Source organism: Bradyrhizobium sp. LB8.2, from assembly GCF_040548035.1.
In the GTDB taxonomy this organism is placed as follows: Bacteria; Pseudomonadota; Alphaproteobacteria; order Rhizobiales; family Xanthobacteraceae; genus Bradyrhizobium.
In genome coordinates, this window is record NZ_JBEPQV010000024.1 from 55,455 (window position 1) to 110,482 (window position 55,028).

Here is a 55,028-nt window from a genome sequence, read left to right on the forward strand (position 1 = left end):
CTGACCCTTGACGAGTTCAACAGCATCGATCGCCGCATCGACGCGCTGGTCCTGGACGCGGCCGGCGAGCCGTTTCTGGTGCATACGCTGCGGCCGTTGCACACGCTGTATCGGCGCATCGGCTACATCCACCACCGCTTCATGCCGGGGCAGGCGGAGCTGTCAGGAACAATCGATCATCATCTGGCTATTCTCAATGCGGTTGCCAATCGTCGTGTCGAGGACGCCGTGAAGGCGAGCGATGCGCTGATCGACTACATGGGCGAGATGTTCACGGGCATGGAAGCCGGGATCGACCCGCGGCTGCTCGATTGCAGCATCGAGCCGCTGCTCGGCACGTAAAAGTTCAGGAGGACCAAGCATGTCGACGATGGCGATGCCACAACCGATGGCGAGCGAAGCCGCGGTCCGTTACCTCATCACGAACTACAGTCCCAAGGGCAACAAGGTCGGCTGGCTGATGATGGCCTCGATCCTGGTCGAGGCGTGGGATCTCTATTCGATCGCCTTCGTGCTGATCTTCATCAAGGAGCAGTACAATCCCGATCCGCTGATGCTGGGCTTGGCTGCGGCCGGCACGCAGGGCGGCGCCCTGCTCGGCGCGCTGCTCGGCGGTTGGCTGTCCGACAAGATCGGACGCCGCGTGATGTTCCTGATCACGATGGTGATGTTCATCGTGCTGGCGCTGGCGCAGGCCGTCGTGCCCAGCGTCGGCTGGCTCGTGGTGATCCGCTTCCTGCTCGGCATTCCGCTCGGCTCCGACATCTCGACCGGCTACACCTACATCATGGAATCCATGGCCAAGGGTGAGCGCGAGGTGATGGGCAATCGCTGGCAGTTCATGTTCGCCGTCGGTGAAGTCCTCACCATCGGCGTCATCGTGATCTTCCTGCTGCTCGACATCCAGCACGAGATGCTGTGGCGCGTGACGCTGGGCCTCGGAGCGGTGCCGGCTCTGATCATCCTGATCATGCGCCATGACGTGCCGGAGACCGCGGTGTGGCTGGTGCAGAAGGGGCGCTTCCGCGAGGCCAAGAAGGTGGCGCGCGAGATGTTCAATGACGATCTTGCCATGCTGCCGGACCAGGACGTGGTGATGCCGAAGGTCAGCACCAGCGCCTTCATCGCGGACCTCAAGAAGGATCCGATCCGCTGGCGCGCGACGATCTACGGCTGGATCGCCTGTTTCGCCCAGGGTAGCGAGTTCTCGACCTTCGCTTTCTATTTGCCGGTGCTGTTCGTGATGGTGGGCGTGTCGAGCGTGCTCGGCAACAACCTCGTGACGATGGGGCTGTTCTGCTTTGCCGCGGTGTCGGGCTGGGTCGGGCCGCTACTGACGCCGAGGATCGGCCATCGCGGTATCGCGATCGCGGGCTTCTCGATCGTACTGGCCTCGCTGCTGGTCGCCGCTTTCGCGCTCTACACCAACAACACGATCCTGCTGCCGTTCGCGGCCGGCGCCATGTTGTGGGGCCATTATTGGGACGCGTCGAACTGCATGACGATCCCGACCATGGTCGCGAAACCGAAATATCGAGGCACCGCCAGCGGCTTCGCCTACATGTTCGTGAAGCTGCCGTCGTTCCTCGCGATCTTCCTGTTCCCGTCGTTGTTCGCGGCGATTGGGCAGGCCGGCGCCACGCTGTTCGTCGCGATCTTCCCGCTGATCGGGTTGCTCGCCGCAATCTTCATCCTGCCGGAAGTCTACGGCTACGAGAACGACTGACGGCAAAGCGCGATGATTTCATCGCGCTTCAGCCTTTTGCTTTAAGCATGATCTTGTCGGAAAACCGCTGCCCACTTTTCCAGATCATGCTCGTTACCTGATCGCGGCGGCCAAGGCCGCGATCAGGGCCGGCGGCGTCACCAGCATGCCGAGCTTGAGGAACGGCCAGGCGCCGACCTCGATCTTCTCACGCCTAAGTGCGACCAGCCAAAGGATCGTGGCGAGCGAACCGGTCACCGATAAATTAGGTCCCAGATCGACGCCGATCAGGATGGCGCTGACGACCGGCGCGGGCAAATGATCGCTGGCGGCGACCGAGCCTGCAACGAGGCCGACGGGAAGGTTGTTGGCGATGTTGTCGGCGATCGCGGTGGCAATGCCGACGCTCCATGCGGCCTTCGTCACGGATTGCCCGACAGCTTCATGCAGCAGTGCGCTGAGCTGCCCGATCACGCCGGTCTTGATCAGCGTTTCCACCATCACGAAGAGCCCGCCGACCAGCGGCAGCACGCTCCAGGAGACGCCGCGCAGCACGGGCAGCGGCGATTGCCGGCTGACCAGCAGCACGATCGCGGCTGTCACCACGCCGCAGACGAAGGTCGGCAGGCCCAGTTGCTTGTCCAGCGCCGATGCCGTGACCAGCACGACGCCGATCGCGACGATGCCGACGGCGGTCAATTTGCCGCCGCGGCCGAGCGTTGGATGCGGCACGTTGCGCGCTATGGTCTCTTCCTTCAGTGCGCGGTGCTGGGTGAGACGCAACACGACATAGGTCAGCAGGATCGAAGCCGCCGAGGGCAGGGCGAACAGGCGCAGCCACTCGGTCAGATGCGGCATGCGCGCGCCGAACACCACGAGATTGGCGGGGTTGGAGATCGGCAGGACAAAGCTCGCGGCGTTGGCGATGAAGGCGCAGACGAAGAGATAAGGCAGCGGCTTTGCGCCGGCCGCACGCGTCGCGGCGTAGACGGCCGGCGTCAGCACAATCGCGGTGGCGTCGTTGGAGAGCAGGACGGTGACGAACGTGCCGACGATGTAGATCAGCAGGAACAGCCGCTGCGGCGAGCCGTCGGAATGTTCCACCGCCAGCGCGGCGAGATAGTCGAACAGACCTTCAAGCCGCGCCAGCTCGGCGATCAGCATCATGCCGATCAGGAAGAGGTAGACGTCGACGCCTTTCCCGATTCCGGTCAGCGCGTCCTGCCAGGGCAATAAGCCGAGCAGCACCAGCGCGGCTGCGCCGATAACGGCCCAGATCGCCTCGGGCAGGCGCAAGGGGCGGATGATGACGCCTGCGGTCGCAAGCGCAATGATGCTCCAGGCCCAGATGGCGTCATGCGGCTCGGTCGGCACATTCAATCCTTGATGAGAGGTCGATTCATTCGGCAGCGATAACTGATGCCGGCGCCGCTGTCTTCCCCTGCGCCCGCGGGGCGCCATCGGCGAATTGCCGCGTCTCGGGCAAGGCGACAACGCAGATAATGGCACCGATCGCTGCAACAGCTCCGAGGATGAGGAACGCGGCGCTGTAGCCCGCGACGACGACGACGAGGCCGGCGAGCGTCGTCGACAGCGCCGCGCCAATGCTCTGGGCGGTGATGACCGCACCTTGCGCGATGTTGAAGCGGCCGGTGTTGCGCATGAGGTCGGCGACGATGACGGGAAAGATCGCACCAAAAATACCGGCGCCGACGCCGTCGAGAAGCTGCACGCCGACCAGCCAGAACGGATTGTCGGAGAGCGTATAGAGGGCTCCCCGAAGCGGCAGGATCAGGAGCGCGGCGAGGAAAAAGCGCTTGTGGCCCCAGCGGTCGGCCTTCGCCCCCACCAGCATCGCGAACGGCACCATCACCAATTGCGCCGCGACGATGCAGGCCGACATCAGGCTGGTGCCCATGTTCTCGTCTTGCAAGGCGAGCTTTTGTCCGACCAGCGGCAGCATCGCAGCGTTGGAGAGATGAAAGAGCAGGACGCAGATCCCGAAGATCAGCAGCGGACGACAGGTCAGGAGCACGCTGAGGCCGGAGGCATGTTCGGGCTGCTCGTTCGCGTCGGGGGCGTGCAGCCCGCGAGCGAGATCGTGGTTGATGGCGCGGGCGGGGATCGCAAGAATGCTGACGAGGCTCGCGCCGGCGTGATTGAATGTCTCGTTGCGGCCGATCCGCCGGGTGAAGGCGGCATGGCCGAAGATGCCGAGCGAGACGGCGGCGATCGCCGGCGGAAACACCACCGCGGCAGCCTGCGCGATGCTTTGCGAGATGGCGACCGGCAGGAAGTTGGGAACAACGGCAGCGACAGCGAGGCGACCGTCACCATGATGGTGGCGACGACCATCACCAGCCGCTTGGCTCGCGTTGCATCGACCAGTGCACCGGCCGGCGTCTGCGCCACGATGCCGGCGATCGTCGCAATCGACATGACAAGGCCGATGCGCTTCGTCCCAGTGCTGCTCGGTGAGGAGATAGACGGCGAGATACGGGCCGAGCCCGTCGCGGACGTCGGCGAGGAAGAAGTTCGCCGCATCCAGCGCGCGGCCGGCACGTCTTGCCTGATCGGGGATTTGGCTCGACATCGGTCTCTCGATCGAGGCTGAAATCAGCCCCGGCAGCAACCTTGTCGTGCCTGCCTGGTTCCGCGGATCGGACGGCTCCTCAAAACTTGACCGCCAGCAGCACCGCGCCGGCGCCGATCATGGCGATGCCGACCCAGCCTTGGGTCGTTGGACGCTCGCCGAGAAAGGCGAATGCGAACAGGGCAACCAGCACGACGCTGAGCTTGTCGATCGGCGCCACCAGCGTGGCGGGACCAAGCTTCAGCGCGCGAAAATAACACAGCCAGGACGCACCGGTCGCAAGCCCCGACAGCACCAGGAACAGCCAGGTTTTCGACGAGACTTCCGACGGCACGGCGAACTGCCCAGTGAAGAACAGCAGCACCGAGAAGGCGAGCAGCACCACGATGGTGCGGATGAATGTCGCGAGATCCGGATTGATGTTCTCGATGCCGACCTTGGCGAAGATCGCAGTCAGCGCCGCAAAGCAGGCGGAGAGCAGCGCCCAAATCTGCCAGGCGGAGAGGAGGGCGGGTTTCATCGGCTACACACTCCGCCTTCGCCGGGACGACGAGAGATCACCGCGTCACCGACAGCTTCTCCGAGATCGCCTTGCGCAGAATGCGCGATAGCGATTCCACCGAATACGGTTTCCGGATCAGCTCGAAACCGCGATGGGCGTTCTCGGCGAGCACGTTGCTGTAGCCAGAGGTGAGCACGACGGGCAGGCCCGGATAACGCTCCCGGATCATGCCGGCGAGCTCGACGCCGTTCATGCCGGGCATGATGACGTCGGAGAAGACGAGGTCGACGGCGAACTCGTTCTCGCCGAGGATGGCGAGCGCCCCATTGGCGTTGGCGGCGCGGCGGACGACATAGCCGAGGTCTTCCAGTAGCTCGGTGGAGAAGCGGCCGACCTCGTCATCGTCTTCCACCACAAGCACGCGATAACCGCGCCCGGTGGCCGCGGTCTCATTGGTCAGCGCCGCGGCTTCCTTGTCTGTCGCGGGGCTTTGCGCCTGCGGCAGATAGATGGTGAAGGTCGTGCCCTTGCCATGCGTGCTCGCGACGGCGATGTCGCCCTCGGACTGCTTTGCGAAGCCGAAGGCCTGGCTCAGGCCGAGGCCGGTGCCCTTGCCGACTTCCTTGGTGGTGAAGAACGGCTCGAAGATGGCCTCGATATTTTCCGGCGCGATGCCGCTGCCGGTGTCTGCGACCGAGATCGCGACATAGTCGCCGCCGCGCGCTGATTGGGCGCGCAGCTGAGGGATGCCCAGAACCTTGCGCACGGCAATGGTGAGGCGGCCCTCGCCGTCCATGGCGTCGCGGGCGTTGATGGCGAGGTTGATCAGCACGGTCTCGAATTGCGCGATGTCGGCGACTGTGAAGCAGTCGGCATCATGAACCTCCACCACGATCTCGATGCGGCCACCGACCAGCGGCCTGACCAGTTGCGCGACGCCCTCGACCTGGCTTCCGACGTTGAAGATCTGCGGTTTGAGCGGTTGCCGGCGCGCAAACGCCAGCAGCTGTGCGGTCAGCTTGGAGGCACGCTCGACGGTGTCGGAGATGGCGTCGACATAGCGGCGGCGGCGCTCCTCCGGCAGTTCGCGGCGGCGCAGGAAATCGGTGGCCGAGCGGATGATGGTGAGCAGATTGTTGAAGTCGTGCGCGACGCCGCCGGTGAGCTGGCCGATCGCCTCCATCTTCTGCGACTGCCGCAGCGCTTCCTCGCCGCGGCGGCGCTCTGTGATGTCGACAGCCTCGGGCACCGCGCCGGTGATGTTGCCGTGGCGGTCGAGCACCGGGCGCATGCCGAACTCGAAATCGCGCTCGCCGATGGGAAGGCGCAGGCGCATCTCCAGCCGCACAGCTTCGCCTTTGAGCACGGTATCGAAGGCCTCGCGCACAATCGCGCTCATGCCGTGGGTGCCGGTAAACCAGGGCGTCTCCCACAACGGCTTGCCGATCACGTCCGCGGAGCGGGCCTTGATGCCATCGAGGACGGTGTTGTTGGCATAGAGCAATTCGCCCTTGAGATTGACCAGCCCCTGATACTGGTTGCTGGTCTCCAGGATCGCGCGCAGTCGCGCCTCGTTGGATTCGAGCTCGGCGGTCCGCTCGGCGATGCGCTCTTCGAGAGTCTCGTTGAGCTGCCGCAGCTCGATCTCGGCTCGCTTGGCGGCGGTGATGTCGTGGGCGACGCCGATGAAGCCGATGTGCTTGCCGGTCGGGTCCCAGCGCGGTTGCGACTCCGAGCGCAGCCAGCGCCATTCACCCGATGAATCCTTGTAGCGCGCTTCCAGCACGAATGGTTTTAGCGAGGTTTCGCCCTGGACCGATTGCTGCAGCACGTGCGGCAGGTCGTCGGGATGCAGCACCTTGCGCCAGTCGAAGGCAATCGCCTGGTCGTAGGGCAGGCCGACGAAATCGACATAGGCCTGGTTGGCGAACGACCGTGTGCGGTCGAGTTTTGTGACCCAGATCGGCACCGGCGCGCTGTCGGCGATCAGCCGGAAGCGCTCCTCGCTCTCGCGCAGCGTCTCACGCGCGAGCGCCTGGGCGGTGACGTCGATATGGGCGCCTACGAGGCGGATCGCGCGACCGTCCCGGTCGCGCTCGAACTTGGCGACGACGCGGATCCAACGGGTCGCGCAGTCGCTGGGACGGATGATGCGGTATTCGGCGGTGTAGTCCTCGCTGGTGCCGGCCAGCGTATCGAGGAAGTGCTTCACCGCGGCGTCCCGGTCGTCGGGATGAATGCGATTGACCCATTCCTCGTGTGACTCGTCGGCGGCTTCCGCCGGCAGGCCGTGGAGCAGCAGATATTCCGGCGAACGGCGGTTCTTGAAGCCTTCGCGGAAGTCGACCTCGAGACCACCGACCTTGCCGATGCGCTGGATGCGCGCGAGTTCCGCTTCGCGCTCCTGGAGCGCACGATAGGCATTGTCGCGCTCGCGCGCGACATCTTCCAGGTGCTGGCGCAGCCTTTCGGCGGCAATGGTCTCGGGCAAAGGATCGTTCAAGGCGTTGGCCGTTGTGATGCGTGAGCGCACGTGCCGGACCGATATTCACACAGACGAAGCGTGATGGCCATTGCTCAAAAGGGAATATGAAAGGAAAGGCGCCACCGAATGCAGTGCAGCGGGTATGAATGCACGCCACGGCTGGCTATTTGTTCCGAACATTGGAACGATGAGCCTACGGGCGCGTATCCGCGAGGCGCCACAACTGTCATTCCCAAAACTCCCTTTCCGAAGAGGCTAAAGCTTGAAGCTCTTTGTCTGCCAGGCCTGCGACAACGTCCTCTATTTCGAGAACCGCGCCTGCGAACGCTGCGGCCATCGCGTCGCGTTTCTGCCGGAGAAGGAGACGATGTCGGCGATCGAACCCGACGGGGAGGCTCAAGGTGGGACTTCTCAAGGTGGGACTTCTCAAGGTGGGACTTGGAGTACGCTGGCCAACAAGGGCGAAAGCCGCATGCTGTGCAGCAATGCCGAGTACGATTCCTGTAACTGGCTGACGGATTCAGGTGATACCACCGGCTATTGCCGCACCTGCCGCCACAACGGTATCGTGCCGGACCTGTCGGATCAGGTGCAACTCGCAGGCTGGCGCGAGCTGGAGGTGGCGAAACACCGGCTGTTCTATTCCCTGATCCGCTGGAAGCTGCCGCTCCAGACCCGGCAGGACAATCCCGAGCACGGCCTGATCTTCAACTTCCTCGCCGACGATCCAAACAGCGGGGAGAAGATCCTGACCGGCCATGACAACGGCCTGATCACGATCGCGCTGACCGAGACTGACGACATCGAGCGCGAGCGGCGCAGGCTCGAGATGGGCGAGCCCTACCGGACGCTGCTTGGGCATTTCCGCCACGAGGTCGGGCACTATTTCTGGGACGTGCTGGTGCGCGACGGCGGCAAGCTCGACGAATGCCGCGCCGTGTTCGGCGACGATTCCGTCGATTACGGCCAGGCCTTGCAGCGCCACTATGCCGAGGGCGCCCCATCGGACTGGCAGCAGACCTACGTCTCGGCCTATGCGACCACGCATCCCTGGGAGGATTTCGCCGAGACCTGGGCGCACTATCTGCACATCGTCGACAGCCTGGAGATGGCTGGCGAGTTCGGTATGGAGGTGCGTCCCAAGGTCGATCGCGACGGGGAGTTGACGACGCGCATCCGTTTCAACCCCTATGAGGCGAGGGACGTCGAGGCGATCGTCAACGCATGGCTGCCCTTCACCTTCGCCATGAACAGCGTCAACCGCGCCATGGGCATGCGCGATCTCTATCCCTTCATCCTCTCGCCTCCGGTGGTCGCCAAACTCGGCTTCATCCACAGCCTGGTCCGGAACGTGGCCAAGGACAACGCCAAGGCCGGAAAGCCGTAGGCCGTCCGGGGCTTGCCAGGCCTGTTTCGGTCTGGCGCTGGTACGCCAGAGAGGCCGGATTTAGACCGTTGCCTCCGGCCGATTTTGATGTACCACGGGAGCCACACGGCCCATCCCGATAGGCTCCAACGGCCAGGGAAGGGTCCCGCCCAAGGTCGAGATTCAAGAAAAGCATGTTCAAACGCATTCTGATCGCCAATCGCGGCGAAATCGCCTGCCGGATCATCAAGACCGCTCGCCGCATGGGAATTCAGACGGTCGCGGTCTATTCCGAGGCCGACCGCGACGCCCTCCATGTCGAGATGGCCGACGAGGCCGTGCTGATCGGCCCGCCGGCTGCGGCCGAGAGCTATCTGGTGATCGAGAAGATCGTGGAGGCCTGCCGCAAGACGGGCGCCGAGGCCGTGCATCCCGGTTACGGCTTTCTGTCCGAGCGCGAGGCGTTTCCGCGCGCGCTGGAGGCGGCCGGCATCGTCTTCATCGGCCCCAACCCGGGCGCGATCGCGGCGATGGGCGACAAGATCGAATCCAAGAAGGCGGCCGCGAAGGCAAATGTCTCGACCGTGCCCGGCTATCTCGGCGTCATCGAGGACGACAAGCACGCGGTCAAGATCGCCGACGAGATCGGTTATCCCGTGATGATCAAGGCCTCCGCCGGCGGCGGCGGCAAGGGCATGCGCATCGCGCATTCGATCTCCGAGGTCGCAGAGGGTTACAACCTCGCCAAGGCCGAGGCCAAGGCCTCGTTCGGCGACGACCGCGTCTTCATCGAGAAGTTCATCGTCGACCCCCGCCACATCGAGATCCAGCTGCTGGGCGACAAGCACGGCAACGTGATTTATCTCGGCGAGCGCGAATGCTCGATCCAGCGCCGCAACCAGAAGGTCATCGAGGAAGCGCCGTCGCCGCTGCTCGACGAAGCCACCCGCCGCAAGATGGGCGAGCAGGCGGTCGCACTCGCCAAGGCCGTGAACTACGACTCTGCCGGCACCGTCGAATTCGTCGCGGGCCAGGACAAGAGCTTCTACTTCCTTGAGATGAACACACGCCTCCAGGTCGAGCATCCCGTCACCGAGCTCGTCACCGGCGTCGATCTCGTCGAGCAGATGCTCCGCGTCGCCGCCGGCGAGAAGCTCGCCATCACGCAGAAGGACGTCACGCTCACCGGCTGGGCCGTGGAGTCACGTCTCTACGCCGAAGACCCGTTCCGCAACTTCCTGCCCTCGATCGGGCGTCTGGTGAAATACCGTCCGCCGGCAGAAGTGAGCCAGGACGGCATCACCGTGCGCAACGACACCGGCGTGCAGGAGGGCGGCGAGATCTCGATTCACTACGATCCGATGATCGCCAAGCTCGTCACCCACGCGCCGTCGCGCGCGGCCGCGATCGAGGCGCAGGCTACCGCGCTGGATTCGTTCTATGTCGACGGTATCCGTCACAACATCCCGTTCCTGTCGGCGCTGATGCATCATCCGCGCTGGCGCGAGGGCCGGCTCTCGACCGGCTTCATCGCCGAGGAGTTCCCCAAGGGCTTTGCTGTGCGCATGCCGGAAGGCGAGGTCGCGCGTCGCATTGCCGCGGTCGGCGCCGCCATCGATCACGTGCTCGGCGAGCGCAAGCGGCAGATCTCGGGCCAGATGGGCGGCCGCATCGTGCAGCGCGAGCGTCGCCGTGCGGTCTGGCTCGACCGCCAGGAGATAATGCTGGAGGTCGCGCGCGAAGGCGAGGCGGTCGCGGTGCGCTTCGTCGATGCCGACGGCAAGGCCGGCAATTCACATCTGTTGCAGTCGCCGTGGAAGCCGGGCGATCCGGTCTGGCAGGGCACCATCGACGGCCACTTCGTCGCGGTGCAGGTGCGCCCGGTCGCGAACGGCATCCGCCTCGCGCATCAGGGCGTCGAGGTGCCGGTTTATGTCTGGACCGAAGCGGAAGCAGCCTCGGCGCGGCTGATGCCGGTGACCACGGCTGCCGACACCGGCAAGAAGCTGCTCTGTCCGATGCCTGGCCTCGTGGTCTCGATCGCGGTGACCGAAGGGCAGGAGGTCAAGGCCGGCGAGACGCTCGCGGTGGTCGAAGCCATGAAGATGCAGAACGTGCTCCGCGCCGAGCAGGACGGCACCGTGAAGAAGATCCACGCCAGCGCCGGCGCGACGCTCGCCGTGGACGCGCTGATTTTGGAATTTGCGTAGGGCTCCAGAGCACAACATTAGACCCTCACCCTGAGGAGCCGCGCTACGCGGCGTCTCGAAGGGCGAGGCCACCAGCCGGGCCTTCATCCTTCGAGACGCGCGTAAGAGCGCGCTCCTCAGGATGAGGAATTGAGAGTGAGGCAACCATGGCCTTTCGTTCCCGCCGCGAAAAACTGCGATCGATCCTGTCGGGCGGGACTTGCGTCCATCCCGGCTCGGTCTACGACGCCATCTCGATCCGCATCGCCGAGGATCTCGGTTTCCCGCTCGGCATGTTCGGCGGCTCGGTGGCTTCGCTCGCGGTGCTCGGCGACCCCGACATTACGCTGATCACGCTCACCGAGCTTGCCGAGCAGATGCGGCGGATGTCGCGCGCGGCAAATCTTCCGGTACTGGTCGATGCCGATCACGGCTATGGCAATGCGCTCAACGTGCGCCGCACGGTGCAGGAGCTGGAGACGGCGGGCGCCGCCGGCCTCACCATCGAGGACACGCTGCTGCCGGCCGGCTTCGGCGAGGCAAAGACCCAGCTGATCTCGCTGGAGGAGGGCGTCGGCAAGATGAAGGCCGCGCTTGACGGCCGCAGCGATCCTTCACTCGTCATCATGGGTCGCACGGGGGCAGCCTCGGTCAGCTCGATCGAGGATGCGATCCGCCGCGCCAGGGCCTATGAATCCACCGGCGTCGATGCGCTGTTTTTCACCGGCATCAAGTCGCGCGCCGAGCTCGAGGCGGTCGCGTCCGCCACGGACCTGCCGATCGTCCTCGGCGGTGCGCCGGACGAACTGAACGCGATCGATTATCTCAAGAGCCAGCGCGTGCGCATCGCGCTTCAGGGTCACGCGCCGATCGCAGCGGCGACCCAGGCGGTGTACGAGACGCAGAAGGCGCTGCGCGACGGCACCGCGCCGAAGAATCTCAAAGGCCTGCCAGCGTCGGACTTGACCAGCCGCGTCATGCGTGAAGCCGATGCGAAAGTGCGCAGCGCAGACTTTCTCGGACCGAAAAAGTGAGCCGGGCAATCCTCCAGGTCATGATCCGCGGCCGCGTGCAGGGCGTCGGTTATCGGGCCTGGGTCGAGTACCAGGCGACGGCGTGCGGTCTCGAAGGCTGGGTCCGCAATCGCCGCGACGGCAGCGTCGAGGCGCTGTTCGTGGGATCGCCAAAGCACGTCGCCGACATGGTCGCGCTGTGCCGCCACGGCCCGCCGTCCTCGCGCGTGGACAGCGTCACCAGCGAGACGGCCGATGTCGACGAGCTGAACCTGCGCCGGGCAGGTGAGGCGTTTTCGGTGTTGCCGACGGTGTAGGCCGGTACTCCCTCTTCCCGCACGCGGGAAGACGAAGAAGCAACCTCACCGCGGCAGCTTGGCGATCGCTTCGCTCAATTCGTGGATCTCGTAGGGCTTGCGCAGGATCGGGAAATCGCCGCGCACCCCGGCGGCGACGTCGCTGTAGCCGGTGGCAAGCAGGATCGGCAGGCCGGGACGGATCTGGCGAAGGTGATGGGCGAGGCTGAGCCCGTCCATCTTGCCGGGCATGACGATGTCCGAGAACACGAAATCGACGCCGTTCTTCTCGATCTCGCGAAGTGCGGATTCGGCGTCCGCAACCCGGTGCACCTGATAGCCGAGCTGCTCCAGAAGTCCGATGCTGACGGTGGCGACGTCCGGATTGTCCTCGACCAGCAGCACCGTGCCGCTGCCGTAGAACGCAGGTTCTCCCGCCGCCTCGCGCGATGGCGCTTCTTCTCCGCGCGGCAAGAGGATGGTGAAGGTCGTGCCCTTGCAGAGCGTGCTCGCGACGCGCACCGTGCCGCCGGCCTGATGGGCAAAGCCGTGCACCTGGGAGAGGCCGAGGCCGGTGCCCTTGCCGATCGGCTTGGTCGTGAAGAACGGCTCGAAGATCTTGTCGAGAACGTCGGAGGGAATGCCGAGCCCGGTATCGGTGACGTCGATCGCGACGAATTCGCCGGCGAGGGGCGCCTCGTCGAGAACCGCATTGCGCGCAGCGATCGTCACCGTGCCCCCGTCGGGCATCGCGTCGCGGGCATTGATGACGAGGTTGAGCAGCGCGGTCTCGAGCTCGGAGACGTCGGTCTTGATCGGCCAGACGTCGCCGCTGACGTCGAAGGCCAGGCGCACGGAGCTGCCGACGCCGGCATCGAGCACCTCGCGGATCGCCGTGATGCGGTCGACGAAGTCGATCGCCTGCGGATTGACGCTCTGCCGCCGTGCGAAGGTGAGGAGCTGGTTGGTCAGCGCCGCGCCGCGCTTGGTGGCAGTCTCGATGGCCGAGATCGCGCGCTGAATCTTGGCCTCGTCGTCGGCCCCTCGCTTCAGCATGTGGAGGCTGCCGCTGATGATCATCAGGAGGTTGTTGAAGTCGTGAGCGACCCCGCCGGTGAGCTGGCCGAGCGCATCGAACTTCTGGGACTCGGCGAGCTGCTTCTGCATGGCCTCGAGCTTGATCTGGGTATTGCGCCGCTCGGTGATGTCGCGCGTGATCTTGGCGAAGCCGACCAGGTCGCCGTCCTCGTAGATCGGATCGATCACGATGCTCGCCCAGAAGAAGGTGCCGTCCTTGCGGACGCGCCAGCCTTCCTCCTCGTAGCGGCCCTTTTCCCGTGCAGTGCCGAGGGCACGGGCGGGCTTGCCGTTGGCGCGGTCGCTCTCGGTGTAGAAACGGGAGAAGTGCTGGCCGAGGACCTCCCCGGGAGAATAGCCCTTGATGCGCTCGCCGCCGATGTTCCAGCTGGTGATGATCCCGGTGGGATCCAGCATGTAGAGGGCGTAGTCCGCAACTCCCTCAACCAACAGGCGGAAACTGCGTTCGCTCTCGAACAAGTCTCTCTGCTGATTTAACTTTTCGATCATTCCGGACCCCGACTCGACGGGAGCAAACGCCACAGATGGCGGATGGTTCCCCGAGCTTGGAACATTTTTAAGCAATATCGCGGGCCGGTATGCAGGACGCAAGCTGGCAGGCGCTCGCGGCGCACTCGAGGCGTAAAGCCGTGCGGCGTCAGACCGCTGCCGCACTCCGGAACGTCGCTGCCACCGCACGCAGCGCCGCCAGTTTCGCTGGATCGCTGACCTTCGAATGCAGCATTACCTTCGAACTGCCGAGTTTCGGCAGCTTGTAGCCGGATCCGACATCGACCAATCCGGGAGGCGCGATCCGCCGCGCCAGTGGTGCGATTGCAAGCCCGGCAAGGGCAGCTGCAACCACCGCCGTGACGCCGCCGCCGACAAAACGCTCACGCCAGGCGAGCCCGGCCTTGTCGAGCGCGCGCACCGCGATGGCGCGGACGCCGCAGGGCGGGGCGAGCGTTGCGAGCGGCAGCGCTTCGCCCTTGGGCAGGGTGAAGCGCCTTGACGCGAACCAACCGAATTCGTCCTCGGCCAGCTTTTCGCCGCCGCGGCGGCTGCCTTCCTGGCGGACGATCACCGCATCGAGCTCGCCCGCGTCATAGGCGTCCTGCATCTCGCGCGAGAAGCCAATGGTGACGGCGAGCGTAAGGTTTGAGGACATCGCATGCAGCCGCTCGAGCAGCGGCACCAGCTCCGGGCCTGCAGCATGATCGGAGATGCCGAGCGAGAGCGACTGCGCCACTGGGGCCTCGCCCGACAGCGCGCTGTCATGCGCCGCGATCAGCGCGCGGGCGCGATCGAGGAACGTCGCGCCGTCTGCCGTGAGCCGGACCGCGCGCGGCGAGCGCTCGACGAGGCGCTTTCCGAGCAATGTTTCCAGCCGTTGCAGCTTCAGGCTGACCGCCGCCTGTGTCGTGCCGAGCGCCTCTGCGGTGCGGGTAAAGCTCTGGAGGTCGGCGACCAGCAGGAAGGCCCGAACCGTGGCGATATCGAGTGTTGCTGTCATTATGATTAGTTATCACTGCTACCAACAGAAATAAGATACCAAAATGGCTGGGGAGGTCTATTTCTTTCATCAACGCCGCGCGGACCGCGCGACATCTCTGAGGAGAACGATCATGCCGCTGATCACCGTGTCCTACACCACCTCCCGCCAATCGCCCTCGCTGAACGCCGACATCGCAAGCGCCGTGTCCGAACTCACCGCAACAATCCTGCACAAGGATCCTGAGGTCACCGCCATCATCGTGAAATCGGTCGATGCGAGCGACTGGTTTGCGGGCGGCAAGTCGCTCGCGGAGCAAAAGCTTGCGAGCTACTGGATCGACATCCACGTCAGCGAAGGCACCAATACCAAGGACGAGAAGGCCGCCTATCTCGCCGCGATGTTCAAGCGCATGGCCGGGATTCTGGGGCCGCTGCATCCCGAGACGTACCTGCACGTCGACGAGGTCAAGGCCGACGCCTACGGCTTTGGCGGCCTGACCCAGGAGCGGCGCTACATCGCCGGCAAGCTCGATCTTTCGCCGAAGGCGGCGTGAGGCGGCAAGTCGCGGGTGCGCAATCTCACCCGCGGCCTGATCGTCAGCTCGCTATTCGAAACTGGACTTCGGAATTGTTCAGGAAACAGGTCTTGTCGAACAGCTTGACGTCCAGCGGGTTCGGCAGCCTGACATCGCTAAGGTCAGGGCAGGACTTGACCGAGGGATCATAGGAACGATCGATCTGCGAGATGAAGACGACGATCAATTCCTTGTCGCGCGCGAATGATTTCAACGCGCGCACCTGAACGGTGAGGTCGGGGTTTTCCCGCCGCTGGTCGAGCAGTTGCAGATAGTCGATCACCACGACTGTGCCGCGCGGTGCTGCGGCCATCTGCTTGACGATGTAATCGGCACTGATGGCATCGGAGCAATCGACCTCGAAGAGTTTTTCGAATTCCGCCGGGTCCACGCCGATCACCCGAAAGCGATCCTGAACGTCTTTCTCGGTGTATTCGAGCGAGAAGAACGCGGCGCGGTGGCCCGAGCGCATCGCTTCCACGGCAAGTTCGAGGCTCATCAGGGTCTTGCCCTGGCCGGGGCGCGCCCCGACCAGCACCAGATCGCCCGGTTGAAATTGCGGGAAAAGCCTGTTGGCCGGCGTCGCTGCGGCAGCTTTCGCCGCGAGCATGCTCCAGGCGGAAAATCCTTCCGTCGCGGCGATGCGGTCAAGCGCATCGTGCAACGGAATGCCTTCCTCGCGCGACATGCGCTTCGCTCGCCGCTTCAGATGATAGATCGGTGCAGACAGCTCCATCGTGAGAACCTCCCATTACGAGCATGATCGCAACCCCTCCTTATGCCTGGCGCTCGAACAGTCGGTCCGACGATCAATTCGCCCGGCATGGTCTCTACTTTCCCGGCGGAGGGGGGAGGCGTGGGCGACACCGGGGTCAAGCGTAGCCGATTCCGTGTCGGCGGAGAACGAGAGAGGCGGGGCGCTCTCCAGAAAACGTCAGACGACTTCCGGCAGCAGCGCCCGGGTCGACCCGAACAGCTCCTCAAAGGCCTGCCGGAGTGCGACGTCGATATCGGCCATCGTCACGAGCTGGCCGAGATCGACCAGCGAGGTAACGCCGTAGCGGGGATCGGCGACGCCGCAGGGCACGATGCCGGCGAAATGCTCCAGCTCCGGCTCGACATTGATGGCGATGCCGTGGAACGAGACCCAGCGCTTCAGCCGGACGCCGATCGCCGCGATCTTGTCCTCGTGCTCGGGTCCCTTGTCGGGCCGCTTCACCCAGACGCCGACCCGGTCCTCGCGCCGTTCGCCGCGGATATTGAAGGCGGCGAGGGTGCGCAGAATCAGCTCCTCCAGGCTCGCGACATAGGCCCGCACGTCCGGCCGGCGGCGCTTGAGGTCGAGCATGACATACGCCACCCGCTGGCCGGGCCCGTGATAGGTGAGCTGCCCGCCGCGCCCGGTGGCAAAGGTCGGGAATCGCGGATCGAGCAGGTCGGTGGCCTTGCCCGAGGTGCCGGAGGTGTAGAGCGGGGGATGTTCGAGTAGCCAGACCAGCTCCGGGGCGTCACCGGCCGCGATCGCGGCGACGCGCGCCTCCATTTCGGCCACGGCCTCCGGATAGGGCACGGGCGCGTCCGAAATCCGCCACTCCACGGGTTCGCCGTCTGCGGCGGAAAACGACGCCAAATCGAGGTCTTGACGTTGATCTTGGCGGGGGTTTTTGGGTGAATTAACCATTGGCTAACCATAACCGAGTGATGATCCCAGGCGCAAATGCCAAGTCCCAAGTCCCAAGTTGCGGTGGTGCTGAAGTGCCTACTCTCGACAAAGTCACCGTGGATCTCATGGTCGTCCTCGGGACGACCACCATGCCGATCCATCAAGTATTACGTCTTTCCCGCGGTGCCATCATCGAGCTGGACGCAACCGAGGCCGACGAGGTCAAGGTTTTGGCCAATAATCTGCCGGTCGCCTCCGGCGTCGTGCTGGTCGATCGCAACCGGATCGCGGTCGAGGTCAAGCAGATGCTGCCGCGCACGCCGGGCACGCGGTAGCGGGCCGGGCACGCGGTAAAGGGCTCTCCCGGGTCAAGTGACCGGAACTTCCTGCAAAGCTTGTGGAATTCAGGGCCTTTGGAGGCTTGTACCCCCCTGATGGATTTGTTAGATCGGCCGCGTTGATCCGGTTGGCCTTCAAGCCTCAAGCCGGCATCCCCAAAAGCGCTCGTGGCGGAATTGGTAGACGCGCTGCCTTGAGGTGGCAGTGAGTAAAATCGTGGGGGTTCGAGTCCCTCCGAGCGCACCAAAAATCATAAGCCATTGATATAAAAACTATTTTCGCGATTTCTACTCCCGCATTGTTACTCGCAATGTATCTATGCTCTGAACTTTTCCATCAGCGTCTCTCCGACGTGCTTCCAGCGTTCGCTTTTGTGGTGGTCAGCTCTGTTTGAGCCAAAATCTTGCGAAGGAAAACCACCATCTGCTTACGAAAGGACAGTAGCGTAGCCCATCGTAGAGATAGGTGGGTTCGTACTTTCATTCACCAAAGCCTGACTTGAACTCTAAGCGACGGCCTTTGGGATTCTGGCCTCAACCAGGGCTTGGAGGTCGGCAAGAGAAATGTCGTCAAATTTTTTTAAGCATCAATGGGGTTCATTTCGAACGATAGAATAGCACGCGTCCGGTTGGTATGAGCTGGAGTAGAATATCATAGTCGCCGACATTTGCAGTCAGGACAACGACGCCGAGCTTTTGTGCCTGCAGGAAGAGTACGCAGTCCTGAAGCGCGCGCAACTTGCTGTCCTTTTCATATCCCTGGAGGCGGCAGAGGATCCCTGATAACAGCGCGGCTCGTCCCAGCACCTCTATGTCCGGCGCAAAGATCCGGTGTGGCGGCATCGCTTTGATCTGCTTCCCGATCACATCGACGACAGATGCGGTTCGCACGTCGGACGGATTTAGTACGCCGACCGTGTGCATCAACTCCTGGATCGCGACAGTCGAATGGTTGACTTGTCGCTGCGCGATCAGGTCGTCCAGGACCTGAGGCGAACGATCTTGCATTTGATCGATATAGACGCAGGTATCGAGCAGTAGTCCCTGTCCGGCGATCAGGCTGGCGCTGACGAATGGAAGTTCATCGTCGCTGCGCCGTGCCAGCGTGTTTTCTGGATCGAACCGCGCCCAACGTCGCGCCGCGTCAAAGTCGAATTCCGCCACCTTAGAAACCGAGCTTCAACGTTGGATCGACCGTGCATCGAGACTCCTTGAACGCGCCTGCGAAATTGTCCTCAAGTGCAACCGTCGCCAACGCAAACTCGATCAAGTCCGTATCCGTCTCGATGCCCGTCTGGCGCTTGGCCTGCCTGACCAAGGCCGGACTCACCCGGCCACCGATACGGCTGCCTTTTTCGCTCAGAAGGCCAGATTGTTCCGCCGCCAGCATGACCGCTTCAAATCGTGCCTTGCTCACGACAAGCCCGCTGGTCGCAAGCTCACGCTTAAAGGTCTTTATCAGTACCGAGCTGCCCTTGGATGCAGCTCTCCTCCGTTTCGCCCGGAGCAGTGTGGGCTTGTTCGCTGATGCCTTTGCCATGGAATTTCGCCCGTATGTTAGACAAAAATGAGTTTTGTCTAACATAGCGCTTTGCTGCCCCACCTTCAAGGCGTCTAATAGAAGCGAGCCCCAATCAGGGAGGGCTCGGCGTTCTGCTTCGGTTTTTGTGCCGCCTTTCTTGGCAGGCCACTTCTTTTTGACAGCTGGATCGTCACAGTGTGGGCTAATGGGGAACGATGACCGTTGGGATCGCATTGCAGTCGGTGAGGTCGCCGGGCAAATGCCGGCTGCCGGCGCGTGGCTATGGTTCGACGGTGGAGGACGATGAGAGATAGCGCGTCGGAGGTTGCCGACATCAGCGATGCCGTTCATCTCTGCATCGACATGCAGAACATTTTCGCTCCGGGCGGCCTCTGGGCGACGCCCTGGATGGCGAGAGTTTTGCCGACGATCGCCTCGATCGTTTCGCGTCATCAGGCCAGAACGATCTTCACGCGGTTCATCACGCCGGAGGATCCGGAAGATCGTCCCGGACAATGGCAGAGCTATTTTCGTCATTGGCGCGAGGCGACCCGCAGGCATTTGCCGCCAGCCGGTCTCGAACTCGTGCCGGCTCTGAGCCGCTTCGTTCCGCCCGCTGCTGTCATCGACAAGCCGGCCTATTCCGCGTTCAGCAATCCCGGCCTCACCAGCTTGCTCATCGAGAAGAACGTCGGCACGGTCGTGATCACGGGCGCAGAGACCGACGTCTGCGTGCTCTCGACGGTCCTGAGCGCCGTCGATCTCGGCTTCAGGGTCGTCATCATCGAGGATGCGCTGTGCAGCTCCTCCGATGTCGGCCACGATGCGCTCATGACGATGTACCGCACCCGCTTTCACGGCCAGGTCGATCTGATGACCGCCGAGGAATTGGCGGAGTTCTGGCGGGAGTAGGGGGCGGTCCGCTCAATTGACGTTGTCGCCGAGCATGTTGCGGAAGGCCGTGGCGACGGCGGCGATGCCGCTGGCGCCGTGCATCAGTGCGATCTCGCCCTGCTGTTCGTGGCGGATGGCGTGGGCCATGACGCGCAGGCGCAGATCGCCGCCGCTATGCCACATCTGGTCGGCCATCCTGACCGCGCCGACGTGATGCTTGCTCATCGTCTCGACGAACACCGTGTCGAATTGGTCCGCCGGCGCGGTCTTGACCTGTCGCATCGCGGCCTGTGTCAGGAAGCCCGGCATCGCGGCACGTTCTTCCGTGTTGCAGTCGGGCATCTCGGTGTCGAACCAGCTCAGCCACCAGGTCTCGAAAATCCGGTTCTCGCCGGACTGGCTGGCGACCATCAGCATCGCCAGCTTGCGCAGATGCGGGTCCTGCGCGCGCTCCGCGCCGATGCGCGCCAGCTCGATGCCCTGGGCGTGATGCGCGGTCATATGACGGATGTAGGTCTGGTCCGCGTCCCTGTCGCGGCCCATCCACGGCGGCTCGTAACCATGGCTGCCGAACAACGCGACCACCCCGAGCAGCATCATCACGGCCAGCGCGCCGGTGGTCCAGGCACTGGTGAAGCGAACATCGCGCTCGGGTGCTGCGCCCCGCGTCCAGCGCAGCCGGGCGAACAGGGGGTACATCACGGCCGAGGAGCTATGGACGAGCAGGCCGATCCAGTAGGGCTGCTGCAGCGTGAACAGCGGCTGCCAGAACGGAAACAGCGGCACCAGCACGAACCATTCCATGCTTGAAGAGAACACGGCCCAGGGCAGCGCGAGCAGCAGGATCGTGAGCGGCCGCAGGTCGGCGGTCCAGCGCCCGAGCACGCCGAAGAAGACCAGCGCCCACGAAAAGTCCGCCCATTGGTGAAAGGCGATCCCGGCAAGGATCACGCTCCACGACGGCTCTGCGCTGACCGCCCAATCGCGCGCGGGAATGGAGGCGACCGTCATCCAGTCGATGGCGGCATCGCGCCCGATGCGCGCGGCGAAGAGCTGGCTGACGATGGTCGAGAAGGTGCTGCTGATCAGGCCAAGCTCGGCAGCGGCGATCCAGCGCGAACGGCGCCGTCTCTTGGCGGCTCGAGGCACGCTTCCGTCAGTGCGCCATGCTGCATTTGAAAGCGCCGGTCGCGGCTCTGCGTTCACGTCAGCTGCTTGAGCTTTTTCAGTGGATCGGGCTCGCCCGGCTTGTCCTGTTCGTCGCGGCCGCGCTGCGCTTGCGCCTTGCCGTCATCGTGGAGGTCCTGGTCCCCGATGATCTCGCCGATTGCCTGCCTTGTCTTGCCGCCGATGCGTTGTTCAAGATCCTTCGTCTTGCCCATGAGCTGCCTCCAATAGATCTGCCTCCAAGCTCACGCCGCTATCCCGGCGCTTGAAAAGGGGTGAGCGCCGGGGCCGCGGTTTTGTCTAATCAGTCTCCGGCAGGGGGACGCCGGAAGCGTTGAAGAGACTCTCTGAGGCGCGGATGGTTCCTCGGCCGTCATCTTGCCTCGCGTGCGACGATCACGCCTTCATTGCCGCGGAGCAGGATGGAAGCGTCCGGCAACGGCTCGGACGGCCGGTCCAGATGCGTCGACATCAGCAGACGGCCGCAACCTTGCCAGTGCCATTTCCGCGGCTCGGCGGCGATGTTGAGCGCGACCAGAATGTCGCTGCCGCCAACCGTCCGGCGGTAGGCAAGAACGTCGTTCTGTGAGCGTAGTGGCTCGTAATCGCCGTGGCGCAGGCAGGTATGCTCGCGCCGTAGCGTCATCAGTGCGCGAAACAGTGCCAGGATCGAACGCGGGTCGCGCTGCTGCGTGGCCACGTTGGCCGCGCCGTCGGGCGGCTCCAGCGGCAGCCATGGATCGCCGGTTGTAAAGCCGCCGTTGGTGCTGTCGTCCCAACGTATCGGAGCGCGTTCGGGATCGCGGCAAAGGCCATACCCCGGCACGAGCTTCTCGAAGGGATCGCGGACGCAGTCGGGCGGAACGGGAACGCGCTTGCGGCCGATCTCGTCGCCCATGAAGAAGAACGGCGTTCCCCGCAGCGTCATCAGCAGCATCGCCAGGACCCGCATTTGCGCGTCGCCGATTTTGCTCGCGATCCGTTGCTTGTCGTGACCACCGATCACCCAGACCGGCCATGCATGATCCGGGATGGCGTTGAAATACGCGTCGATCGCCGCTTGCAGCGACAACGCATCCCAGGGTGCGTCGAGCAGTGCGAAATTGAGCGGCAGATGCAGGCGCGGCCGATCGTTGCTGTAGAAGTGACCGATGCGGTCGGTCTTGCCCTGGACTTCGCCGCACAACATTCGCCCCGGATAACCGTCGATCACCTCGCGGATGAATTCGATGCAACCCATCGTCTCCGGCCGGTCGTCCGTGAACACGGGCGTCTGGCGCTGCGGCGGCGGCTTGCCCTTCGCTTGCGGGTTCTGCGGATTGTCGCGCAGGAGCTCGTCCTTGATCAGGACCGCGCTGGCGTCGACGCGAAAGCCGTCCACGCCGCGATCGAGCCAGAAGCGCATGACATCGGCGATCGCGGCGCGCAGCTGCGGGTTGCGCCAGTTCAGGTCGGGCTGCTCGACCAGGAAGGAATGATAATAATATTGCCGCCGCGCCTCGCACCATTCCCAGCCGCTGCCGCCGAAGCGGCTCAGCCAGTTGTTGGGCGGACCGCCCTTCTCGGCCGTGTCGGCCCAGATGTACCAATCGGCCTTCGCACTGTTTCGTGAGCTGCTGCTCTCGACAAACCATGCGTGATCGTTCGCAGTGTGATTGGGCACGAGATCGAGGATCAGGCGGATATCGGCCGCGTGCAGGGCCTTGAGCAGGCGGTCGAACACCTCGAGGCCGCCGAAGGCAGGGTCGATGGAGCAGTAGTCGGAGATGTCGTAGCCGAGGTCGCGGAAGGGGCTCTTGTAGATCGGCGTCAGCCAAACCGCGTCGACGCCGAGCCATTTCAGATAATCGATGCGCGATATCAGGCCGGCGAGATCGCCCTTGCCGTCGCCGTCCGAGTCCTGGAACGAGATCAGTGCGATTTCGTAGATGACGGCGGATTCCCACCACGGGCCTTCGTCACGGGACTCGTCGCTCATTGCCCTGTATCACCTTGGCGTGCTTCCTCAGGTCCGTCCCGCGGCGTGCGCTGCGATCTGCTTTGCAGCGGTTCTGACGCTCTCGATGCCTTTGGGAAAGCCGCTGCGGTTCGGATACAGCTTGCGCCGTGCATCGCGCGTTGGCCGCCGCGGCCTGGTGTCCTGAGCGGCGCGATAGTCGAGCATCGCGATGCCGCCGACCATCAGCAGTGCCAGCACGATATTGCCCTTTTTGGGATTGTCCGGGGTCAGCCCCGAGAGCAGCGCGGCGGCATCGAGGCCGTCGCCGCCGACGCGGGCCCACAGGCCGGCGTTCTTTTCGACCGAGAGCGACGTGATTCCCGCCATGATCTCACGCACACCGAAGGCGCGGACCAGCGTCTCATGGCCTTCCATGCCCAGCGTTTCCGTGACCCGCCTCGGCGCGAACAATTCCACGACCCCGAGACCGATGCTGAACCAGCCCAGCGCACGGGCAAGCTGGTCTTCGGGCCGCTTCAGGCTCGGCCCGCCCGCGACGAGTTTCGGGTCGCCCTTGGTACGCACGATGTTGGAGAAATGAAACATTGATCTAGCTCCTCAGGGCCTCAGCACGACCTTGATGCAGGAGTCCCGCTTGTCGCGAAACACCTGGTACATCTCGGGGCCTTGGCTGAGCGGCACGGTGTGGGTGATGACGAAGGACGGATCGATCTGGCCTTCCTCGATGCGGTGGAGCAGGTCGTCGGTCCAGCGGTTGACGTGGGTCTGGCCGGTGCGCATCGTCAGGCCCTTGTTCATGAAGGCGCCCATCGGAAGCATGTCGGAGAATCCGCTGTACACGCCCGGCACCGAAATGATGCCGCCGGGCCGGCAGACATAGATCATCTCGCGCAGCACATGCGGCCGGTCGCTCTCCACCATCACCATCTGCTTGGCGCGGTCGAGCAGCGTGTCGGGCAGCGAGGCCATCACGTGTGACTCCATCCCGACGCAATCGATGCATTTTTCGGGGCCTCTGCCGTCGGTGAGCTCCTTGAGCCGCTCCAGAACGCTCTCGCTCTCGAAGTCGATGGTGGTGGCGCCGCCGGCTTCGGCCATGCTGAGCCGTTCGGGAAGGCAGTCGATCGCGATTACCTGATTGGCGCCGAGCAGGACGGCGCTGCGGATCGCCATCTGCCCCACGGGACCGCAGCCCCAGATCGCGACCGTATCGGTCGGCTCGATGTCGCATTGCACCGCAGCCTGCCAGCCGGTCGGGAAGATGTCGCTGAGAAACAGCAATTGTTCGTCGGGAATGCTGGCGGGCACCTTAATGTGGGTGGCGTCGGCAAACGGCACGCGCAGATATTCGGCCTGGCCCCCGGGGTAGCCGCCGGTCAGATGCGTATAGCCGAACAGGCCGGCGCAGGAATGACCGAACGCTTTTTCGGCGAGGTGACGCTTGCGGTTGGTGGTCTCGCAGACCGAGAAATTACCGCGCTTGCACTGGTCGCATTCGCCGCAAATGATCGTGAAGGGGACGACGATGCGGTCGCCCTTCTTCAGCTTGCCGTCGACGCCCGAGCCGACTTCCACCACTTCGCCCATGGTCTCGTGGCCCATGATGTCCCCGGGCAGCATGCCGGGAATGTAGTTGTGAAAGAGGTGCAGGTCTGAGCCGCAGATGGCGCAGCTCGTGACTTTAATGATGGCATCGCGCGGGTCCTGAATCTCGGGATCGGTGACGGTGTCGCAGCGGATGTCTTCCTTGCCGTGCCAAACCAGCGCCTTCATCTCTGTCCTCCCGCGAGCTACGAGGCATCCAAGTCGAACAACGAACGATGGTTGCTATTGCACTTGGAAAATCGTCGCACCGCACATGCTTTGACTAGAGGTTTGGCTTGGATAGGAACGAGAGGCGGTCGCAGCCATTGGAGCGTCATCAACGCCATCGCAAGGATACGCTCATGTCCGCCAAGCAGTTCGCCGTCGTCACCGGCGCCTCCACCGGTATTGGCCTGGAACTCGCCAGATGCTGTGCCCAAGCCGGTTTCAACCTTGTCATCGCGGCGGACGAGCCCGAGATCGAGAGAGTGGCCGTCGATCTCCGCAAGCTCGGCGTCAGCGTCGAGGCGGTCGAGGCCGATCTCGCCACCACTGAAGGTGTCGACAAGCTCTGCGCCGCGGTCGGCGACCGGCCGATCGGCGCGCTGCTGGCCAATGCCGGTGTCGGCCTTGGCAAGGCGTTCCTCGATCAGGATTTTGCCAGGGTCAAACACCTCGTCGACACCAACATCACCGGCACGCTGTATCTGATCCATCGGGCCGGCAACGAGATGCTTCGCCGCAACTCGGGGCGCATCCTGATCACGGGCTCGATCGCCGGATTCACGCCGGGCAGTTTTCAGGCGGTCTACAACGCCAGCAAGGCCTTCTTCGATTCATTCTCATTTGCACTGCGCGAGGAGCTTCGCGACAGCGGCGTCACCGTCACCTGCCTGATGCCGGGTGCCACGGAAACGGAGTTCTTCCACCGCGCCGACATGATGGACACCAAGGTCGGCACCGAGAAGAAGGACGACGCGGCGGAGGTCGCGAAGGCCGGCTTCGACGCCATGTTGGCCGGCGAGTCCGACATCGTGACCGGACTGAAGAACAAGATCCAGACCACGGTCGCCAACGTCACACCGAATGAGATGTTGGCCAAGCAGCATCGCAAGATGGCCGAGCCGGGCACGGCGAAGTCGTAGAACGATACGGTCGCAATCTGCGCTGAGCGGCGCGGCCAATCCCGCGGACCGACAAAGAAGAACGCCGATTCACATAGCCTAATGCGCAAAGCTCCTCGAGCCGTCAGACTGGTTCGGCTGGAAAGAGGGGCTGTGGTGGCGATGGATCGCGTCGAACAGGCTTTTGTCGCGACGGCAATCACGGGTTTCCTCGTGATGTTGGGCGCAATCGTCTGGATGATGATGGGCTGACGGCGGGAAGGGGTCATGTCTTGCGCGTCATGCTGCCTTATGCTGCGGTCTTTCTGTGCCTGGCGGTGAGCGGCTGGCTCGCTTTAGCGCATCTGTTCTGATCGCCGTTCGGCTCAACCGTGCGGATCGGCGATGAGCGCGGCCAGCCTCTGTGCCATCGCCGGCAGATCAATCGGTTTTTCCAGGATCGGCACGTCGTGGAATTCCGGACTAATGGCGACCTTGTCGTATCCGGTCGTGAAGACGAAGGGTACGTTCCTTGCTTTCAGTTCACGGGCCACCGGAAAGATCATCTCACTGCGGATGTTCACGTCGAGCACGGCGGCATCGAGGATGCTGCCGTCGTGCAGGATCCTGAGTGCGTCGTCGAGATCACCCACCGGGCCCGCGACATCTGCGCCGAGCGCGCGACATGCCCTGCCAATGTCATCGGCGAGAAAATATTCGTCCTCGACAACGAAAATCCGCCGCCCGCTGAGCGGCGACAGCGGATGTGACCACGTGGGCGAGATCGTCATGGTGCCTCCCATGCTTTCCTTTCCCGTCCTAGGAACATAGGGCGGTGACCCGCCTTGGTACAAACGCTACAGAAGAAAGTGGGTTCCATGAGCAACCGCGACATCATCGTCATAGGTGGCTCGGCCGGCGCGACCGCACCGCTGAAGCAGATCCTGGGCCGCCTGCCGCCCGATCTGCCCGCGGCGGTGTTCATCGTTCTGCACATCCCCGCGCAGGGCATCGGCATTCTCTCGACAGTGGCCAGCAGCGCGGGCCCGCTTCCGGTCCGGCAGGCCGAAAACGGCATGAAGATAGAGCCCAGCCAGGTTTATCTGGCCGCACCGGACCATCATCTGCTGCTGTCCGAGGATCGCGTGTTCCTCGGGCGCGGTCCGCGCGAGAACATGGTCCGGCCAGCCATCGACGCCTTGTTTCGTTCGGCCGCCATCAATTACGGCCCGCGCGTGATCGGCGTGCTCCTCAGCGGGCTGCTGTCCGACGGTGCGGCCGGTCTCAACGCCATCAAGCGTTGCGGAGGGATCTCGGTGGTTCAGGACCCCTCTGACGCCATCGCCGATGAAATGCCAAGGAGCGCCCTGGAGGCGACCATCATCGATCTTTGCGTCCCCGGCGCCGGAATGGGTGATGTCCTGTCCGATCTCGCCAGGGAGACTGCCGGCGCCGCGCTGCCGATCCCGCCGGAGATCCGGCTCGAGGTCGAGATCGCGGCCGGCGAACGGATCGGCAGTGACAATCTCCTCTCCGTGGCTGATCCGGTTGCGCTGACCTGTCCGGCCTGCGGGGGCGTGCTGTCCGAGATCAAGGAAGCGCGTCCGATGCGCTTCCGTTGCCAGGTCGGTCACGCCTTCACCGGCGACATCCTCGCAAAAGAGCAGGAGGGGCGGGTGGATGAAGCCCTGCGGGTCGCGCTGCGCATCATCGAGGAGCGGGCTGAGTTGGTGCAGCGCATGGCGACCGACGGCCGGCGCAGCGGCCGGCCTGCGGTCGCCGAGATGTACGGGACGCGGGCTGCCGAATATCGCGAATATGCCGACATGATCCGGCGCGTTGTGCTAAAATCGCTCGATCCTCCGGTTTCGCAAGCGGAAGGCTTGAGGGTGTCGCCATGACCATCTCCCTCGCCGAATGGACCGAGCAGCTCGATACCGAGCGCCGCCATCTGATCAAGGCCGATCGTGATATCGAGGAGGGTTCGCAACGCATCCGCGACCAGGAGGATCGGGTCCGTCAACTCAGTGCCGGCGGCTGCGACGCGGGCCAGGCGGAACGGTTGGTGGAGGCGCTGAAGCAGACTCTGACGGAGTGGCTGCGCCATCGCGTCCTGATCCAGCAGCGGATTGCCTATCTTCGGCAGCAAGTCGGCCCGGAGTGATCCAGGGCGCGCTGGCAGGCCGCCCGAACTCTACGCCGAGCTCGTACATAAAATCGAGTTGCCGCTCGGCGCTGCGGCGCAAACGATCGTTCTCGCGGAGCAGCCGACGGGCGGTCGCGGTGGCGTCCTCGGCCCGCCTGATCAGGGCCGCGAGTTCGTCGGACGTCTGCATCACGGGGCTCCTGCCGCACGCAACTATGGGCCTTTGGTCGGGAATTGACAACGATGCTCGCGGTATGGAACGCAGCGTGACATATCCGCCTTTCACCTGTTGGGATAACATCAATTCTGCTATTTGCGGCGAGCGGGCGACCCGCTGGTTCACGTCACTGAATGAGAGCTACCGAGATCATGCATGAAATCGGCGACCAGCCGGTCGAAAGAGAGCACCAGACCAGGTCCCCGCTGATCATCGGGGTGGGCGCCCCGCCGGCAGCTCTGGATAGCATCGAGCGCTTCTTTGCCAAACTGACCGTAGGCGCCGACCAGGCCGTCGTGCTGGCGCTTCAACATCATGAGGCGTTCGATGAGCCGCGGCTGCGCCGGATCGTGCGAAATTCCAGCGGCGGCAAGATCGCCGACATCAGCGACGGCCAGACCATCGAGGGCGGCACGGTCTATCTGTGCCCGCCGGCGATGATCACGACGATCCACGGCGGTCGCTTCGCGGTCCGCGAGGCCGAGCAGGCGCCCGGCGAGCGGGCCACGATCGACAGCTTCCTGGTGTCGTTGGCGGAAGAACGCGCCGAGCAATCGATCGGCGTGATCCTGTCCGGCATCGGCGGCGATGGCACGCTGGGTACCGCGACGCTGAAGGATCACGGTGGTCTCGCCATCGCCGAAAAGGGCGCGAGTGACGAGGCTGATCATCTGAAGGACGCCAATACGCCGGCAGCCATCGCCGACTACGTGCTGACCGCGGAAGAGATCGCCGAGCACATCCAGGCCTATGCTCGTCATCTGCGGCGGCTGGACGAGAAGCAGGGGTTCGATGAGGGACTGGCCGCTGCGGCGAGTTCGCTGTCGCGCATCGCCGACGTCCTGCGCAGCAAGACCGGCAATGATTTCCACGGCTACAAGCAGAACACCTTTCTGCGCCGCGTGCAGCGGCGGATGCAGGTGGTTCAGATCGCCGAGATATCCGCCTATGTCGATTTCCTGCGCAACGACCAGGACGAGGCGCTGCACCTCTTCAACGATCTCTTGATCGGCGTCACCGAATTCTTCCGCGACAAGCGCGAGTTCGAAGTGCTGGAGAGCCAGATCGTCCCGAAGATCTTCGAAGGCAAGAGCGCGGGCCAGCAGGTTCGCGTCTGGGTGCTCGGCTGCGCCACGGGAGAGGAGGCCTATTCGATCGGTATCCTGCTGCGCGAGCACATGGCCAAAATGGACTCCGCCCCGCAGGTTCAGATCTTCGCTACCGACATCGACGGACGGGCACTGGCGACCGCGCGCGTCGGTCGTTACCGCACTAAGATCGAGGCGGACATGACCAGGGAGCGCCTGGCGCGCTGGTTCGTGCGCGAGGGCGATACCTATTGCGTGGTCAAGGACCTGCGCGAAATGTGCATCTTCTCGCAGCACAACGTGATCAAGGACGCACCGTTCTCCAAGCTTGATCTCGTCTCCTGCCGCAACCTGCTGATCTACCTCAATGCCGAATTGCAGAACCGGGTGATTCCGCTATTCCACTTCGCGCTTCTGCCGGATCGCTTCCTTTTCCTCGGCAATTCCGAGAACGTGACGCGGCATCCAAAGCTGTTCGTGCCGATCGACCGCCGCGCCCGCATCTTCAAGAAGCTCGAGACCGGAACGCGGCTGCCGCCGGAATTTCCGATCACGACCGCTGCGGGCAGGGCTCCCGCCGAGGTGCCGCCGCTGCGCTCGTTCCGTCCCGACGTCGGTCTGGAGCGCCGCGCGCAACGGGTCGCGGAGCGCTACGCGCCCGCCTATGTCATCACCGACGGCAACTTTCAGGTCTTGCACTTCTCCGGGCGCACCGGCCGCTACATCGAGCCGACGGCAGGCGCCGCCACGCTCGACCTGCTGCAACTCGTCCATCGCGATCTCCGCCTGGAGCTGCGAACGGTGCTCAGCCGCGCGGCGGAGACCAATGAGCCCGCCCATGCCGAGCAGGTGCAGCTCGGCGTCAACGGCCATCGCATTCTCGTCGATATCACGGTGGAGCCGATCCAGGATGGCGGCAGCGGCCAGCGCAATTTCGTCGTCCTGTTCAAGGATGGTCCGGTGCGCACCATGGATGCCGACGAGGGCTATCCCAATGCGCTCGTGCAGACCGAGCATGTCGAGCGTATCGAAGGCGAGCTGCGGGCGACGCGGGAGCGCCTTCAGGCGACCATCGAAGAGCTCGAAAGCACCAACGAGGAGCTGAAGTCCTCGAACGAGGAGTACCAGTCGCTCAACGAAGAGCTTCAGTCCGCGAACGAAGAGCTCGAAACCTCGCGCGAGGAATTGCAGTCGGTGAACGAGGAACTGACCACCGTCAACGGCGAGCTGGCCCACCGGGTCCAGGAATTGACGCGCGCCACCAGCGATCTCGAGAATTTCCTGGAGAGCACGCAGATCGCGACCGTGTTCCTCGACAACGATTTGCGCGTGATGAACTTCACGCCGGCGATCACGCAGGTTCTGCATCTCGTCGAGACCGACACGGGCCGCCCCATCGCGCACATCAAGGCGCGCATCCCGATCGAGGAGCTCTATGACGACATTCGCGGCGTGCTGCGCACACTTGCCAGCGCCGAGCGCGAGTTGAGGGAGCCGGACAGCGGCACGCGCTACATCGTGCGCATCCTGCCCTATCGCAGCATCGACAATTTCATCGCCGGGGTCGTCATCACCTTCGTCGACATCACCGCCATTACCCGCGCCGAGGAGCGGCAGCGCCTGCTGCTGGCCGAGCTCCAGCATCGGGTCCGCAACACGCTCGGCGTGGTGCGCTCGATCGCCCGTCGCACGGCCGATAGCAGTTCGACAGTCGAGGAGTTTGCTTCCCATCTCGACGGCCGGCTCAACGCATTCGCCCGTACCCAGGCACTCGTGACCCGCGATCCTGAAGGCGGCGTAGATCTCGAATACCTCGCGGTCGAAGAGCTGCTGGCCTATAATGCCAGAGAGGGCGAGCAGGTGCGTGTCAGCGGTCCCACGGTGCGTTTTCACTCGAAGGCAGCGGAAACCTTCGCGCTTGCCATTCACGAGCTCGCGACCAACGCGCTGAAATACGGCGCCCTGAGCCGACCGATAGGTCGCATCGAGATTTCCTGGCGCATTGAGCAGGGCACCGAGCCGGCGGAGCTGGTGTTCGAGTGGCGGGAGCGCGGCGGGCCGCCGGTTGCGCTGCCGCCGCACAAAGGATTTGGGACCGAGCTTCTGGAGCGCACACTCGCGTTCGAGTTCAAGGGGCAGACCACGATGGCATTCAATCCCAGGGGATTGGAATGCACGATCACCATTCCTCTTAGCAAGCGGGCGTTTCATACACCGGCGGTGGCCAACTGATGCCCTTGTCGACGCTAGATCGCAGCATGGTGGACCCGGTCATTCGCCGGCTGAACGTGCTGAGGCCCTTGTCGACGGAGGCCCGCAGCTCGCTTGAATACGCAATGCTTGAGGGAATCCAGCGCGCAGGGTCGGGCGAGGATCTGATCTCGGAGGGCGATCCGGTCGACAGTGTCCGCCTCGTGCTGTCGGGCTGGCTCTGCCGCTACAAGACGCTCGAGGACGGTCGGCGCCAGATCGTCAACTTTCTGTTTCCCGGCGAGAGTTGCGACGCGCACGCGTTCCTGCTGTCGGTGATGGATCATTCCATCGCGGCGATGACGCCGGTTGTCTACACCGAAATCAAGCGCGCGCGGTTCGAGGGTCTGGTGGCGGGCGACCGCGCGCTGGCGGAAGCGTTCTGGTGTGAGACCCTCGTCAACAACGCCATCCAGCGCGAATGGGCCATCAATCTCGGCCGCCGGGTGGCGTTTGAACGCGTGGCCCACTTGTTCTGCGAGATTATCGAGCGGCTGCGTCCCGTCGGCATGGTCGACGGCAATTCCTGCGTGATGCCGGTGACGCAAATGGATCTTGCGGACGCCACCGGGCTGTCGGTGGTCCATCTCAACCGCACGGTTCAGGAATTGCGGGCCTCCGGCCTGATCGTGCTGCGCGATCGCACGCTGACCATCACCGATCTCGATGCGCTCAAGGATGCGGCGCTGTTCTCGCCGAGCTATCTGCAACTCTATCGGCGGGGCTAAGCACTCTTTTGCTTGGGACAGTACGTGGGTCCTCGGTCGCGGGCGGTCGACAGGTTGCGAGATACTTGATCCAGGTTAATGTTCGCGGATGATTTTGAGCGGATGGCTGGTTTTGAGTAAATTACGTAACTTACGTGAAGGCGCTGTGGTTCCGAAGCTTCTATCGTCGCTCCATGAACGACGTCCTGTTTGCCCGCGCTGAGCGCGCGATCGAAGCGAGCCGCGCCCTCCGGGCGCAGCACAGAGCGCTCGCGGATCAGCTTGATGATGCCACGCGCGAGGTGCGCCGAGTGGTGATGGAAAGCGCGATGTTGCGCTCGGAGATCAAGGCCCTTCGCGACCACCGGGAAGAGTAGGCCCTCCGATACTTGCCTGGCATGGAGAAACCGTTCGCGGTCCGGAACGTTGAGGCTCCGATCCGGTCTGGCTATGGAAGCCGTCAGAGAAGGACGCAACGGCGCGCTCTGTCCACGAACAGGGAGAATTCTTCATGTTGACGCGGCATCGTGTCAAGCAAACGGATGCACTGGAAGTGCGCCTGGCCGCGGAAGCCGAGCGGCTTCGCGAACAGGCCAAGTCGCTCCCGCCCGGCGCTGCACGCGACGAGATGTTGCGCAGGGCGCGTCAGGCGGAAACCGGTTCTCAGATGAGCGAGTGGCTACGGTCGCCGGGGCTGCAGCCGCCGGAATAGGGCCGGCGAAGCGAATGCGCAGCGCCGGAATGGTGCCCCATTCAACGCCGCTTCGCGGCGCAGTCGAAGTTGCGCCGGCGCGCGAAGTGATGCGCATCCGCTGCCCGGTCGCGGTGCTTCGCACCAGCAAAATCATGCACCGTTAACTTATTGAAATGCCGGAACCGGCGGTTGCGGCCGAAGCTGCCAACGTTGCCGGGCTGGGCCGCCCCAACCGGCACGGAAACCTGGGCCCTGGCGCCAGACCTCCCGCCGGGGCCAATTTCCTTCCAATCAAAGCGCTTTGTGAAAGTACAATGACCGCCAAACGCAATCGCAGGAAACAGACCCAATCGCTCCAGGAGCGGTTGGCGACATTCGCCGAAACCGCTCGCGAACGCGCGCGCAGCCTGCCGCCCGGCAAGGAGCGCGACATGCTGCTTCGGCGCGCCAAGCAAAACGACGCGACCTCGCACCTGACGGAATGGTTGAGCACGCCCGTCTACCCGAGACGTGGAGGATGACGGTGCGGAGCATCAGGCACTACCGCGCATTCCAGATCGATCCGGACGGGCATGTGTTCGGATGCATCAATCTCGTCTGCGACGATGACGAGCAGGCTAAGCGCGAAGCGGCATCGCTCGTGCTGGGCCACCGCATCGAGCTGTGGCGGCTGGACCAGCGGATCGCGCAATTCGACCTGCCGCCGGACGTCGCTCACTGCTAGGGTAACGAGGAACCGCGCGCTGCGTCCCGGGTTGGTCGGGCTGGTCCGACTTCGCCAGGAGCCAGCATGACGGAAGCCGACGTTCGCAAGGGGATGCCGCCCGTCAAGCTGTCGCGCGAGGCGTTCGAACGGCGTTACAAAAACCAGTTCATCGATCCCGCCTTTGCACCGCTCCAGCGCGAGCTCGATGCCATCGTCGGCGCTGCCTGGGATGCCTACAGCCATTCACGCAAGGTCCCGCTGACGCGAAAGGCGGGCGCCGGATTCTCCGATCCCGACTACGACATCGCCATCGACTGGCTCGACGCGCGCGCGAAAATCCTGGCGGCGCAGCGAATTCATGACGATGCGGACGAGACGCCGCGTATCCTCATCATCAACGGCTCGGCCCGCAGCGAGCACACCTGTCCCGGCGAGATGTCCAAGACCTGGCGTCTGGTCGAGCTCGCTGAACCGGTTTTTGCCGAGCTTGGGTTTGCCGTCGACATCCTCGATCTGTCGCGCCTGGCTTCGGAGTTCGGCAAGCATATCCATCCCTGCAAGTCTTGCGTCGGAACCGCGATGCCGCTCTGCCACTGGCCCTGCAGCTGCTATCCGAACTATTCGCTGGGGCAGACCGGCGACTGGATGAACGATATCTATCCGCTGTGGGTCGCGGCCCACGGCATCCTGATCGTGACGCCGGTGAACTGGTATCACGTGCCCGCCGGGCTCAAGGCGATGATGGACCGCATGGTCTGCGCCGACGGCGGCAATCCCGATCCGACCTCGACCCACGGCAAGGAGGCCGCCGAGGCGAAGGCGCTGGAGCTGAAGGGCTGGTCTTATCCCCGCCATCTCGCCGGCCGTCATTTCGGCCTCGTTGTTCACGGCGATGCGGTGGGTGCCGAGGGCGTGCGCCGCGCCTTATCGGACTGGCTGACCGACATGCAGCTGATCTCGGCGGGCCGCTTCGCCGAGCTCGACGGCTATGTCGGCTACATGGAGCAATACGCCACCTCGCACCGCGCGCTCGATGACGACGGCGAATTCCAGGAGGAGGTGCGGAATGCGGCGCGCGCGCTCGGCAATGCGGTCCGGCTGGCGCGGAGCGGACAGCTTCGCGAGCCCGGTGAGGGCCTGTCCGATCCGATTCCCAAATGAGCGGGGAAAATCAATCGCATGATTGCCTGATCGTCGGCGGCGGCCCGGCCGGGCTGATGGCCGCGATCTACCTCGCGCGATTTCGGCGCCGTGTCTGTGTCGTGGACGCAGGCGCAAGCCGGGCGGCGCTGATCCCGCGCAGTCACAACGTGCCGGGCTTCGTCCACGGCCTGTCCGGCACCGACTTGATGGCACGCATGTCGGCGCAGCTGGACGAACTCGCGGTCACGCGGGTGACCGCCGAGGTCACCGCCCTGCGGCGGCGCGACCACGGTTTTCAGGCGATCTGGAATGGCGACGTGCATGCGGCCGCCACCGTCATCCTTGCCTGCGGTATCGTCGACACCCATCCGCCGTTCGACGAATGGCGCGCCGCGGTCGCGGACGGGCTGTTGCGTTATTGTCCGGTCTGCGACGCCTTCGAGGCGATCGGCCACCGTATCGGAATCGTCGGCCCGCTTCACCGTGCCGCCGGCAAGGCGCTGTTCCTGCGCGGCTACTCCCGCGACGTGACGTTGCTCGCAACGGGCGAGGATGACGGGAAGACCGCAGCGTCGGAGCTGACTGAAGCAGGTGTCGAGGTCGTGGTTGCGCCCGGCGTGCGCCTGAGGCGGAGAGACGACGGCGTCGAAGCCGTCTTCGAAGGCGGCCGGACAGCGCAATTCGAGATGGTCTACCCGGTGATGGGTGCGGAGGTGCGCTCGCATCTCGCGATGACGCTTGGGGCCGAACATACCGGGGAGGGTTACCTGAAAGTCGACGACCATCAGCGCAGCTCCGTCGACGGGCTCTACGGGATCGGCGACGTCGTCACCGACTTGCACCAGATCTCGGTCGCGTTCGGCCACGCCGCGGTCGCCGCCTGCACGATCCACCGCAGCCTGCCGCGACGGCTGGCATGAGGAACGGGGTATCGGACATTGGCAACAGAATCATCCTCGAGGACCGCGGTCTATGCGGCGCTGCTCGGCAATGTCCTCGTCGCGGTCACGAAGATCGGCGCCGCCGCGTGGACGGGAAGTTCGGCCATGACGAGCGAAGCGGTGCATTCGCTCGTCGACACGACCAACGAGATCCTGCTGCTTTACGGCTACCGGCGCGCGAGCCGTTCGCCCGATGAATCCCATCCGCTCGGCTATGGGCGCGAGCTGTATTTCTGGAGCTTCATCGTTGCGCTGCTCATCTTCGCGCTGGGCGCCGGTGTCTCGCTGTATCAGGGCATTCTGCATGTCACCGCACCCGCGCCGATCGAAAGTCCGATCGTCAGCTTCGTGGTGCTCGGGCTGTCGTTCGTGTTTGAAGGGGGCTCCTGGCTGATTGCCCTGCGGCGCTTCAGCTCGGACGGCCAGCGGTTGGGATATTATCAGGCTTTCGTTCGCAGCAAGGACCCTCCGGCATTCATGGTGCTGCTCGAGGACAGTGCGGCGCTGGTCGGCATCGCCATTGCTGCGGCGGCCACTGCGGCCGCCGTATTGCTGAGCCAGCCGGTCTGGGATGGGATCGGGTCGATCCTGATCGGGATATTGCTGGCGATCGTGTCGATCGGTCTCGCGCGCGAGAGCAAGAGCCTGCTGATCGGCGAGCCCGCCGATCCGGAGCTTGCGCGATCGGTCCTCGACATCGCAAGGCGTTCGCCCGGCGTGCTCAGGGCCAACGGCCTTCTGACGGTGCAGCTGTCGCCGGTCGAGGTCGTTGCGGCCCTCAGCATCGAATTTGCGGATGACAAGCGCGCCGACGACATCGAGCGATGCGTCGTTTCGATCGAGACCGAGATACGCAAACGCCATCCGAGCGTGGCGGCGCTGTTCATCAAGCCGCAGACCGATGCTCGCTACCGGGCGGTGCGCGCGACGCGTTACGGCTAGCTTTGCGAGGTTCCCCCGATGTCGCAATCGGCACGACGGCAGGAACGATCACAACATCCCGCTGGTTGACCGGTGCAGGGGGCGAGCATTGGAGAAAACGGATGGCTCAATCCGAAGACATGACGCGCTGCATCGCGCTCTGCATGAGCTGCTACCAGACCTGCCTCGGCACGGCGATGAACCATTGCCTCGAGACCGGCGGCAGGCACGTCGAGCCCAAGCATTTCCGCCTGATGATGGCGTGCGCCGAAATGTGCCGGACGGCGGCGCATTTCATGCTGATCAACACGCCGCATCACCGGCATACGTGCGGCGAATGCGCCGAAATCTGCACCGAATGCGCCGAGGATTGCGAGCGGCTCGGCGGCATGGACGAGTGCGTCGCCATGTGCCGCTCCTGCGCACAATCCTGCCGTGCGATGGCAGCCTGAGGACAAAGTCCATGCTGGAGGAGAAGCTCAAGGAAGCCATCATTGGCGAACTGCAGCGGCAGGCGGCGAACCGGCCGCAATCGCTCAAGGTCCAGGACACGGACGCTCTGAAAAGCTCGGAGGAGCTGATCGTCAACGGCAAGATCGACCTTGCCGCGCTGGTCATGGTGATCGCGGGATCGGTCTCCGGCGGCCCCTAGTTGGGCCGGTCAACGGCGCCCTCAGCCGTATTCGTCGCCGATGCCGTATTCCCGGTAGATCTCCAGCGGATCGAGGTCGGGAAACAGTCGGCATTTGGCCTGGGCGAGGTGCAGGCTCACCGCCGCCGGCTCCTTGCCGTTCGAGAGCATCTTGCGGATGTCGTCCATATGCGCGTTCGGCTGGTGCTTGGTTTCGAGCTGCTCCAGCGCGACCAGCGCGGTCGCCAGCGCCTCGGTCAGAACCCAGTCGTCGTGGCCGGTGATTCCCTTCTTCGGCATCGGCAGCCCCCACATGTGGTGGCGGTAGTCTATCGCGGCTTTCGCCAAATCTCCATTGAGCCGTTGCAGCAGCAGGCGCGCGGAACGGGCCGACAGCCGTGCTCCAGCTTGCATTATGGCGGCGCGCGCGTGGCTAAAAGGCGGCAATTGCAGGGGCAATAGTATCTTTGTTGAAACAAAATTGGCGTAGACGGGGCCTGCACGGCATCCAGGCCGGCTGTTCCGCTCTGGGCCCCCTGATCCCGTATTCGCAACACGATCCGGTTGCGCCACCCCTTCAAGGCTTGAGCCCGCATGGTCTTTCTAAGCTTCGTCTATCGGTTCGTGACCAACTTCGCATTCATGGCGATGGTCTATTTCAGCCTGAACTTCATGGAGAAGTACCAGAACCGGGCGATCATCGCGATCCTGGTGCTGGTCTATACCGGTATGCGCGCGGCCTCGACGCTGCGGGCTTTCTTCTTCTACCAGAAGATCGAGAAACTTGAGGCCGAGACCAAGCGCCTTCAGGCTCCGCTCAATGCCGGCGCGGGCGGAACGAATGTGCGCAAGCAGGTCGTGGCCGACGTTGCGCGGCTGCGGCGCGACGGCGAGCTCAAATCCTATATGGACCTGTTCTTCCTGGCGCTGATCGTGCTGCTCTGCGTCGCCAACATCATGCGGCAGTAGGGCTTTTACTGCGCGCGCTTCTTCAGGCTCGCGACACGCGTCGGATGCGTCGCGGCGCCCTTCTGAGCAGCGCTCTTGGGGGCCGCGGCATGCTTCGCTCCCGCCGGCGCGGCATGTGCAGTGCGATGTCCGCGCAACTTGCCGGCCTTGCCCCTGGCCGCCCGAGGCGTCTCGGCTGCCATCGCCAGCCGCGTTGCGGCGCGCCGTGACAAGGTCGTCGACAGCAGCACCTCTAGCGAGCCTTCAGGGATAGCAAAGAGATCGCGGCCGGGCACGGGCAGGGTGGCCGCGACATTGGCCATTGCCATGGTCCTGCGCGGCAGCAGCGGTTGATGATCGGTCTGCGCGTTGACGTCGGCCAGCGAGGGCGCCGACAGTATCTTGGTCTCCGCGAACACGAAGTTCGGCACGGCGGGCCAGCGCGCGATCGGCGTGGTCTCGGTCGGCGGATGCAGCAGCCATTCCACCGGCGTCGTCGGCGTCGCCGGCCGCTCGGCGGTCGAGGGCACCACATGCACGATGCGATAGCCGCGCGCCTTGAGGTCGCGGATGATCTTCGGCAGTGCCGCCACCGTGCGGGCCTGGATGTCGTGCAGCAACAGGATGCCCTTGCCCTTGGCCTCCAGCCGCTGGATCGCGAGTTGATAGACGCGATCGGACGACACATGGCGCCAGTCGTCGGCCGGGAAATCGGCGCTCCAGACCTGGATGCCGCGCGAGATCAGAAGGTTCTCGACGCCTTCGGCGCGCATCAGGCCTGGAATGCGGAAGAACGGCGCCAGCTTGGACGGATCGGTCATCGCAGCCGAGGTCCATTCGATGCCGCCGTTGATCTGCGCCTCGGCCTTATCGAGCGGCATCCGGTCGAACGTCAGCGGATGGTTCATGCTGTGGGTGCCGACGGTGTGGCCCGCCGCCACCAGCTTGCGCACGCCTTCCGGATTCGCCTTGGCCTGTTCGCCGATGATGAAGAACGTCGCCTTGATGCACTCGTCGGCGAGCATCTGGAGGATCTGGTTCGAATATTTCGGCAGCGGACCGTCGTCGAAGGTCAGGACGACTTCATGGTCCTTCAGCGGCAGCGTCTCGCGGTACTGCATGGTGCCGATGCGCGGATGCTCGTGCGGATCGACCACGAGGGTGCGCGACGTCCCAAGCGCGTCCGGATGGCCGGGGCAGTCGGCCGCAACGGCCGCCGTCGAGCCGATGGTCAGGAAACCAAGGAATCCGCCAAGGCAAAGGACGATCGACGATCGCGTCCGAACAACAACGCTACTTCCGATCATGAATCCCGTCTGCCCTCTTATGCGATTGCCGCCATAGTAGGTCGGAGACATCAGAAAATGGTTCAGGCGCAAGAACCTTTCCCGTTACAAGCAGCCCTTAATACTTGCATGGCGTAGCATGAACAGACTGTTAATAGGGCGCAAATCACCCCATTTTGCGACGGCGTGACATTCCGGCATCAACGGGCGTCGGCATTCTTCTGTGATGTGCCCGCCGGTACGACGTGAACCACCCGATAGCCGTTCTCCCTCAGATACCGCAGGAAGGCCGGCATGATCGCGGCCGTGCGTGCCTTGGGATCGTGGAACAGGATGATGCCCTTGCCGGCGGCGGCGAGGCGCTCGGTGACAAGCTTCAATTCCTGCTCCGGCGTCATCTCGTTCCAGTCGCTGGCCCAGAGGTCAGCCCCGAACACGACGATGCCGCGGGACTGAAGCAGGTCGAGCTCGGCTTGCGTGGCTTCGAAATAGGGAAACCGGAAGATCGGCGTCGAAGGTGTCGTCGTCGACGTCCCGTGTAGCGCCATCTCGTCGGCGGCAATGCCGCGGTCGATCTCGCTCTTCGCCTTGTCGAACGGGATCCGCGCCATGAACGGATGCGAGAAGGTGTGGTGGCCGATGGTGTGGCCCTCGCGCGCGATGCGCTTGACCATGTCAGGGTGTTCGGAGGCGTGCAGGCCGATCAGGAAAAAGGTCGCGCGCACGCATTCCTGCGCCAGCGCCGCCAGCACCTTCGAGGTCGTCGGCGGATGCGGTCCGTCGTCGAAGGTCAGCACGACCTCGTGATCGGCGAGGGCTAACGTCTGCGGAAAGCTCTTCAGGCCCACGCGCGGCGTGGTCCTGGCGTCGACGCTCAGAACGCGGGAGGTGCCGAGCGCGTCCTTGCGCGGGCACTCGGCGGCTTGAGTCGAGGCGATACCGGCGAGGGCGGTCAGCGCTGCGCCTGCCGCCATCGAGCCCCACCTCAGTCGAAGCATCTTTGTCATTGCGCTCAGAGTTGCCTTGTGGGTATTGCCTGAACCATCAGCTCAGACCACTCGTTCCAACCTGTCAAACGGCGAGGCGCGCCATGGATGAACATATGGACGGTGCCGCATCTGCCGCGGAGTCGGTACTCGACCACGTGCCGATGCGCAATGAAGACGGCGAAATTCGTCACGAATTCGTCGAGGAAATTGCCCATGCGATCGAGGCCGGCAACAGCGCCGCGCTGCGCGCCTGCGTTGCCGAGTTGCACGAGGCCGATCTCGGCGATCTGATCGGGGCTCTCGAGCCCGACGACCGCGTCCGCCTGGTCGAGCTGACGGGGCGCGATTTCGACTTCTCCGCGCTGAACGAGCTCGATGAGGGCGTGCGCGAGGAGATCCTCGAGGAACTGCCGCCGGAGACCGTCGCGGAAGGTGTCCGCGAGCTTGAATCCGACGACGCCGTCGAGCTGCTGGAAACCCTCGACCAGGCCGATCAGGAGGAGATCCTCGAGAAGCTGCCGCTCAAGGAACGCGTCGTGCTCGAGCGCAGCCTGCTTTATCCGGAAAATTCCGCCGGCCGCCGGATGCAGACCGAGTTCATCGCAGTGCCCCAGGATTTCACCGTGGGCCAGGCGATCGACTACATGCGCGAGACGCCGGATCTGCCCGAGCGCTTCTACGAGATTTACGTCGTCGACAAGGAGCAGCACTGGCAGGGCGCGGTCTCGCTCGACGTGCTGCTGCGCGCCCGCCGCCCGGTGGCGCTCGTTGAGCTGACCGACGAGGATCGCCGCCGCGTCTCCGTCCTGGAGGACCAGGAGGAGGTAGCGCGCATGTTCGGCAAATACAATCTCGTCGCAGCGCCGGTGCTCGACACCCAGGATCGCCTCGTCGGCGTCATCACCGTCGACGACGTCGTCGACGTGATCGAGGAAGAGGCGGACGAGGACCTCAAGGCGCTCGGCGGCGTCAACAGCGACGAAGAGCTCTCCGACACCGTGTTCACCATTGCGCGCGCGCGGTTCAACTGGCTGCTGGTCAATCTCGCCACCGCCTTTCTGGCGTCCTCGGTGCTTGGCCTGTTCGAGGGCCAACTCGAGAAGATGGTGGCGCTCGCCGTGCTGGCGCCGATCGTCGCGAGCCAGGGCGGCAATGCCGCGACCCAGACCATGACGGTCGCGGTGCGCGCGCTGGCGACGCGCGAGCTCGGCTCCTCCAATGCCTGGCGCGTGGTGATGCGCGAGGGGCTGGTCGGCCTCGTCAACGGCCTCGCCTTCGCCGTGATCACGGGAATCGCGGCGGTGGCCTGGTTCAAGATCCCGGGCCTTGGCATCGTCATCGGGCTCGCCATCATCGTGAACCTCTTCGCCGGCGCGCTCGGCGGCATCCTGATCCCGATGGCGCTCGAACGTGTCAGGGCCGATCCGGCCGTGGCCTCCGGCACGTTCGTGACCACGGTCACCGACGTCGTCGGGTTCTTCTCCTTCCTAGGTATCGCGACGTTGTGGTTCGGGCTGAGATAGGTCTCTCGTGTCCCGGGCGCGCTGCGGCGCCGTAGCGCGTCGAAGACGCGCGTAAACGCTGCTGCGCAGAACCGGGGCACGAGACCGTATACGCCGCCGCTATCTTTAATCCGAACTTAAGCGGCCTGCCGCATCATCGCCCTTGCTTGGGGGAATGAGCATGCGTGTGCGGCTGAAGGCGGACGGACGGATCGTCGAGTTGCGGGACGGGCAAGAGTTTCCTGTTCAGCCGCTTCCAATCCAGCCCTTTCCAATCCAGCCTGCGGGCCGCGCAGCGCCGGCCGAAGCCAGCTCGCTCGCGGTGCGCGATTTGCGCCGCCGCGCCTGCCTGACCCAGATGGAGTTCGCGGCCAAACTGGGCGTTCCCGTCGAAACCATCCGCAATTGGGAGCAGGGCAAGCGCGCCCCGCGGGGACCGGCCCGCGCGCTGCTTGCCGTGATCGCGCATGCGCCCGACACCGTGTTCCAGGCGCTCGCCAAAGCCTGAACTCCAGACCTGACGCAAAGCTGGTGCGAACCTCCCGTTAGCATTGCGCCGAATATCCGGTCTGGCAGCCGGCGTCGTCCGTTGGCAGTGTCACCAGCCGGGTTCATAATGACGCTTGGATGATGATTTGGGGCGACCGCGACAGAGAGGATTCCTCATGCTGTTCGTCGAGGCCAATGGCGCAAGGATACCGGCGATCGGGCTGGGGACCTGGGAGCTGAGCGGGCGCATGTGCGCGCGTGTGATCGAGCAGGCGCTGCGGCTCGGCTATCGCCACATCGACACCGCACAGGTCTACGACAATGAGCGCGAGGTCAGCGACGGCTTGCGCGCCTCCGGCGTGCGCCGCGACGACATCTTCCTGACGACAAAAGTCTGGACCAACCATTTCGCGCCCCACGATCTCGAGCGCTCGGTCAAGGAGAGCCTGGCGCGCATGCGGCTTCCCTCCGTCGATCTCCTGCTGTTGCACTGGCCCAATTCGCACGTGCCGCTGGAGGAGACGCTGGGCGCGCTGTCGCATGCCAAGCGCATGGGCCTGACCCGCCACATCGGCGTCTCCAATTTCACGGTGGCGCTGATCGAGCAGGCGGTCGCACTGTCGCCGGAGCCGCTGGTCTGCAACCAGGTCGAATACCACCCTTATCTGGACCAGGCGAAGGTGAGGGCGGCCTGCGACCAGCACGCGCTAGCGCTGGTCGCCTACAGCCCGATCGCCAAGGGGCGGATCAAGACCGACCAGACGCTCGCGGGGATCGGGCGTCTGCATCGCAAGACGCCGGCGCAGATCTGCCTGCGCTGGCTGGTGCAACAGAATGTCGCTGCGATCCCGCGCACTTCGCGCGTCGAACGTCTGTCGGAAAACATCGATATCTTCGATTTCGAGCTTTCGGACGACGAGATGGCCCAGATCGCCGCGCTGGCCAGTCCCAGGGGGCGCCTGACCGATTTCGGCTTCGCGCCAAAATGGGATTGAGAGGGGGCTGCCGTATGCTAGGACCAGCTTGGCAACCCGAAGTCAGGCAATGGAACTGCGGAAGATCATACGGACGGACATTGCAGCGTCGGCGATCGCCCATCTGACGCTGGTCGCGCTGATCATCGTGATCAGCGAAGTCCATCCGTTTCACGCCAGCCCGCCCGAATCGGTTTCCGTCAGCATCGTGACGCCGGAGCAGATGAAGCAGGAGGAGGCCAAAGCCGAGGAGAAGGCCAAGGACGAGCTCAAGGACGAGCTCAAGCAGAAGCCGCCGGAGCCGATCCCCGACTTCAAACTGCCGAAGCTGGATTTCACCGACAACGACAAAGACAAGCCCGCCGCGGCGACGAAGTCTGCGGCCAAGCAACAGGCCGCGCCATCACCATCACCATCACCATCGCCATCGCCGGCGCCGCAGGCCTCGCCCGAGCCGCAACGTCCTGCGCAGCAGCAGCAACAGCCACAGCAGCCGCCCTTGCCAAAGCCGAGCGAGGCCAACGCACAGCCGCAACCGCCGCCGCCGCAAGCGATGCACCAGCCAGGGGCCGCACCGCCGCCGACCTATCAGGCGCCGGAGCCTGACGTCACCGTCAAGTACGGCGTCATGCTGGGCCTGCCGCCGGAATTGCCGCTGGAGCTGCCGAAAGACGCCCCCAAGGACGATGGCGGCGACGCCAAGGATTCAATCGCAGCCAAGCTGCCGGCCGAAATCATCGCCGAGCTGCGTCGTCACTTGCGAAGCTGCGCCAAACTGCCGGCCGGGGTCGCCCCGACCGACAACGTCAACGTCAAGCTGCGCACGGTGCTCGCCACCGACGGCACGCTGGCGCGCGAGCCGATCCTGATCGAAGCCCCGCCGTCCGCGAAGGGCGTGGCCCTCGTGAAGTCCGCAATAAGCGCACTCCAGGCCTGCCAGCCCTACAAGATGCTGCCGGCCGACAAATACGGGGAATGGAAGGTGATGGACCTTCCGTTCAGCCCGCGGGATTTCGGCGGCTAGCTCTCGCGTAGCCCATCAACGACCGCGCTTCATCTCATCGCCATCCACCACCTCCGGCGCCATCGCCTCCCACGCACTCGAGGCGAATTGCCGCCGCCAGGTCACGATCACCACGGCTGCCGTGGTCACGAACAGCACCCAGGGGCTTACAAACCAGCCGAGATAGCCGAGTGCGAAGAAGAAGGCGCGTTGGCCGCGGTTGAAATGGCGGCCGGCAGATTCAAACAGGCGCGAGGTGCGGATGACATGGGCTTCCGCCTCCGGCGTGCCGCGCTGCGAGACCGGCGGCATGCCGCCGAACAGGATCGCGACATAGTTGAACAGGCGATACGACCACGCAAATTTGAAGAAGGCGTAGACGCAGATCAGGACGAGGCCGACGCATTTCAGCTCCCACAGCGCGGGCGAGGGGCTGAGGTCGATCGGCAGCTTGCCCAGAATCGCAATGGCGTCGTTGGTCGCGTGCAGCAGCGCCAGCGCGCCGCCGAGCGCGATCAGGCTGGTGGAGGCGAAGAAGGCGGTGCCGTTCTGCAGCGAGGCCATGATCTGCATGTCGACCATGCGCGCGTCGCGGTCGAGCAGCCGGCGCACCCAGACCTCGCGGTAGCGGTTCATGCGTGCCGACAGGCTGTCGCGGCCATAGGCCGAATGCTCCAGCGTCAGCGCGTAGACCAGCCATTCGATGATGAAGAAGCCGACGGCGGTGATGTCGACCCAGTGCCTGCTCATGTCTGTCTCCTGGCGAGGATCGCAACGCTTGCCACGCATGGCGAGGTGCAGCAACGATTGATTGGCGGCAGGCGATGGCGTTAAAAGCAGCTCGCTTCAAGACGTCTCGGGAAGGACTGATGACATGGCCGCGCTGAAACTCGCAATCGGCAACAAGAACTACTCGTCATGGTCGATGCGGCCCTGGCTCGCGCTTCGCGCCAACGACATCCCGTTCGTCGAGACCGTCATCCCGCTCTACACCGACAATCCCGCGGACAAGGAGCAGATCATCTCGTTCAGCCGCGCCGGCAAGGTGCCGGTGCTGGTCGATGGCGAGATCACGGTGTGGGATTCGCTCAGCATCATCGAATACCTCGCAGAGCGCTTCCCGGACGTGAAGCTGTGGCCCGACGACGCCGCCGCCCGCGCCCATGCCCGTTCGGTGTGCGCCGAGATGCATTCCGGCTTCATGGCCCTGCGCAACGAATGCGGCATGAACCTGCACCGCCCGGTGCGGCCCGTGACGTTGTCGGCGGACGCCCAGGCCAATATCGCGCGCGTGCAGGAGATCTGGCGCGAGTGCCGGGCCCGGTATGGCGCCAACGGTCCGTTCCTGTTCGGGCGCTTCGGCGCGGCGGATGCGATGTATGCCCCGGTCGTGCACCGCTTCCGCACCTACGCGATCGCAATCACGCCGGAGACCAAGGCTTACATGGAGACGATGCTGGCGCTGCCGGCGTTCCAGGAATGGACCCGGGACGGGCTCGCCGAAACGCTCGTCATCGAAAAGTTCGAGAACGTGTAGTCGCGAATGTGATTGAGCGCGGCTTGACGGCACGGCGCATGGCGGCGCTCAATCGCGGCGGAGCTACGGCTTAGGAGAGGGCACAGTCATGGGAATCCTGGACTCGCTGGAGAACAACCCGGCGCTCCGTAGCGCGCTCGGTCAGCTCGGCGCAGCCGTGTTGCCGGCCGTGCTGAACGAGGTGATCGGCAGCAACAATCAGGGCGGCCTCGGCGCGATCGTCGCAAAACTCCAGCAGGCGGGGTTCGGTGACCAGGTCAAATCCTGGCTCGGCAACGGCCAGAACCTGCCGATCTCGGCCGACCAGCTCCGCGCCGTTCTCGGCAGCGACACCGTCCGCCAATTGGCTGCGCGCTACAACATCCCGGTCGACCAGTTGGGCCAGATTCTGGCCCAGGAACTGCCCAAGGCCGTGGATCACGCCAGCCCCGACGGCCATTTGCCCCATACCGCCTGAAGAACCGGTTGCAGCGGTATCAGCGGCCGGGGGCATCACTCTGAAATAACTGCAAAATTGGCAGGTTTGCCATGTCGCATACTGCTGGCCAAAAAGGCCGGCCGCATGCTATATGACGGCCGGGTTTCCGGCCGGCCGACGCAGTGGGACCATGGGCGTGGCAGGCGTTGTTTGAGTGATGGAGAGGGTGTTGAAGCACAAATTCCCTATTGGATCGCGCGTGTTGTTCACGGCCAGCAATGTCGCACGCCCCGCTGCCAGCGGATCGTATGAGATCATCCGCCTGCTGCCGACGGATGGTGACGACTGCCAGTACCGGATCAAGAGCTCGACCGAAGCCTTCGAACGCGTCGCCAAGGAAAGCCAGCTCGCGCTGTCCTGAAGCCGACGCTATCCGCGCGTTGGCGCGTACCGGGGAATTCCATCCTGCCGCCGTCAAAAGGCCCGCTTCACCTTCAAAAGGTGGGCCGGGGGCAGTTGCCGACTCTCGGTGCTTGCTTTGACCATTCGCTCTCTGCTCGCGTGAGGGGACGTCGCGCATGAACTGGGCATGGGCCTCGCCGCTCGACCAAACCTGGCGCTCGCCGGTTTTTCCGATGTGGATGACGCTGGCGGCTGCCGGCTTCTTCGGACTGATCCTCCTGATCACGCTGCTGCGTGCCGAAAGATCGGTCGCCAACGGCGTGCTGACCGTCATCACACTGCTCGCCATCGCCGTCGCATTGGCTGCCAATGTGCACGTCTCTGGACCGGCGGGGCAGGCCACGCCGACCGAGGCGCGTGCGCAGGCCGCGGTCATCGCGAGCCTGCCGGCGCTGTCCTGTCTCGACGATCTCGCCGGCGATGCCGTGGCCATTGGCTGCGAGAAGTCGCTGTTCGGCGCGCCTGACGCAGCCGCCGCGGCGGTCTCCTACACCGCGGCCAGGATCGACCGGCTGATGGCGCTCGGCGATGCCGCGACCGCCGAGAAGAGCCTGACGCTCGACGTGAAGGTGCTGCGCAGATCGCTGGAGCGTGATCGCTACGGCCTGGTCGCGCAGGTGCTGGTTGCGCGCGACGGCTGCACACAGTTCGACTGCGCGGCCTTCCGCTCGCTGACCGATCAGCAGCAGGTCGCCGCCAACATGGATTCCCATCTCTACGACACGCTGGTCGCGCGCTACGCGCCGACCTGGAATGCGCCTGCAATGTCGCAGTTGCCGGCCACTGCCGCGCTTGCCGGACTGCCGCCGTCGATGCCGACGGGCAAGCCGACCAATGCGGAGTTCCCGAGCGCCTCGTCGACGCCGCCGATCAGCATCATGAATCCGGAGCCGCCAACGCGCCAGGCGGCGCCCGCCGCAAACGCTGGGGCCTCGCCGGCTCCGCGCGCGCCGGCAGCGGCTTCGGCACAGGCCGCCGCGCCCGCCGCAAAGAAACCGTCTGCGCCGAAGGCTGCGCGGGCGCCGGTGGCACCGCCGGTTCCGCTGGCGCCGCCGGCCGCGGCGCCCGCGGCTGCGGATAACGAGTAGATCGGCATTCCAAATGCGTGGCTGCCCGGCTAATGCTGGGGCATGCCACTACATCTGATCAAGCTCGCGGTCGGTTGCGACTCCGTCAAGGAATTGAAGGAGTGGACCGCCGAACGGATGCAGACCGCCAAGCGGAAGGGTCTGCCGCAACATCACATCCACATCACCCGCATGGTGCCCAAGCGCGACGCCGAGATCCTATCGGGCGGGTCGCTCTATTGGGTGATCAAGGGCGAAGTCGCCGCGCGCGAAAAAATCATCGGCATCGAGCCGTTCCGCGACAAGGACGGCATCGGCCGCTGCCGGATCGTGATGCAGCCGAAGGTGATCTTGGTGTCGCCGCGGCCGATGCGCCCGTTCCAGGGCTGGCGCTATCTCGCCGACGATTCCGTGCCGCCTGATCTCGGCAAGTCCGCAGCCGGCTCGATCGCCGCGATGCCGGAGCCGATGCGGCGCGAGCTGCGCGATCTCGGATTGCTCTAGACCGCGATATTGTCGATCAGCCGGGTGCTGCCAAGCTTGGCCGCGACCAGGATCCGCAAAGGGCCGTCCGTGCGCGAGGTGGCCGGCGCCAGCGTGATAGCATGGCGCAGCTCAAAATAGTCGAGCGCAAAGCCAGCCGCCGTGATCATACCGGCACCGCGCGCCATTGCGGAAGCGATCGCTTCGCCGGCGCGGATGCGCCCGGCGCTCTCCTTCATCGCGCGGTACAGCGTGGTTGCGGTCTGCCGCTCCTGTGGCGACAAATAGACGTTGCGGGAGGACATCGCGAGCCCGTCGCGCTCGCGCACGGTGCGGGAGCCGATCACCTTGACGCCGAGGTCGAGGTCGCGCGCCATCTGCGTCACCACCCGCAACTGCTGAAAATCCTTCTCGCCGAAGATCGCGACATCCGGCCGGCACTGCGTGAACAGCTTGCCGACGACGGTCGCGACACCCCCGAAGAAATGCGGGCGGAAGCGGTCCTCGAGGCCGGCCAGCGCCGGTCCCTCCGGCACGATGCGGGTCGCAAAGCCCTCCGGATACATGGCCTCGGCGCCGGGGTGCCAGACGATATCGACGTCCTCGGCGGCGAGCTTGGCGATATCGGCCTTCCAGGTTCGCGGATAGGCGCCAAAATCCTCGGTCGGTGCGAACTGGGTCGGGTTGACGTAGATCGACACCACCACGCGGCTCGCGCGCCGCCTGGCGAGGCGCACCAGCGATACATGGCCGTCATGGAGCGCTCCCATGGTCGGGACCAGCGCTATCGTGGCCTTTCGCTTGCGAAGATTGTCGACCGCGCGTCGCAAGGCGGGGACCGTGCGGGCGATCAAGGGGCTGCGTGACATCAGAACTCGACGGGGTTGGGAATCGGCGAGCGCGTCCCGGCGCCGGCAGACTAACCTTAACAAGCGGCGACCGTGGACGCCATGCGTCCGACTGCGGCACAGCATCCCGCGCAAGGCCGCGCACGACGTCGCGACATTGTGGGTTGGATCACAGACGAGAGAAGACGCCGCGATTCATGATGAAGAACGGCGGCGTGCGAATTGCATTACCTGTCACGCATTTCACTTGACCGCAGGCGCGGCCAACTCGAAGATATTCGTTATGGGTGTTAAGGATCGCGATGCTTGTGCAAGCTAGCCAAGGCCAGTCCGGCGCGGCGCATGTGGTCGTGCTCGGCAACGAGAAGGGCGGCTCCGGCAAGTCGACCACCGCCCTGCACATCGCGGTCGCGCTTCTGAAAGCCGGCCAGCGCGTCGCCACCATCGACCTCGACTGCCGTCAGCAGAGCTTCACTCACTACATCAACAACCGTTCCGCCTGGGCGCGCCGCACCAAGCTTGACCTCGAACTGCCGCTGCATCGCTGCATCAAGCTCGGCGAGACCATGCAGGTCGCCGAGAACGAGAATTCCGAGTTCCTTCAGTTCATGGAGGCGGTCTCGGCGGTCGAGAGCAGCTTCGACTTCATCGTCATCGATACGCCCGGCACCGACAGCTATCTGATGCGGCTTGCGCACTCGATGGCCGACACGCTGGTGACCCCGATCAATGACAGCTTCCTCGATTTCGACGTGCTCGGCACCGTCGATCCCGCCAACTACGCGGTGACGTGCGAGAGCCACTACGCCGAGATGGTGCGAGACACCCGCCGCAAGCGCCGCCAGCTCGATGGCGCGACCACCGACTGGATCGTCGTGCGCAACCGCCTGTCGATGCTCGGCTCCCGCAACAAGCAGCTCGTCGCCGAGGGGTTGAAAGATTTGTCGCTGCGGCTCGGCTTCCGCTACGTCGACGGCTTCGCCGAACGCGTCGTCTATCGCGAGTTCTTCCCGCGTGGCCTGACCGCGCTGGACGAGATCGACGAGGCCACGCTCGGCATGCGGCCCAATCTCGGCCATCTGACCGCGCGGGAGGAGGTGACGAGCCTGCTCCGCCAGCTCAAGCTTCCGCTCGACGAGCGCGGCCGCCGCCGTGCGGCCAACCGCGCCGAGTGGTTCAACCAGGTCGATAAGCCGCTCGAGGTCCACGACATCCTCGGCGCTTGAGCGGCGGTATATTGCTACTTCCAGTCGATCAAAGCGGCCGGGTCCCCCCACGGGAACCGAGCCTTCGCTCGGCCGTTTTCACCTCGCATTTACTGCGAAATTGAACCCAATCGAGACCGGTTGCTTCGGAGGGTGACGTGCACCCTGACGTAGCCGTATGAGAGCAGGGATGCCCAAGAAACGTGTGCGACGCACAATGAAAGGGCTGTCAGTTCACAATATTTGGCCTTCCTGTCACGCCCCTGTGACATATATTAGGGAATAGGCGACCAGGGGCCGAAGAGCTCCGGAAGAACACGATTTTCAACAGGGATTCAGGCCGCACGAGCCTGAGGCTGAGGACGAAAATGAAGCGTGGAATTGCCGTTCTGGTTTCGGTCAGTGCCCTCTGCGGCGTCGCCTATTTCACGGCGAGCAAGTGGGCGATCAAACACGAGACCATCACCTTCTACGACGCCTCGCGCGACAACCGCGCCGTGCCTGTCGATATCGCGATCCGTCGCGACAAGGAAATGCAGGCCAATGCCGGCATGATCACGATGCCGGTCGCCGTGATCAACCACGGCAATACCGTCAAGAACACGGAGTACGGCTTCCTCGCCAACATCTTCGCTGCGCGCGGCTACCTCGTCGTCAGCCCGCAGCATGATCTGCCGACCGATCCTCCGATGGTGACCAAGCCCGGCGAGCTCTATGTCGGCCGGCTGCCGCAGATCCTGCGCGGCGTCGCCAACATCCATCTTGCCATGCAAGAGATGAAGAAGGTTCAGCCCAACGCCGACTACGGCAGGGTGACGATGGTCGGCCACTCCATGGGCGGCGACATCACGATGTATTTCGCCAAGCAGTATCCGGACGAGGTCAAGAAGGTCGTCACGCTCGACAATCTGCGCGTGCCCTTCGTCACCGCCGGCAAGTTCAAGATTTTGTCGTTCCGTTCGCAGGACCCGCAGTTCAAGACCGATGCGGGTGTGATCCCGACCGACGAGGAATGCGAGAAGGCCGGCATCCAGGTCGTGAAGACCGAATTCCAGCACAACGACATGCGCGACACCGGTCCGGACGCAGCCAAGAACTCGATCCAGGGCATGCTCGACAAGTTCCTGAGCGCGACTGACAGCGAGGTCGCGCCGGTCGACACGCAATCGTCCCCGCCCAAGATTCTCGAGCCCGGTCCGGTCGCGTTGATGGCGCCTGCCAAGAGCTAACGTCTTCCTCATCGTCAGTATCGATTTTCAAAGCCCCCGCCGGCTCCTGCCTGCGGGGGCTTTGCACATTGACCGGGCTGCGCGCGCTAACCACATTAGCCGCTCACGCAGGGTCAATGGATGTCGGGCGAACCCATCAAACCGCGCGGCCGCGATGCCGTCTCGGCGAAACCAGGCGGCGCGGTGCCGCAGGCGGGGGCGTCGACCTCGGAGGACATCGCCGCCTTCGTCGCAAACGCGAGAGCGCTGTCGCCACATGCTCCCGGTGCGAAAGGCCGGCTGATCTTCGCGCTGGATGCGACGATGAGCCGGCAGCCGACCTGGGACATGGCCTGCGCGCTTCAGGCTGACATGTTCCGTGAGACCTCCGCGCTCGGCAGTCTCGACATCCGGCTCGTCTACTATCGCGGATTCAACGAGTGCCGCGCCACGGGATGGATTTCCGACAGCGCCAGGCTTGCGGCGCTGATGAGCAAGATCGATTGCCGCGGCGGCGACACCCAGATCGGCAAGGTGCTGAGCGAGGCGCGGCGCGAGGCGGTCGCATCCGGCGTGCGCGCCGTTGTCTTCGTCGGCGACGCCATGGAAGAGAACGTCGACGAGCTCTGTGCCAAGGCCGGTGAGCTCGGCATGCTCAAGGTGCCTGTGTTCGTATTTCAGGAGGGCCATGACGCCGTCGCCGAGCAGGCTTTTCGCGAAATCGCGCGCCTGACCGGCGGCGCCTGGTGCCGGTTCGATCCGGGCGCGGCGGCGCAGTTGCGCGAGCTGTTGCGCGCAGCTGCCGCCTACGCCGCCGGCGGACGCGAGGCGCTGTTGCAATTGGCGAAGACCGCCAGCGGCGCGGCCAGGCTGATCGGCCAGATGAAGTAGCGCTGGCGCGGTCCGCGGGGGACAAGACACCATGCATTTTGACGATAGGCCGGGTATATTCCGGCCATGACCCTGATTGCCGGCGCTATCGCTGTTATCACCCTTTATCTGCTGCTCCAGATGTTTCGTTCCGCCAATCCGGCCGTGCTGGCACGCACGATCAGGTTCGGTGGCGGCGTGGTGGCGCTGGCTGTCGCAGCGTTCACGGGCTTGCGGGGCGAACTGGTGGTGGCGATCCCGCTCGGGATCTTCGGCGCCGGGCTCCTGGGCTGGACACCACTGGCAAACGCCGGCTTGGGCAACGTCGGCGGACTGTTCGGCGGAGGCGCGACGCGCCCGGCCGGTCAGGCCTCGCGCGTGCGCTCGCAATTCCTGGATATGCGGCTCGATCACGAGTCTGGCCAGCTCGGAGGCCGGATCGTCGCCGGGCCTCATGCCGGGCGCGATCTCGACGAGTTCGATCTGGCTGGCCTGCTGGCAATGGTCCCGGCGTTCGACGCCGAGAGCGTGGCCTTACTTGAAAGCTATCTGGACCGCCGGTTTCCCGCCTGGCGTCAGAACGCGCAGGGCAACGCGGCAGGGGGGCAGCGCCGCACGGTGGCGAGCGGCAAAATGACGGCGGAGGAGGCCTATCAGATCCTTGGCTTGCAGCCGGGGGCGGGGCGTGACGATATCAGCCGCGCCCACAAGTCCCTGATGAAGAAATTGCATCCCGACCAGGGGGGCTCGACGTATCTCGCTGCCCGTGTAAACGAGGCCAAGGATACTCTGCTTCGTACGCATAACGGCTAACTCCGGCACCACGCTACAAACGCCCGTCCCGTGTGAGCCCCACTTGCTCTGTTTGCCGTCGCCCCGATGCCCGCCATTGTCGGCGTGGTCGATCCCTTGCGCAAAATTTTAACCGTAAATCCTTGACGAGAGGTTGTCGTGGAACAGCCCCGGTATCAAACAGCCTGGCATCACGGCCTTTGGCATCGCAGCCTTGCTATCGAAAGGTCTTGGCATCGAAAGGTCTTGGCATCACCGCATCCCGAAAATGAAAATGCCCGCGCAAGGCGCGGGCATTTTTTGATTGGCGCGGTGCGAAAGATCAGTTGCGGACGGTGATGCAGGAGATATCGGCGCGCTTCAGGGTGCGGCAGACGGCTTCGGCCTGGTCGCGCTCGAGCCCGGCGAAGCGGGCGCGGTAGAGCTTTCGATTGTCCTTCGCGACGACCTCGGTGAACGGGTCGGCCTTGCTGAGCAGGCCGCGGGCCGAGCTGCGCGCCGCGTCGATGCGCTGCTGGGCTTCGTTCTCGCTCTCGAGCGCGCCGACCTGGACGATCCAGCCGCTATGGGTGACGGCCGGCCTGGTGGTGGCGCTCATCTGGACCGGCTGCAGCGTCGGCTCGGCTGAAGCGAGCCTCGCGACGGCCGGAGCGGGCGCGGCGGCGGTTGCGGCCGGCAATACGCCGAGGATGCCATTGCCGGTGCCGAAGCCCGCCGGCTGCCGCGGCAGCTCGGTACGGGCGAGCTCGGCCCTCGGAGCTTCCGGTTGGCTGACGACCTCACGCTTGTTGATGAGGTCTGCCCGGGCGACGACGGCGCTGGAGGTTTCGGCGACGTCGGAGCGGGCCGCGATCGTGCTCGTGACCTGCGGTGCGACCTGAGCCGGGGCGGCGGAGGCGACCTTCACGGTGCCGGCCTTGACCTGGACGGTCTTGACCCGGACCGGCTTCATCGGCTCGGACGAACCGGGGATGAGGGAGAGCGGCTGGCTCGAGATCACACCGTTGGTGAGCGGCGCGGGCTCGATCTTGGATTCAGTCGGCCGAACTTCAGGCTTGCTGGATTCAGATCTGGGCTGAGCCGGAGGCATCGCGGCGGTCGCAGCAGCAAGCGCCGACAGGCGCGAGGCGAGACGCTGCGGGGCTGTTTCGGGGCCAGGAGCGGCGGCGGCCTGAACCTGCGGAGCGGAGGGGGCCGGGGTATCCGACGTATCGGCGACCTCGACAGCGGCGCCAGAGCCATTGCGCTCGGTGACCGCGGCGACGGTGTGGGTGGTCGCGCCCTTATCGAGGTTCTCTGCGAGCAGGTTGCGCATGATGGCATCGCGCGAGCCGCCGCTGCGGCCGCCCAGCACCACGCCGATCAGGTGGCGGTTGCCGCGGCGCATCGAGGTCACGAGATTGAAGCCGGAGGCGCGGGTGTAGCCGGTCTTGATGCCGTCCACGCCCTCGACACTACCGAGCAGATGATTGTGGTTCCGGATCGACTGTCCGTGCCAGTTGAACGTCGAGGTCGCAAAATAGCGATAGTAGCGCGGGAAGCGCTCCTGGATGGCGCGGCCGAGCGTGGCCTGGTCGCGCGCGGTCGTGACCTGCTCGTCGTTGGGAAGACCGTTGGCGTTGCGATAGACCGTCCTGGACATGCCGAGCGAGCGCGCCTTGCGCGTCATCATCTGGGCGAAGTCGTCCTCGTCGCCGCCGATCGCTTCCGCGATCACCACGGCTGCGTCGTTGGCCGAGCGGGTAACGAGACCCTTGATAGCGTCCTCGACACGAATGGTCTGGCCGGCACGCAGGTTCAGCTTGGTCGGATCCTGATCGGCGGCGTGCTGCGACACTGGCATCTCGGTGTCGAGCTTCATCTTGCCGGACTCGAGACGCTCGAACAGCAGATAGAGCGTCATGATCTTGGTCAGCGAGGCCGGATGGCGGATCCCGTCGGGGCTCGTTGCCTGGAGCACGGAGCCGGAATTGCCGT

At 64.5% G+C, this 55,028-nt stretch carries 58 protein-coding genes, 1 tRNA gene and 1 pseudogene (2 of these 60 cut by a window edge); 38 read left to right on the top strand and 22 right to left on the bottom strand.

Annotated features, from left to right (window positions below):
- Positions 1-342 carry the final stretch of a GntR family transcriptional regulator gene (locus ABIB06_RS26015; RefSeq protein ID WP_247340773.1) on the top strand. Its footprint begins 423 nt before the window's first position, so 342 of the gene's 765 nt are visible here — the last part of the coding sequence; its start codon lies beyond the left edge, outside the window; its stop codon occupies positions 340-342.
- Positions 343-361: 19 nt separating this feature from the next.
- Positions 362-1,726, top strand: coding sequence for an MFS transporter (locus ABIB06_RS26020; RefSeq protein ID WP_354069341.1), 1,365 nt, complete (start codon positions 362-364; stop codon positions 1,724-1,726).
- A 93-nt stretch (positions 1,727-1,819) separates the two neighbouring features.
- Here the strand turns inward: ABIB06_RS26020 and ABIB06_RS26025 are convergent, their stop codons facing one another.
- The 4 genes and pseudogenes from ABIB06_RS26025 to ABIB06_RS26040 form a co-directional block, all read right to left on the bottom strand.
- Positions 1,820-3,079: an arsenic transporter gene (locus ABIB06_RS26025; protein ID WP_354052185.1), complete on the bottom strand. Its 1,260-nt coding sequence runs from the start codon at positions 3,077-3,079 to the stop codon at positions 1,820-1,822.
- A gap of 25 nt (positions 3,080-3,104) precedes the next feature.
- Positions 3,105-4,298, bottom strand: a pseudogene (locus ABIB06_RS26030) (MFS transporter).
- Positions 4,299-4,377: 79 nt separating this feature from the next.
- Complete coding sequence (locus tag ABIB06_RS26035; protein ID WP_354052187.1) at positions 4,378-4,818, bottom strand: EamA family transporter; 441 nt, start codon at positions 4,816-4,818, stop codon at positions 4,378-4,380.
- Between the two features lie 37 nt (positions 4,819-4,855).
- Positions 4,856-7,333 carry a PAS domain S-box protein gene (locus ABIB06_RS26040; protein ID WP_354052189.1) on the bottom strand — a complete coding sequence of 826 codons (2,478 nt, stop codon included), beginning with the start codon at positions 7,331-7,333 and terminating at the stop codon, positions 4,856-4,858.
- A 214-nt stretch (positions 7,334-7,547) separates the two neighbouring features.
- Here ABIB06_RS26040 and ABIB06_RS26045 point away from each other — a divergent pair, with 214 nt between their 5' ends.
- From ABIB06_RS26045 to ABIB06_RS26060, 4 genes are all read left to right on the top strand, one after another.
- Complete coding sequence (locus ABIB06_RS26045; protein ID WP_354052191.1) at positions 7,548-8,672, top strand: zinc-binding metallopeptidase family protein; 1,125 nt, start codon at positions 7,548-7,550, stop codon at positions 8,670-8,672.
- A gap of 173 nt (positions 8,673-8,845) precedes the next feature.
- A complete protein-coding gene (locus tag ABIB06_RS26050; protein WP_354052193.1) occupies positions 8,846-10,861 on the top strand; it encodes an acetyl-CoA carboxylase biotin carboxylase subunit in 2,016 nt (671 codons plus the stop codon).
- 146 nt (positions 10,862-11,007) lie between these two features.
- Positions 11,008-11,874, top strand: coding sequence for an isocitrate lyase/PEP mutase family protein (locus ABIB06_RS26055; protein WP_354052195.1), 867 nt, complete (start codon positions 11,008-11,010; stop codon positions 11,872-11,874).
- Positions 11,871-12,170: an acylphosphatase gene (locus ABIB06_RS26060; protein ID WP_247340762.1), complete on the top strand. Its 300-nt coding sequence runs from the start codon at positions 11,871-11,873 to the stop codon at positions 12,168-12,170. The genes ABIB06_RS26055 and ABIB06_RS26060 overlap by 4 nt, the downstream gene beginning before the upstream one ends.
- A gap of 45 nt (positions 12,171-12,215) precedes the next feature.
- Here the strand turns inward: ABIB06_RS26060 and ABIB06_RS26065 are convergent, their stop codons facing one another.
- On the bottom strand, positions 12,216-13,736 hold the full coding sequence (locus ABIB06_RS26065) for a PAS domain-containing hybrid sensor histidine kinase/response regulator family protein (RefSeq protein ID WP_354052197.1): 1,521 nt from the start codon (positions 13,734-13,736) through the stop codon (positions 12,216-12,218).
- Between the two features lie 148 nt (positions 13,737-13,884).
- Entirely contained in the window at positions 13,885-14,739 is an 855-nt protein-coding gene (locus tag ABIB06_RS26070; protein ID WP_247445882.1) for a LysR family transcriptional regulator, read from the bottom strand.
- A 112-nt stretch (positions 14,740-14,851) separates the two neighbouring features.
- Here ABIB06_RS26070 and ABIB06_RS26075 point away from each other — a divergent pair, with 112 nt between their 5' ends.
- Entirely contained in the window at positions 14,852-15,274 is a 423-nt protein-coding gene (locus tag ABIB06_RS26075; protein ID WP_354052199.1) for a tautomerase family protein, read from the top strand.
- Positions 15,275-15,317: 43 nt separating this feature from the next.
- Here ABIB06_RS26075 and ABIB06_RS26080 read toward each other — a convergent pair whose 3' ends face one another.
- On the bottom strand, positions 15,318-16,031 hold the full coding sequence (locus ABIB06_RS26080; RefSeq protein WP_354052201.1) for a DNA helicase: 714 nt from the start codon (positions 16,029-16,031) through the stop codon (positions 15,318-15,320).
- Between the two features lie 198 nt (positions 16,032-16,229).
- Positions 16,230-16,976, bottom strand: a complete 747-nt coding sequence (gene lipB, locus ABIB06_RS26085; RefSeq protein ID WP_354052203.1) for a lipoyl(octanoyl) transferase LipB — start codon at positions 16,974-16,976, stop codon at positions 16,230-16,232.
- Between the two features lie 74 nt (positions 16,977-17,050).
- On the opposite strand from lipB, the gene ABIB06_RS26090 reads away from it, so the two are divergent.
- Entirely contained in the window at positions 17,051-17,293 is a 243-nt protein-coding gene (locus ABIB06_RS26090; protein ID WP_011088012.1) for a FliM/FliN family flagellar motor switch protein, read from the top strand.
- A gap of 165 nt (positions 17,294-17,458) precedes the next feature.
- Positions 17,459-17,543 (top strand) — tRNA-Leu (locus ABIB06_RS26095).
- Positions 17,544-17,893: 350 nt separating this feature from the next.
- Here ABIB06_RS26095 and ABIB06_RS26100 read toward each other — a convergent pair.
- Positions 17,894-18,460, bottom strand: a complete 567-nt coding sequence (locus ABIB06_RS26100; protein WP_354052206.1) for a type II toxin-antitoxin system VapC family toxin — start codon at positions 18,458-18,460, stop codon at positions 17,894-17,896.
- Between the two features lies 1 nt (position 18,461).
- The gene (locus tag ABIB06_RS26105) at positions 18,462-18,836 is read right to left on the bottom strand and encodes a hypothetical protein (protein WP_247445876.1); all 375 of its coding nucleotides are present in this window, start codon (positions 18,834-18,836) and stop codon (positions 18,462-18,464) included.
- 285 nt (positions 18,837-19,121) lie between these two features.
- Between ABIB06_RS26105 and ABIB06_RS26110 the strand changes: the two genes are divergently transcribed.
- Positions 19,122-19,730, top strand: coding sequence for a cysteine hydrolase family protein (locus tag ABIB06_RS26110; protein ID WP_354052209.1), 609 nt, complete (start codon positions 19,122-19,124; stop codon positions 19,728-19,730).
- A gap of 12 nt (positions 19,731-19,742) precedes the next feature.
- Here the strand turns inward: ABIB06_RS26110 and ABIB06_RS26115 are convergent, their stop codons facing one another.
- From ABIB06_RS26115 to ABIB06_RS26135, 5 genes are all read right to left on the bottom strand, one after another.
- The gene (locus tag ABIB06_RS26115) at positions 19,743-20,861 is read right to left on the bottom strand and encodes a DUF305 domain-containing protein (protein WP_354052211.1); all 1,119 of its coding nucleotides are present in this window, start codon (positions 20,859-20,861) and stop codon (positions 19,743-19,745) included.
- Between the two features lie 53 nt (positions 20,862-20,914).
- Positions 20,915-21,094 carry a CsbD family protein gene (locus ABIB06_RS26120; protein ID WP_354069343.1) on the bottom strand — a complete coding sequence of 60 codons (180 nt, stop codon included), beginning with the start codon at positions 21,092-21,094 and terminating at the stop codon, positions 20,915-20,917.
- A gap of 158 nt (positions 21,095-21,252) precedes the next feature.
- Positions 21,253-22,857: an alpha-amylase family glycosyl hydrolase gene (locus ABIB06_RS26125; RefSeq protein WP_354053085.1), complete on the bottom strand. Its 1,605-nt coding sequence runs from the start codon at positions 22,855-22,857 to the stop codon at positions 21,253-21,255.
- Positions 22,858-22,884: 27 nt separating this feature from the next.
- On the bottom strand, positions 22,885-23,424 hold the full coding sequence (locus ABIB06_RS26130; RefSeq protein WP_354053084.1) for a hypothetical protein: 540 nt from the start codon (positions 23,422-23,424) through the stop codon (positions 22,885-22,887).
- A 12-nt stretch (positions 23,425-23,436) separates the two neighbouring features.
- Entirely contained in the window at positions 23,437-24,612 is a 1,176-nt protein-coding gene (locus tag ABIB06_RS26135; RefSeq protein ID WP_247340739.1) for a zinc-dependent alcohol dehydrogenase, read from the bottom strand.
- Positions 24,613-24,785: 173 nt separating this feature from the next.
- Between ABIB06_RS26135 and ABIB06_RS26140 the strand changes: the two genes are divergently transcribed.
- A complete protein-coding gene (locus ABIB06_RS26140; RefSeq protein ID WP_354053083.1) occupies positions 24,786-25,568 on the top strand; it encodes an SDR family NAD(P)-dependent oxidoreductase in 783 nt (260 codons plus the stop codon).
- Positions 25,569-25,912: 344 nt separating this feature from the next.
- On the opposite strand, the gene ABIB06_RS26145 is transcribed toward ABIB06_RS26140, so the two are convergent.
- Positions 25,913-26,317: a response regulator gene (locus tag ABIB06_RS26145; RefSeq protein ID WP_354053082.1), complete on the bottom strand. Its 405-nt coding sequence runs from the start codon at positions 26,315-26,317 to the stop codon at positions 25,913-25,915.
- Between the two features lie 87 nt (positions 26,318-26,404).
- On the opposite strand from ABIB06_RS26145, the gene ABIB06_RS26150 reads away from it, so the two are divergent.
- The 13 genes from ABIB06_RS26150 to ABIB06_RS26210 all read left to right on the top strand — a co-directional run bounded on the left by ABIB06_RS26150 (position 26,405) and on the right by ABIB06_RS26210 (position 36,991).
- Positions 26,405-27,427, top strand: a complete 1,023-nt coding sequence (locus tag ABIB06_RS26150) for a chemotaxis protein CheB (RefSeq protein WP_247340734.1) — start codon at positions 26,405-26,407, stop codon at positions 27,425-27,427.
- A complete protein-coding gene (locus ABIB06_RS26155; protein ID WP_354053080.1) occupies positions 27,424-27,690 on the top strand; it encodes a hypothetical protein in 267 nt (88 codons plus the stop codon). The genes ABIB06_RS26150 and ABIB06_RS26155 overlap by 4 nt, the downstream gene beginning before the upstream one ends.
- Before the next feature lie 351 nt (positions 27,691-28,041).
- Complete coding sequence (locus ABIB06_RS26160) at positions 28,042-31,209, top strand: CheR family methyltransferase (RefSeq protein WP_354053079.1); 3,168 nt, start codon at positions 28,042-28,044, stop codon at positions 31,207-31,209.
- Positions 31,209-31,955, top strand: coding sequence for a Crp/Fnr family transcriptional regulator (locus tag ABIB06_RS26165; protein WP_247340730.1), 747 nt, complete (start codon positions 31,209-31,211; stop codon positions 31,953-31,955). Before ABIB06_RS26160 ends, ABIB06_RS26165 begins: the two co-directional genes overlap by 1 nt.
- A gap of 134 nt (positions 31,956-32,089) precedes the next feature.
- Positions 32,090-32,311: a hypothetical protein gene (locus tag ABIB06_RS26170; RefSeq protein ID WP_247340729.1), complete on the top strand. Its 222-nt coding sequence runs from the start codon at positions 32,090-32,092 to the stop codon at positions 32,309-32,311.
- A gap of 134 nt (positions 32,312-32,445) precedes the next feature.
- On the top strand, positions 32,446-32,646 hold the full coding sequence (locus ABIB06_RS26175; RefSeq protein WP_247340728.1) for a hypothetical protein: 201 nt from the start codon (positions 32,446-32,448) through the stop codon (positions 32,644-32,646).
- A gap of 296 nt (positions 32,647-32,942) precedes the next feature.
- Positions 32,943-33,149 carry a hypothetical protein gene (locus tag ABIB06_RS26180; RefSeq protein WP_247340727.1) on the top strand — a complete coding sequence of 69 codons (207 nt, stop codon included), beginning with the start codon at positions 32,943-32,945 and terminating at the stop codon, positions 33,147-33,149.
- A complete protein-coding gene (locus ABIB06_RS26185; protein WP_247340726.1) occupies positions 33,146-33,352 on the top strand; it encodes a hypothetical protein in 207 nt (68 codons plus the stop codon). Before ABIB06_RS26180 ends, ABIB06_RS26185 begins: the two co-directional genes overlap by 4 nt.
- 66 nt (positions 33,353-33,418) lie before the next feature.
- Positions 33,419-34,495 carry a flavodoxin family protein gene (locus ABIB06_RS26190; RefSeq protein ID WP_354053078.1) on the top strand — a complete coding sequence of 359 codons (1,077 nt, stop codon included), beginning with the start codon at positions 33,419-33,421 and terminating at the stop codon, positions 34,493-34,495.
- A complete protein-coding gene (locus ABIB06_RS26195; protein WP_354053077.1) occupies positions 34,492-35,397 on the top strand; it encodes an NAD(P)/FAD-dependent oxidoreductase in 906 nt (301 codons plus the stop codon). The genes ABIB06_RS26190 and ABIB06_RS26195 overlap by 4 nt, the downstream gene beginning before the upstream one ends.
- An 18-nt stretch (positions 35,398-35,415) precedes the next feature.
- On the top strand, positions 35,416-36,360 hold the full coding sequence (locus tag ABIB06_RS26200; RefSeq protein WP_354069346.1) for a cation diffusion facilitator family transporter: 945 nt from the start codon (positions 35,416-35,418) through the stop codon (positions 36,358-36,360).
- Between the two features lie 101 nt (positions 36,361-36,461).
- Positions 36,462-36,791: a four-helix bundle copper-binding protein gene (locus tag ABIB06_RS26205; protein ID WP_247340719.1), complete on the top strand. Its 330-nt coding sequence runs from the start codon at positions 36,462-36,464 to the stop codon at positions 36,789-36,791.
- 11 nt (positions 36,792-36,802) lie between these two features.
- Positions 36,803-36,991, top strand: a complete 189-nt coding sequence (locus ABIB06_RS26210) for a hypothetical protein (protein WP_247340717.1) — start codon at positions 36,803-36,805, stop codon at positions 36,989-36,991.
- Between the two features lie 21 nt (positions 36,992-37,012).
- Here the strand turns inward: ABIB06_RS26210 and ABIB06_RS26215 are convergent, their stop codons facing one another.
- Positions 37,013-37,285 (bottom strand): hypothetical protein, encoded by a 273-nt coding sequence (locus tag ABIB06_RS26215; RefSeq protein ID WP_354053088.1) that lies wholly within the window; start codon positions 37,283-37,285, stop codon positions 37,013-37,015.
- 279 nt (positions 37,286-37,564) lie between these two features.
- Here ABIB06_RS26215 and ABIB06_RS26220 point away from each other — a divergent pair, with 279 nt between their 5' ends.
- Positions 37,565-37,939 carry a hypothetical protein gene (locus ABIB06_RS26220; protein WP_354053075.1) on the top strand — a complete coding sequence of 125 codons (375 nt, stop codon included), beginning with the start codon at positions 37,565-37,567 and terminating at the stop codon, positions 37,937-37,939.
- A gap of 5 nt (positions 37,940-37,944) precedes the next feature.
- Here the strand turns inward: ABIB06_RS26220 and ABIB06_RS26225 are convergent, their stop codons facing one another.
- Both ABIB06_RS26225 and ABIB06_RS26230 read right to left on the bottom strand, forming a co-directional pair.
- Positions 37,945-39,225 (bottom strand): polysaccharide deacetylase family protein, encoded by a 1,281-nt coding sequence (locus ABIB06_RS26225; protein ID WP_354053087.1) that lies wholly within the window; start codon positions 39,223-39,225, stop codon positions 37,945-37,947.
- Between the two features lie 179 nt (positions 39,226-39,404).
- Entirely contained in the window at positions 39,405-40,178 is a 774-nt protein-coding gene (locus ABIB06_RS26230; RefSeq protein WP_354053074.1) for a polysaccharide deacetylase family protein, read from the bottom strand.
- A 116-nt stretch (positions 40,179-40,294) separates the two neighbouring features.
- On the opposite strand from ABIB06_RS26230, the gene mgtE reads away from it, so the two are divergent.
- The 4 genes from mgtE (at position 40,295) to tolA (ending at position 44,182) form a co-directional block, all read left to right on the top strand.
- Positions 40,295-41,716, top strand: a complete 1,422-nt coding sequence (gene mgtE, locus ABIB06_RS26235) for a magnesium transporter (protein ID WP_247340712.1) — start codon at positions 40,295-40,297, stop codon at positions 41,714-41,716.
- Between the two features lie 154 nt (positions 41,717-41,870).
- Positions 41,871-42,203 (top strand): helix-turn-helix domain-containing protein, encoded by a 333-nt coding sequence (locus ABIB06_RS26240; protein ID WP_354053073.1) that lies wholly within the window; start codon positions 41,871-41,873, stop codon positions 42,201-42,203.
- 157 nt (positions 42,204-42,360) lie between these two features.
- Entirely contained in the window at positions 42,361-43,179 is an 819-nt protein-coding gene (locus ABIB06_RS26245; RefSeq protein WP_354053072.1) for an aldo/keto reductase, read from the top strand.
- Between the two features lie 49 nt (positions 43,180-43,228).
- The gene (tolA, locus tag ABIB06_RS26250; RefSeq protein WP_354053071.1) at positions 43,229-44,182 is read left to right on the top strand and encodes a cell envelope integrity protein TolA; all 954 of its coding nucleotides are present in this window, start codon (positions 43,229-43,231) and stop codon (positions 44,180-44,182) included.
- Positions 44,183-44,197: 15 nt separating this feature from the next.
- On the opposite strand, the gene ABIB06_RS26255 is transcribed toward tolA, so the two are convergent.
- On the bottom strand, positions 44,198-44,911 hold the full coding sequence (locus tag ABIB06_RS26255) for a DUF599 domain-containing protein (protein WP_354053070.1): 714 nt from the start codon (positions 44,909-44,911) through the stop codon (positions 44,198-44,200).
- Positions 44,912-45,035: 124 nt separating this feature from the next.
- On the opposite strand from ABIB06_RS26255, the gene ABIB06_RS26260 reads away from it, so the two are divergent.
- From ABIB06_RS26260 to ABIB06_RS26280, 5 genes are all read left to right on the top strand, one after another.
- Positions 45,036-45,698 (top strand): glutathione S-transferase family protein, encoded by a 663-nt coding sequence (locus ABIB06_RS26260; RefSeq protein ID WP_354053069.1) that lies wholly within the window; start codon positions 45,036-45,038, stop codon positions 45,696-45,698.
- Between the two features lie 88 nt (positions 45,699-45,786).
- Positions 45,787-46,155: a YidB family protein gene (locus ABIB06_RS26265; protein WP_247340704.1), complete on the top strand. Its 369-nt coding sequence runs from the start codon at positions 45,787-45,789 to the stop codon at positions 46,153-46,155.
- A gap of 178 nt (positions 46,156-46,333) precedes the next feature.
- Positions 46,334-46,537 (top strand): hypothetical protein, encoded by a 204-nt coding sequence (locus ABIB06_RS26270; RefSeq protein ID WP_007603227.1) that lies wholly within the window; start codon positions 46,334-46,336, stop codon positions 46,535-46,537.
- Positions 46,538-46,694: 157 nt separating this feature from the next.
- Positions 46,695-47,666: a hypothetical protein gene (locus tag ABIB06_RS26275; RefSeq protein ID WP_354053068.1), complete on the top strand. Its 972-nt coding sequence runs from the start codon at positions 46,695-46,697 to the stop codon at positions 47,664-47,666.
- A gap of 42 nt (positions 47,667-47,708) precedes the next feature.
- Positions 47,709-48,149, top strand: a complete 441-nt coding sequence (locus ABIB06_RS26280; RefSeq protein WP_354053067.1) for a DUF1489 family protein — start codon at positions 47,709-47,711, stop codon at positions 48,147-48,149.
- On the opposite strand, the gene panC is transcribed toward ABIB06_RS26280, so the two are convergent.
- Complete coding sequence (gene panC, locus ABIB06_RS26285) at positions 48,146-48,997, bottom strand: pantoate--beta-alanine ligase (protein WP_354053066.1); 852 nt, start codon at positions 48,995-48,997, stop codon at positions 48,146-48,148. The two genes, ABIB06_RS26280 and panC, sit on opposite strands and share 4 nt — an antisense overlap.
- Before the next feature lie 281 nt (positions 48,998-49,278).
- Here panC and ABIB06_RS26290 point away from each other — a divergent pair, with 281 nt between their 5' ends.
- The 4 genes from ABIB06_RS26290 (at position 49,279) to ABIB06_RS26305 (ending at position 53,072) form a co-directional block, all read left to right on the top strand.
- Complete coding sequence (locus ABIB06_RS26290) at positions 49,279-50,202, top strand: division plane positioning ATPase MipZ (protein ID WP_354053065.1); 924 nt, start codon at positions 49,279-49,281, stop codon at positions 50,200-50,202.
- A 347-nt stretch (positions 50,203-50,549) separates the two neighbouring features.
- On the top strand, positions 50,550-51,410 hold the full coding sequence (locus tag ABIB06_RS26295) for an alpha/beta fold hydrolase (RefSeq protein WP_247340699.1): 861 nt from the start codon (positions 50,550-50,552) through the stop codon (positions 51,408-51,410).
- A 120-nt stretch (positions 51,411-51,530) separates the two neighbouring features.
- On the top strand, positions 51,531-52,280 hold the full coding sequence (locus ABIB06_RS26300; RefSeq protein ID WP_247444348.1) for a vWA domain-containing protein: 750 nt from the start codon (positions 51,531-51,533) through the stop codon (positions 52,278-52,280).
- A 66-nt stretch (positions 52,281-52,346) separates the two neighbouring features.
- Positions 52,347-53,072 carry a DnaJ domain-containing protein gene (locus ABIB06_RS26305; RefSeq protein WP_247444347.1) on the top strand — a complete coding sequence of 242 codons (726 nt, stop codon included), beginning with the start codon at positions 52,347-52,349 and terminating at the stop codon, positions 53,070-53,072.
- Positions 53,073-53,373: 301 nt separating this feature from the next.
- Here ABIB06_RS26305 and ABIB06_RS26310 read toward each other — a convergent pair whose 3' ends face one another.
- Positions 53,374-55,028, bottom strand: the 3' portion of a protein-coding gene (locus tag ABIB06_RS26310) for a serine hydrolase (RefSeq protein ID WP_354069348.1). The gene runs 184 nt beyond the window's last position; the window shows 1,655 of its 1,839 coding nt (coding positions 185-1,839); its start codon lies off the right edge, out of view — the gene reads right to left on this strand; the stop codon is at positions 53,374-53,376.

Excerpts from the sequence above, each read along its gene's own strand:
- ABIB06_RS26020 (WP_354069341.1), top strand. The coding sequence starts at position 362 with ATGTCGACGATGGCGATGCCACAACCGATGGCGAGCGAAGCCGCGGTC.
- ABIB06_RS26035 (WP_354052187.1), bottom strand. The coding sequence starts at position 4,818 with ATGAAACCCGCCCTCCTCTCCGCCTGGCAGATTTGGGCGCTGCTCTCC.
- ABIB06_RS26050 (WP_354052193.1), top strand. The coding sequence starts at position 8,846 with ATGTTCAAACGCATTCTGATCGCCAATCGCGGCGAAATCGCCTGCCGG.
- ABIB06_RS26055 (WP_354052195.1), top strand. The coding sequence starts at position 11,008 with ATGGCCTTTCGTTCCCGCCGCGAAAAACTGCGATCGATCCTGTCGGGC.
- ABIB06_RS26065 (WP_354052197.1), bottom strand. The coding sequence starts at position 13,736 with ATGATCGAAAAGTTAAATCAGCAGAGAGACTTGTTCGAGAGCGAACGC.
- ABIB06_RS26070 (WP_247445882.1), bottom strand. The coding sequence starts at position 14,739 with ATGACAGCAACACTCGATATCGCCACGGTTCGGGCCTTCCTGCTGGTC.
- ABIB06_RS26075 (WP_354052199.1), top strand. The coding sequence starts at position 14,852 with ATGCCGCTGATCACCGTGTCCTACACCACCTCCCGCCAATCGCCCTCG.
- ABIB06_RS26080 (WP_354052201.1), bottom strand. The coding sequence starts at position 16,031 with ATGGAGCTGTCTGCACCGATCTATCATCTGAAGCGGCGAGCGAAGCGC.
- lipB (WP_354052203.1), bottom strand. The coding sequence starts at position 16,976 with ATGGTTAATTCACCCAAAAACCCCCGCCAAGATCAACGTCAAGACCTC.
- ABIB06_RS26105 (WP_247445876.1), bottom strand. The coding sequence starts at position 18,836 with ATGGCAAAGGCATCAGCGAACAAGCCCACACTGCTCCGGGCGAAACGG.
- ABIB06_RS26110 (WP_354052209.1), top strand. The coding sequence starts at position 19,122 with ATGAGAGATAGCGCGTCGGAGGTTGCCGACATCAGCGATGCCGTTCAT.
- ABIB06_RS26120 (WP_354069343.1), bottom strand. The coding sequence starts at position 21,094 with ATGGGCAAGACGAAGGATCTTGAACAACGCATCGGCGGCAAGACAAGG.
- ABIB06_RS26125 (WP_354053085.1), bottom strand. The coding sequence starts at position 22,857 with ATGAGCGACGAGTCCCGTGACGAAGGCCCGTGGTGGGAATCCGCCGTC.
- ABIB06_RS26130 (WP_354053084.1), bottom strand. The coding sequence starts at position 23,424 with ATGTTTCATTTCTCCAACATCGTGCGTACCAAGGGCGACCCGAAACTC.
- ABIB06_RS26135 (WP_247340739.1), bottom strand. The coding sequence starts at position 24,612 with ATGAAGGCGCTGGTTTGGCACGGCAAGGAAGACATCCGCTGCGACACC.
- ABIB06_RS26140 (WP_354053083.1), top strand. The coding sequence starts at position 24,786 with ATGTCCGCCAAGCAGTTCGCCGTCGTCACCGGCGCCTCCACCGGTATT.
- ABIB06_RS26145 (WP_354053082.1), bottom strand. The coding sequence starts at position 26,317 with ATGACGATCTCGCCCACGTGGTCACATCCGCTGTCGCCGCTCAGCGGG.
- ABIB06_RS26150 (WP_247340734.1), top strand. The coding sequence starts at position 26,405 with ATGAGCAACCGCGACATCATCGTCATAGGTGGCTCGGCCGGCGCGACC.
- ABIB06_RS26155 (WP_354053080.1), top strand. The coding sequence starts at position 27,424 with ATGACCATCTCCCTCGCCGAATGGACCGAGCAGCTCGATACCGAGCGC.
- ABIB06_RS26160 (WP_354053079.1), top strand. The coding sequence starts at position 28,042 with ATGCATGAAATCGGCGACCAGCCGGTCGAAAGAGAGCACCAGACCAGG.
- ABIB06_RS26165 (WP_247340730.1), top strand. The coding sequence starts at position 31,209 with ATGCCCTTGTCGACGCTAGATCGCAGCATGGTGGACCCGGTCATTCGC.
- ABIB06_RS26175 (WP_247340728.1), top strand. The coding sequence starts at position 32,446 with ATGTTGACGCGGCATCGTGTCAAGCAAACGGATGCACTGGAAGTGCGC.
- ABIB06_RS26180 (WP_247340727.1), top strand. The coding sequence starts at position 32,943 with ATGACCGCCAAACGCAATCGCAGGAAACAGACCCAATCGCTCCAGGAG.
- ABIB06_RS26185 (WP_247340726.1), top strand. The coding sequence starts at position 33,146 with ATGACGGTGCGGAGCATCAGGCACTACCGCGCATTCCAGATCGATCCG.
- ABIB06_RS26190 (WP_354053078.1), top strand. The coding sequence starts at position 33,419 with ATGACGGAAGCCGACGTTCGCAAGGGGATGCCGCCCGTCAAGCTGTCG.
- ABIB06_RS26195 (WP_354053077.1), top strand. The coding sequence starts at position 34,492 with ATGAGCGGGGAAAATCAATCGCATGATTGCCTGATCGTCGGCGGCGGC.
- ABIB06_RS26205 (WP_247340719.1), top strand. The coding sequence starts at position 36,462 with ATGGCTCAATCCGAAGACATGACGCGCTGCATCGCGCTCTGCATGAGC.
- ABIB06_RS26210 (WP_247340717.1), top strand. The coding sequence starts at position 36,803 with ATGCTGGAGGAGAAGCTCAAGGAAGCCATCATTGGCGAACTGCAGCGG.
- ABIB06_RS26215 (WP_354053088.1), bottom strand. The coding sequence starts at position 37,285 with ATGTGGGGGCTGCCGATGCCGAAGAAGGGAATCACCGGCCACGACGAC.
- ABIB06_RS26220 (WP_354053075.1), top strand. The coding sequence starts at position 37,565 with ATGGTCTTTCTAAGCTTCGTCTATCGGTTCGTGACCAACTTCGCATTC.
- ABIB06_RS26225 (WP_354053087.1), bottom strand. The coding sequence starts at position 39,225 with ATGATCGGAAGTAGCGTTGTTGTTCGGACGCGATCGTCGATCGTCCTT.
- ABIB06_RS26230 (WP_354053074.1), bottom strand. The coding sequence starts at position 40,178 with ATGGCGGCAGGCGCAGCGCTGACCGCCCTCGCCGGTATCGCCTCGACT.
- mgtE (WP_247340712.1), top strand. The coding sequence starts at position 40,295 with ATGGATGAACATATGGACGGTGCCGCATCTGCCGCGGAGTCGGTACTC.
- ABIB06_RS26240 (WP_354053073.1), top strand. The coding sequence starts at position 41,871 with ATGAGCATGCGTGTGCGGCTGAAGGCGGACGGACGGATCGTCGAGTTG.
- ABIB06_RS26245 (WP_354053072.1), top strand. The coding sequence starts at position 42,361 with ATGCTGTTCGTCGAGGCCAATGGCGCAAGGATACCGGCGATCGGGCTG.
- tolA (WP_354053071.1), top strand. The coding sequence starts at position 43,229 with ATGGAACTGCGGAAGATCATACGGACGGACATTGCAGCGTCGGCGATC.
- ABIB06_RS26255 (WP_354053070.1), bottom strand. The coding sequence starts at position 44,911 with ATGAGCAGGCACTGGGTCGACATCACCGCCGTCGGCTTCTTCATCATC.
- ABIB06_RS26260 (WP_354053069.1), top strand. The coding sequence starts at position 45,036 with ATGGCCGCGCTGAAACTCGCAATCGGCAACAAGAACTACTCGTCATGG.
- ABIB06_RS26265 (WP_247340704.1), top strand. The coding sequence starts at position 45,787 with ATGGGAATCCTGGACTCGCTGGAGAACAACCCGGCGCTCCGTAGCGCG.
- ABIB06_RS26270 (WP_007603227.1), top strand. The coding sequence starts at position 46,334 with ATGGAGAGGGTGTTGAAGCACAAATTCCCTATTGGATCGCGCGTGTTG.
- ABIB06_RS26275 (WP_354053068.1), top strand. The coding sequence starts at position 46,695 with ATGAACTGGGCATGGGCCTCGCCGCTCGACCAAACCTGGCGCTCGCCG.
- ABIB06_RS26280 (WP_354053067.1), top strand. The coding sequence starts at position 47,709 with ATGCCACTACATCTGATCAAGCTCGCGGTCGGTTGCGACTCCGTCAAG.
- panC (WP_354053066.1), bottom strand. The coding sequence starts at position 48,997 with ATGTCACGCAGCCCCTTGATCGCCCGCACGGTCCCCGCCTTGCGACGC.
- ABIB06_RS26290 (WP_354053065.1), top strand. The coding sequence starts at position 49,279 with ATGCTTGTGCAAGCTAGCCAAGGCCAGTCCGGCGCGGCGCATGTGGTC.
- ABIB06_RS26295 (WP_247340699.1), top strand. The coding sequence starts at position 50,550 with ATGAAGCGTGGAATTGCCGTTCTGGTTTCGGTCAGTGCCCTCTGCGGC.
- ABIB06_RS26300 (WP_247444348.1), top strand. The coding sequence starts at position 51,531 with ATGTCGGGCGAACCCATCAAACCGCGCGGCCGCGATGCCGTCTCGGCG.
- ABIB06_RS26305 (WP_247444347.1), top strand. The coding sequence starts at position 52,347 with ATGACCCTGATTGCCGGCGCTATCGCTGTTATCACCCTTTATCTGCTG.